48 protein-coding genes and 3 pseudogenes (1 of these 51 cut by a window edge) are annotated in these 57,671 nt (G+C 41.2%); 24 read left to right on the top strand and 27 right to left on the bottom strand.

The genetic code is table 11. The annotated features are described in order from the left end of the window. Positions 1 to 17 precede the first annotated feature (17 nt). Positions 18 to 245, bottom strand: a complete 228-nt coding sequence (locus tag WKK05_RS10695; RefSeq protein ID WP_341529706.1) for a hypothetical protein — start codon at positions 243 to 245, stop codon at positions 18 to 20. Positions 246 to 726: 481 nt separating this feature from the next. Here WKK05_RS10695 and WKK05_RS10690 point away from each other — a divergent pair, with 481 nt between their 5' ends. Together WKK05_RS10690 and WKK05_RS10685 are read left to right on the top strand one after the other, a co-directional pair. Next, positions 727 to 3,081 carry a tetratricopeptide repeat protein gene (locus WKK05_RS10690; protein WP_341529705.1) on the top strand — a complete coding sequence of 785 codons (2,355 nt, stop codon included), beginning with the start codon at positions 727 to 729 and terminating at the stop codon, positions 3,079 to 3,081. Positions 3,082 to 3,118: 37 nt separating this feature from the next. After that, a complete protein-coding gene (locus WKK05_RS10685) occupies positions 3,119 to 3,664 on the top strand; it encodes a Uma2 family endonuclease (protein ID WP_341529704.1) in 546 nt (181 codons plus the stop codon). 40 nt (positions 3,665 to 3,704) lie between these two features. On the opposite strand, the gene WKK05_RS10680 is transcribed toward WKK05_RS10685, so the two are convergent. The 4 genes from WKK05_RS10680 to WKK05_RS10665 form a co-directional block, all read right to left on the bottom strand. After that, positions 3,705 to 4,412: an actin-binding WH2 domain-containing protein gene (locus tag WKK05_RS10680; RefSeq protein WP_341529703.1), complete on the bottom strand. Its 708-nt coding sequence runs from the start codon at positions 4,410 to 4,412 to the stop codon at positions 3,705 to 3,707. 33 nt (positions 4,413 to 4,445) lie between these two features. Beyond that, on the bottom strand, positions 4,446 to 5,981 hold the full coding sequence (locus tag WKK05_RS10675; protein WP_341529702.1) for an FAD-dependent oxidoreductase: 1,536 nt from the start codon (positions 5,979 to 5,981) through the stop codon (positions 4,446 to 4,448). Positions 5,982 to 6,448: 467 nt separating this feature from the next. Further along, the gene (locus WKK05_RS10670) at positions 6,449 to 7,249 is read right to left on the bottom strand and encodes an RMD1 family protein (RefSeq protein WP_341529701.1); all 801 of its coding nucleotides are present in this window, start codon (positions 7,247 to 7,249) and stop codon (positions 6,449 to 6,451) included. A 232-nt stretch (positions 7,250 to 7,481) separates the two neighbouring features. Further along, entirely contained in the window at positions 7,482 to 7,607 is a 126-nt protein-coding gene (locus WKK05_RS10665; RefSeq protein WP_341529700.1) for a hypothetical protein, read from the bottom strand. A gap of 126 nt (positions 7,608 to 7,733) precedes the next feature. On the opposite strand from WKK05_RS10665, the gene WKK05_RS10660 reads away from it, so the two are divergent. The 3 genes from WKK05_RS10660 (at position 7,734) to WKK05_RS10650 (ending at position 8,775) form a co-directional block, all read left to right on the top strand. Beyond that, positions 7,734 to 8,045: a hypothetical protein gene (locus WKK05_RS10660; protein WP_341529699.1), complete on the top strand. Its 312-nt coding sequence runs from the start codon at positions 7,734 to 7,736 to the stop codon at positions 8,043 to 8,045. 54 nt (positions 8,046 to 8,099) lie between these two features. Continuing rightward, complete coding sequence (locus WKK05_RS10655) at positions 8,100 to 8,324, top strand: hypothetical protein (RefSeq protein WP_341529698.1); 225 nt, start codon at positions 8,100 to 8,102, stop codon at positions 8,322 to 8,324. Between the two features lie 85 nt (positions 8,325 to 8,409). Further along, positions 8,410 to 8,775: a hypothetical protein gene (locus WKK05_RS10650; protein ID WP_341529697.1), complete on the top strand. Its 366-nt coding sequence runs from the start codon at positions 8,410 to 8,412 to the stop codon at positions 8,773 to 8,775. On the opposite strand, the gene WKK05_RS10645 is transcribed toward WKK05_RS10650, so the two are convergent. Continuing rightward, positions 8,772 to 9,743 carry a M48 family peptidase gene (locus tag WKK05_RS10645; protein WP_341529696.1) on the bottom strand — a complete coding sequence of 324 codons (972 nt, stop codon included), beginning with the start codon at positions 9,741 to 9,743 and terminating at the stop codon, positions 8,772 to 8,774. The genes WKK05_RS10650 and WKK05_RS10645 overlap by 4 nt on opposite strands. 1,039 nt (positions 9,744 to 10,782) lie before the next feature. On the opposite strand from WKK05_RS10645, the gene WKK05_RS10640 reads away from it, so the two are divergent. Both WKK05_RS10640 and WKK05_RS10635 read left to right on the top strand, forming a co-directional pair. Then, on the top strand, positions 10,783 to 11,514 hold the full coding sequence (locus tag WKK05_RS10640) for a response regulator transcription factor (protein ID WP_341529695.1): 732 nt from the start codon (positions 10,783 to 10,785) through the stop codon (positions 11,512 to 11,514). Positions 11,515 to 11,695: 181 nt separating this feature from the next. Continuing rightward, positions 11,696 to 12,874 carry a HAMP domain-containing sensor histidine kinase gene (locus WKK05_RS10635; RefSeq protein WP_341529694.1) on the top strand — a complete coding sequence of 393 codons (1,179 nt, stop codon included), beginning with the start codon at positions 11,696 to 11,698 and terminating at the stop codon, positions 12,872 to 12,874. A gap of 189 nt (positions 12,875 to 13,063) precedes the next feature. Here the strand turns inward: WKK05_RS10635 and WKK05_RS10630 are convergent, their stop codons facing one another. Together WKK05_RS10630 and WKK05_RS10625 are read right to left on the bottom strand one after the other, a co-directional pair. Then, positions 13,064 to 15,334 (bottom strand): bifunctional (p)ppGpp synthetase/guanosine-3',5'-bis(diphosphate) 3'-pyrophosphohydrolase, encoded by a 2,271-nt coding sequence (locus WKK05_RS10630; protein ID WP_341529693.1) that lies wholly within the window; start codon positions 15,332 to 15,334, stop codon positions 13,064 to 13,066. Then, positions 15,331 to 15,489, bottom strand: coding sequence for a hypothetical protein (locus WKK05_RS10625; protein ID WP_341529692.1), 159 nt, complete (start codon positions 15,487 to 15,489; stop codon positions 15,331 to 15,333). The genes WKK05_RS10630 and WKK05_RS10625 overlap by 4 nt, the downstream gene beginning before the upstream one ends. A gap of 142 nt (positions 15,490 to 15,631) precedes the next feature. On the opposite strand from WKK05_RS10625, the gene patD reads away from it, so the two are divergent. Beyond that, positions 15,632 to 16,030, top strand: coding sequence for a heterocyst frequency control protein PatD (patD, locus tag WKK05_RS10620; protein WP_341529691.1), 399 nt, complete (start codon positions 15,632 to 15,634; stop codon positions 16,028 to 16,030). An 856-nt stretch (positions 16,031 to 16,886) separates the two neighbouring features. Next, entirely contained in the window at positions 16,887 to 17,090 is a 204-nt protein-coding gene (locus WKK05_RS10615; RefSeq protein ID WP_341529690.1) for a hypothetical protein, read from the top strand. A gap of 275 nt (positions 17,091 to 17,365) precedes the next feature. Here WKK05_RS10615 and WKK05_RS10610 read toward each other — a convergent pair whose 3' ends face one another. Further along, positions 17,366 to 17,959, bottom strand: a complete 594-nt coding sequence (locus WKK05_RS10610) for a TetR/AcrR family transcriptional regulator (RefSeq protein ID WP_341529689.1) — start codon at positions 17,957 to 17,959, stop codon at positions 17,366 to 17,368. A 244-nt stretch (positions 17,960 to 18,203) separates the two neighbouring features. On the opposite strand from WKK05_RS10610, the gene WKK05_RS10605 reads away from it, so the two are divergent. From WKK05_RS10605 to WKK05_RS10595, 3 genes are all read left to right on the top strand, one after another. Next, positions 18,204 to 19,817 carry a DHA2 family efflux MFS transporter permease subunit gene (locus WKK05_RS10605; protein ID WP_341529688.1) on the top strand — a complete coding sequence of 538 codons (1,614 nt, stop codon included), beginning with the start codon at positions 18,204 to 18,206 and terminating at the stop codon, positions 19,815 to 19,817. An 85-nt stretch (positions 19,818 to 19,902) separates the two neighbouring features. Further along, positions 19,903 to 21,414, top strand: a complete 1,512-nt coding sequence (gene ilvA / locus WKK05_RS10600) for a threonine ammonia-lyase, biosynthetic (RefSeq protein WP_341529687.1) — start codon at positions 19,903 to 19,905, stop codon at positions 21,412 to 21,414. An 81-nt stretch (positions 21,415 to 21,495) separates the two neighbouring features. Next, the gene (locus tag WKK05_RS10595) at positions 21,496 to 22,371 is read left to right on the top strand and encodes a methylated-DNA--[protein]-cysteine S-methyltransferase (protein ID WP_341529686.1); all 876 of its coding nucleotides are present in this window, start codon (positions 21,496 to 21,498) and stop codon (positions 22,369 to 22,371) included. Between the two features lie 15 nt (positions 22,372 to 22,386). Here the strand turns inward: WKK05_RS10595 and WKK05_RS10590 are convergent. Then, positions 22,387 to 23,537 (bottom strand): annotated as a pseudogene (locus tag WKK05_RS10590) (IS630 family transposase). A gap of 166 nt (positions 23,538 to 23,703) precedes the next feature. Here WKK05_RS10590 and WKK05_RS10585 point away from each other — a divergent pair. Continuing rightward, positions 23,704 to 23,838 (top strand): hypothetical protein, encoded by a 135-nt coding sequence (locus tag WKK05_RS10585; protein WP_341529685.1) that lies wholly within the window; start codon positions 23,704 to 23,706, stop codon positions 23,836 to 23,838. Between the two features lie 167 nt (positions 23,839 to 24,005). Here WKK05_RS10585 and WKK05_RS10580 read toward each other — a convergent pair whose 3' ends face one another. From WKK05_RS10580 to WKK05_RS10560, 5 genes are all read right to left on the bottom strand, one after another. Next, entirely contained in the window at positions 24,006 to 25,793 is a 1,788-nt protein-coding gene (locus WKK05_RS10580) for an ABC transporter ATP-binding protein (protein ID WP_341529684.1), read from the bottom strand. Positions 25,794 to 25,930: 137 nt separating this feature from the next. Beyond that, entirely contained in the window at positions 25,931 to 27,673 is a 1,743-nt protein-coding gene (locus WKK05_RS10575; RefSeq protein WP_341531060.1) for an ABC transporter ATP-binding protein, read from the bottom strand. A 1,876-nt stretch (positions 27,674 to 29,549) separates the two neighbouring features. Further along, positions 29,550 to 29,954 carry a response regulator gene (locus WKK05_RS10570; RefSeq protein ID WP_341531059.1) on the bottom strand — a complete coding sequence of 135 codons (405 nt, stop codon included), beginning with the start codon at positions 29,952 to 29,954 and terminating at the stop codon, positions 29,550 to 29,552. Between the two features lie 728 nt (positions 29,955 to 30,682). Next, on the bottom strand, positions 30,683 to 31,138 hold the full coding sequence (locus WKK05_RS10565) for a DUF1392 domain-containing protein (protein ID WP_341529683.1): 456 nt from the start codon (positions 31,136 to 31,138) through the stop codon (positions 30,683 to 30,685). 96 nt (positions 31,139 to 31,234) lie between these two features. After that, the gene (locus WKK05_RS10560) at positions 31,235 to 31,846 is read right to left on the bottom strand and encodes a TetR/AcrR family transcriptional regulator (protein ID WP_341529682.1); all 612 of its coding nucleotides are present in this window, start codon (positions 31,844 to 31,846) and stop codon (positions 31,235 to 31,237) included. 77 nt (positions 31,847 to 31,923) lie between these two features. Here WKK05_RS10560 and WKK05_RS10555 point away from each other — a divergent pair, with 77 nt between their 5' ends. Both WKK05_RS10555 and WKK05_RS10550 read left to right on the top strand, forming a co-directional pair. Beyond that, a complete protein-coding gene (locus WKK05_RS10555; RefSeq protein WP_341529681.1) occupies positions 31,924 to 32,367 on the top strand; it encodes an acyl-CoA thioesterase in 444 nt (147 codons plus the stop codon). Positions 32,368 to 32,472: 105 nt separating this feature from the next. Next, entirely contained in the window at positions 32,473 to 32,904 is a 432-nt protein-coding gene (locus tag WKK05_RS10550; protein WP_341529680.1) for a hypothetical protein, read from the top strand. A 27-nt stretch (positions 32,905 to 32,931) separates the two neighbouring features. Here WKK05_RS10550 and WKK05_RS10545 read toward each other — a convergent pair whose 3' ends face one another. Further along, a complete protein-coding gene (locus tag WKK05_RS10545; RefSeq protein WP_341529679.1) occupies positions 32,932 to 33,657 on the bottom strand; it encodes a DUF72 domain-containing protein in 726 nt (241 codons plus the stop codon). 634 nt (positions 33,658 to 34,291) lie between these two features. Beyond that, the gene (locus WKK05_RS10540; protein WP_341531058.1) at positions 34,292 to 34,843 is read right to left on the bottom strand and encodes an SDR family NAD(P)-dependent oxidoreductase; all 552 of its coding nucleotides are present in this window, start codon (positions 34,841 to 34,843) and stop codon (positions 34,292 to 34,294) included. Between the two features lie 474 nt (positions 34,844 to 35,317). On the opposite strand from WKK05_RS10540, the gene WKK05_RS10535 reads away from it, so the two are divergent. Together WKK05_RS10535 and WKK05_RS10530 are read left to right on the top strand one after the other, a co-directional pair. Then, entirely contained in the window at positions 35,318 to 35,821 is a 504-nt protein-coding gene (locus WKK05_RS10535) for a hypothetical protein (protein ID WP_341529678.1), read from the top strand. Between the two features lie 488 nt (positions 35,822 to 36,309). Further along, entirely contained in the window at positions 36,310 to 36,480 is a 171-nt protein-coding gene (locus WKK05_RS10530) for a ssl1498 family light-harvesting-like protein (RefSeq protein WP_341529677.1), read from the top strand. A 130-nt stretch (positions 36,481 to 36,610) separates the two neighbouring features. On the opposite strand, the gene WKK05_RS10525 is transcribed toward WKK05_RS10530, so the two are convergent. Beyond that, positions 36,611 to 37,615, bottom strand: a complete 1,005-nt coding sequence (locus WKK05_RS10525) for a hypothetical protein (RefSeq protein ID WP_341529676.1) — start codon at positions 37,613 to 37,615, stop codon at positions 36,611 to 36,613. A 143-nt stretch (positions 37,616 to 37,758) separates the two neighbouring features. Here WKK05_RS10525 and topA point away from each other — a divergent pair, with 143 nt between their 5' ends. The 5 genes from topA to WKK05_RS10500 all read left to right on the top strand — a co-directional run bounded on the left by topA (position 37,759) and on the right by WKK05_RS10500 (position 46,066). Next, on the top strand, positions 37,759 to 39,924 hold the full coding sequence (topA, locus tag WKK05_RS10520; protein ID WP_341529675.1) for a type I DNA topoisomerase: 2,166 nt from the start codon (positions 37,759 to 37,761) through the stop codon (positions 39,922 to 39,924). Positions 39,925 to 40,300: 376 nt separating this feature from the next. Further along, positions 40,301 to 42,172, top strand: coding sequence for an NAD(P)H-quinone oxidoreductase subunit F (locus WKK05_RS10515; RefSeq protein WP_341529674.1), 1,872 nt, complete (start codon positions 40,301 to 40,303; stop codon positions 42,170 to 42,172). A gap of 61 nt (positions 42,173 to 42,233) precedes the next feature. Further along, entirely contained in the window at positions 42,234 to 42,929 is a 696-nt protein-coding gene (locus tag WKK05_RS10510; protein WP_341529673.1) for a carbonic anhydrase, read from the top strand. Between the two features lie 77 nt (positions 42,930 to 43,006). Beyond that, positions 43,007 to 44,509: an NADH-quinone oxidoreductase subunit M gene (locus WKK05_RS10505; protein WP_341529672.1), complete on the top strand. Its 1,503-nt coding sequence runs from the start codon at positions 43,007 to 43,009 to the stop codon at positions 44,507 to 44,509. A gap of 234 nt (positions 44,510 to 44,743) precedes the next feature. Continuing rightward, the gene (locus WKK05_RS10500) at positions 44,744 to 46,066 is read left to right on the top strand and encodes a CO2 hydration protein (protein ID WP_341529671.1); all 1,323 of its coding nucleotides are present in this window, start codon (positions 44,744 to 44,746) and stop codon (positions 46,064 to 46,066) included. Positions 46,067 to 46,429: 363 nt separating this feature from the next. Here WKK05_RS10500 and WKK05_RS10495 read toward each other — a convergent pair. From WKK05_RS10495 to WKK05_RS10465, 7 genes and pseudogenes are all read right to left on the bottom strand, one after another. Continuing rightward, positions 46,430 to 46,720 (bottom strand): annotated as a pseudogene (locus WKK05_RS10495) (KGG domain-containing protein); the annotation flags it as partial. A 325-nt stretch (positions 46,721 to 47,045) separates the two neighbouring features. Next, a complete protein-coding gene (locus WKK05_RS10490) occupies positions 47,046 to 47,549 on the bottom strand; it encodes a hypothetical protein (RefSeq protein ID WP_341529670.1) in 504 nt (167 codons plus the stop codon). Between the two features lie 1,167 nt (positions 47,550 to 48,716). Next, a pseudogene (locus tag WKK05_RS10485) lies at positions 48,717 to 49,679 on the bottom strand (IS110 family transposase). 83 nt (positions 49,680 to 49,762) lie between these two features. After that, the gene (locus WKK05_RS10480; protein WP_341529669.1) at positions 49,763 to 49,975 is read right to left on the bottom strand and encodes a hypothetical protein; all 213 of its coding nucleotides are present in this window, start codon (positions 49,973 to 49,975) and stop codon (positions 49,763 to 49,765) included. Between the two features lie 373 nt (positions 49,976 to 50,348). Next, positions 50,349 to 50,792: an anti-sigma regulatory factor gene (locus tag WKK05_RS10475; protein WP_341529668.1), complete on the bottom strand. Its 444-nt coding sequence runs from the start codon at positions 50,790 to 50,792 to the stop codon at positions 50,349 to 50,351. 211 nt (positions 50,793 to 51,003) lie between these two features. Continuing rightward, the gene (gene petD / locus WKK05_RS10470; RefSeq protein WP_341529667.1) at positions 51,004 to 51,486 is read right to left on the bottom strand and encodes a cytochrome b6-f complex subunit IV; all 483 of its coding nucleotides are present in this window, start codon (positions 51,484 to 51,486) and stop codon (positions 51,004 to 51,006) included. Positions 51,487 to 51,720: 234 nt separating this feature from the next. After that, a complete protein-coding gene (locus WKK05_RS10465) occupies positions 51,721 to 52,368 on the bottom strand; it encodes a cytochrome b6 (RefSeq protein WP_341529666.1) in 648 nt (215 codons plus the stop codon). A 411-nt stretch (positions 52,369 to 52,779) separates the two neighbouring features. On the opposite strand from WKK05_RS10465, the gene ctpA reads away from it, so the two are divergent. Continuing rightward, positions 52,780 to 54,006, top strand: coding sequence for a carboxyl-terminal processing protease CtpA (ctpA, locus tag WKK05_RS10460; protein WP_341529665.1), 1,227 nt, complete (start codon positions 52,780 to 52,782; stop codon positions 54,004 to 54,006). A 584-nt stretch (positions 54,007 to 54,590) separates the two neighbouring features. Further along, complete coding sequence (locus WKK05_RS10455) at positions 54,591 to 54,728, top strand: hypothetical protein (protein ID WP_341529664.1); 138 nt, start codon at positions 54,591 to 54,593, stop codon at positions 54,726 to 54,728. A gap of 73 nt (positions 54,729 to 54,801) precedes the next feature. Here the strand turns inward: WKK05_RS10455 and WKK05_RS10450 are convergent, their stop codons facing one another. Next, positions 54,802 to 56,475 carry a pseudouridine synthase gene (locus WKK05_RS10450; RefSeq protein ID WP_341529663.1) on the bottom strand — a complete coding sequence of 558 codons (1,674 nt, stop codon included), beginning with the start codon at positions 56,473 to 56,475 and terminating at the stop codon, positions 54,802 to 54,804. A gap of 614 nt (positions 56,476 to 57,089) precedes the next feature. Then, on the bottom strand, positions 57,090 to 57,671 hold the 3' portion of the coding sequence (locus WKK05_RS10445) for a DUF3891 family protein (protein ID WP_341529662.1). Its footprint extends 159 nt past the window's final position; only the last 582 of its 741 coding nucleotides appear in the window; the start codon falls outside the window, past its right edge — the gene reads right to left on this strand; the stop codon is at positions 57,090 to 57,092.

The following is a 57,671-nucleotide window of genomic DNA, read 5'->3' as shown; positions in this document are numbered from 1 at the left end:
CGCTTAACGCACCGCTACTACCGAAGGGATTCAAGAATTACAGCTGTTGTGATTAAACACAACAAAATAACTCCCATTGGAAACAGAAACAGTTGTAAAATGTATCCCAATATGGGAAGAACATGAAATATTCCCAAAGCACTTGACAGGGCGTAGGCGATCGCAAAACCAAATAGCACCAACAAGAAATATTTCAGGCATTTGCCAGCTAAGCGTAGTAGAGGAGTCTGGTTACTTGTGGTCATAATTTTTACTCACAACTGGAAATTAATTTTGAGCAAGGATATCCTGTTGCAATTAGGCGATCGCCTGATTGGGTGGATTGCAATCATCAGGGCAAGTTTTGTCCAACAACATTTCACCTCCTCAAGGTGAAGACTCACATACTTGTTGTGAACGCGCTCTAAATAATTTAGTTAACTAATATCTACTACCTGCTTACTAGACAAAACTTTCAAAAGTGATTAATATGGGTAAAAAGTTACTTTTGCCAAATACTAAAGCTTGCAGTAGTAGTGCTGATAATCTCTCCTCAACCATGTTATTTAAGCGCTGAACTTAACTTTTCCTCTGTTAATTACAAGAGTAATACAATCTACAATACTTTGCAGTAGGATAAAGTATGCTTCCTGGCTAGTAGGAAAGAGTAGTTTGTAGTATAGCTAGTAGGATTTGGTAGGAAAAGTATAGTTATAATTAACTACAAATGATACATGATGGCAACAGATGGGTGCGGAAGAAGCCTTAGAGTTTGTAGATAACTTAGTTTTTTTTCAGACAGGAGAACACTTAAATTTAACTCAAAGAATTATCTTACGTTATTTGTGGGAGGATGAAAAGCGCACTTACCAAGATATCGCCCATAGTGGCGGTTATACAGAAGCGCATTTAAAAGCAGTTGGTGCAGGACTTTGGCATTTATTATCGAAAGTGCTAGGAGAGAAAGTCTCAAAATCAACTTTAAGAGTGGTGATTCAGGGATTTTGGAAAACTCAACAGTTGCAAAAAATCGTCCAAATTCCCAAACCAACGAGTAATAACGCTAACCTCCAAGATTTAGATTCTAACTTCGTCGGGCGCGATCGCCAAATAGCCGACCTCAATCACCTTGTCAGTCAAGGAGCCAAAGTTATTCTCATCCAAGGAGAAGGCGGTGTTGGTAAAACAACCTTAGCCCGCAAATATTTTAAAACTCAGGGTTTCTACTTCTTAGAACTGTGGATGGCTAAGGAAAGCCAAAACATTATTTCTGTAGAAAGCGTAGTTGAAGAATGGCTTAGAGGAGACTTTAACGAAGAACCAGGAAGAGAGTTTGGGATCAATTTGGAGCGGTTGCGGCGAAAGCTGCGAGATGGAACGAAGAAGATTGGCGTATTAATTGATAATTTAGAATCTGCTTTAGATAAGAATGGCCGAATCATTGCGTCTCGTCGTCCGTATGTAGAATTATTAAGAGTACTTGCTGATCCGACAATTCAATCAGTGACGCTGATTACTAGTCGTGAACGCCTCTATGAATCAGGGGTTGATGTGAGTTTCTATTCCCTTGAGGGTTTAAATGATTCTGCGTGGAGACAATTTTTTATCAGTCGGCAGTTAAATTCTCGTTCTACTGTACTCAGCGAAATATGCAGAGCCTTTGGCGGTAATGCCAAAGCAATGCAAATTATCAGCGGTGTAGTAATAACAGATTTTGATGGAAACGTAGATATTTATTGGCGGGAAAATAAAGATGATTTATTAATAGAAAGAGAGTTAGAACATTTAGTTGCCAGTCAATTTGACCGCTTGCAACAATTAGATACTGAGGCATATAGGCTGCTTTGTCGTTTGGGATGCTATCGTTATCAAGATGTGACTCATGTTAGTATCCAAGGATTACAATGCTTACTCTGGGATATTCCAGAACAACAATGTAGACGAGTAATTAAATCTCTGTCTGACCGTTCTTTATTAGAATGCCGCAAAGGAAAATACTGGTTGCATCCTGTAATTTGCACAGAAGCGATCACTCGTTTAAAACAATGCGGTGAATGGCAAATTGCCAACCAGAAAGCTGCGGAATTTTGGAATACTAGTGTTAATAAAATTGAAAATCCTCAACACGCCTTAATGGCTCTAGAGGCATATCATCACTATATAGAAATTGGCGATTTTGAACAAGCCGCTAATGTAATTATTCGGGGCAGAAATAACAAATGGGATAAAAGCTTAGCTTTAGGTGTACTGTTCAACAGGTTTGGTTTATTAGAAACACTAATTTCTGTAATTACGCCCCTAATTAAAAACTTAAATTCTGAATATCACCTGAGCTTACTTTATAATATGTTGGGGCGTGCATATCACCAAACAGGTAATGTTGAATCAGCCCTTGATTGCCACCAACAGTCCCACGAAATCGCTGATAAATATGAGATTTTTCAGGAAAAAATATCCAGCAGTTTTAATATAGCTCTCTGTTTTATAGATTTATGGGAGCTTGAACAAGCTAAAAATATTTTTTACTCAGTTAAAAAGCTTGCAGAAATCGATGTAAATTATTATCAGTATGTAGTTTATTCTCAATGTTGTTTAGCATATATAGACTCTTCTATAGGACTCAACGAAGAAGTTTTCGCCATGCAGCGAGAAGCAGAAGCAGGATTTGCAAGTGACAGATTAACTTCTTGGGGTAGAGGAACTAGCTTATTATTTAGTAGTTTAACGTATAAAAATTTAGGTTATATAGAAACTTCGTTAGAGCTTTGCAATCTAGCTATTTTTCATTGTGAAGTTAACCAATTTACTTCTTTAAAAGCTAGAGCTATATCTTGTCTAGCTTCGCTCTACCGTGAGCAAGAAGAGTTTCCCACAGCAATAAATAAGCATTTAGAAGCTATCAACAGTATGAAAAAGCTTGTAGATAAATGCAGTTTAGCCAAAGCTTATTATCAATTGGGCTTGACTTATCAAAGAATGGGTGAAGTTAGTAGTAGTTGGGAAAGTTTTAATCAAGCAATTCTTCTCTTTTACGAAATGCCAGCGCCTAAGCAAGTTCAAAGAGTACAACTAGCAATGGGTAGTTTAAGAAATAATCAGTGATAATATTAATAAATGCTGACTGGGAGAATAGATAGTAATGGTAACTACTACAGCTCTTACAAATGTATCACCATTTTCCCTAGAAGACTGGATGCAGAATCCCCCTGAACATACAGAATGGGTGGATGGGCAGCTAGTGGAGAAAAATGGGGTGACATTGAAACATAGTCGAATTCAAGCTAATCTAGCTATTTCCTGGGGAAATTATAAAGATTCTAGTGGGCAGGGGGGACAAGTTTATACAGAAGTACCTTGTTGTACTAATAAACAGGGGCGAATTCCTGATGTTGCTTATCTCACACCAGAACTAATTACTCAATTTGGCGAACCGGCTGTGTTACCGCAAAGTTTCCCACTAATTGCTGAGATTGTTTCCCCTACAGATATTGCTGAAGAGATAATTGCTAAATCTCAAGAATACTTGCAGTCTGGAGGTGAGGAAGTTTGGTTAGTGTTTCCAGAAAATCGTTGGATTATTGTAATCACGCAACATCAGCGACTTGTATTTATTTCTGGTGAGGTTGCTAGTACTCAATCTGTACTAAAAGGTTTCAATGTAGCAGTTGATGAATTGTTGGGGTGATATGAAAATCGCTAGAATATCAAGATAATTTACTCTTGACTCATGAACGAATTCCTAACAGGTAACTAATAGCTTTAATCACACTTAGATAAAAGTTACCTTCTCTTTCGCGAAATAGTTGAAAAACAGAATCAGGTGTACCAAAAAACGGTCTGAGAGTCCATCCTAACTGACTACCTACAAAAGCGTAAAGGAATAGCCAAAATTTTAAAATTTTCTGGCGTGTCTTACTACCTTCATTCTCTTGTTCTAAAACTAAAGCTGTAGCTTGATATAAGGAAGAAATACCAATAAACCCAGTTACTGCAAAGATAGCTACATTTAACAAGATTAAAAATTGGTAGTTATTGGTACTGCTCATGAAAAATAGTGTAATTGGCGCGAAGCTGAATAAAAGTACACTAGTTATTGAAACAGCAGTCAAGACTAATGCTAAATGCTGTGAAAAAGTCCGTTTTGAACCAAAAATGATATTAGCAAAATACAAAGTCGGCAAACAAATTAGCAATGTAATTAAATAGAGAGCAGGCAATTTAATAGCAGAAGATAAAGCTTGCATCCAGCTATGATATGCACCAATGATGCCGCCATAAATAGCAAGAAACAAAGAACTGCATACTAATAGAGAAATGATTTTATTTGGTAATCTTGTACCTTGGCGAACTTCTTCTAGAAATCCTTCGCGATCGCGCAAAAACCCAATAAGTACTGCAAAGTACTTAATTCCCAATGTTTTCCGTTCAATCATATTATCCTCACACTTGTATTACTCAAGTTCATTCTAATAATCGCTACCAGAACCATACTTCCAAGCATCAATTAAACGATGCCAATAATACTGTTGTTCGCTTGGTTGATTATTCACCCATGTTTCTAGCATTGGACTCAGCCGAAATAAGGTAGTATATACACCTAAATTCCCATAATGCACCATCCAATCCAGTAAACTTCCCACACCCACTTGTGGAATTATTTTGGCAACTAATCCCGGATGGGATAAACCAGTTTTCAGCAGTGTTTGTGTCAATCCTGAAAACTGCACTATATCTTGCAAAAATGGTTTTAACACTGGTGTACCTAGCTGTTGCATTTCCTGAAATACCGCAGTAAGCAGTTGGTTAATTTGCTCTGGGGCAATCTTTTGATTTATACCAACACTCATCGCTCTTTGAAACAACCAAGTAACAGTCAGGCTTGGCTGATATGGTTGCAATAGTGATAGTGCCTTTGCAGATAATTGTTCAGTTTGCAGCGCTTCATAAATGCCAAATGTTAAACGCTTCAGGTGACGCACCATCGCGCCAAAACCACCAAAGCTCAAAGGAGATTGGCTACCGCTGCTATCTCCGGCTGGGAGAATGCGACTCCAAGGAGTTTTTAAAGGGCTTTGGCGATAGGTAGGAAAGAAGCCAAACAGCGCTCGTTGAAACTTCAACTCACTCAATTCCACACCCTGATATTCTGGTAAAAGACGCAGATATTCCTCAAAGAGAGCTTCTAAACTCAAGCGTTGTGGATGTGCATCCATGTAGGTAAACAAGTAAGTGGTTCTACCATCCTTAGCTGGAAAAGCTTCCCAGAAGTACTGGCATTGATTTTGCAAAGATGTAAATGATAACAACAAGTCGCCTGAGTCATTTTTCGGAAAACCTTGAGCGCAACTTCCGACAACCAAGCAAAGCGCATCTGGTTTTTTTCCTTGGCGTGCTTGTTGAGTGATGGGAGAAAAATGTCCCATCGCGTCAATTAATAACCTAGTTTTGAATTGGTTATTTACCATCACGCCATCTGGATGCACCACCGTTTCAGTAAAAGGTGTGTTTTCTAACAACTTTCCACCAGCAGCGAGAAATCGTGTTTTCAAGGTAGCCAGTAGATAAACCGGATCTACACCAATATTTAAAACATCTTCTACCCAAACCTCTGTTCCATGATGAAAACTGACTCGCGCTGGGTTATATTTAGTGGCGATCGCTTTTTCTAACTCATCTTCTGTGAGTAAGTTCAATTCCAAAAATACCTGTAACTCCTGGCGGGAAATATTCCACTCTTGTTCTCTCCCACGCAGAATCCCTCGTTCAAGCAACGCCACTCGCAGTCCCTTCACCGCTAAGGCGCAACCAATCAAAATCCCCAAAGTGCCACCGCAGATAATTACATCCCAGTCAACAGTACTTAAAGATTGTTGACTTTCTTTAACTACCTCTGGTACTGGTGCGGTGTTTTCTCTTAAAGACGTGAGAATGCGATCGCCTTGACGCAATCCTTCTAAAACATTACCCGGTAATTGTGAGAGAATTTCTTCAGTTAGTGACATAAGAAGTTCATTCCAGCAAAGTTACTAATATTGATCGTATCTTTGCTGGATTTTCTCTCCTAATTTATTACCGAGAAAATCTACATTTAATTTGTGAATGTTGTACATTTACAAAAGTCTGCTAACCATCGTTGTACTCTACCCCGATGTCTGCCTAGAATTTTGGCGATCGCACTCACACTCAGAGATTGCGCTTTTATAAGATATAGGGCTTATATAAGTTCTTTGAGCCGAGACTCTTTTTTATCTCTAAGCAACTCCTCTAGTTCCTCGACACTTTCTTCAATCTCGATATGCGTTATCCCTGCCATCACATACCCTAAATCCTACTTCTGTAATATATTTACCATCTGTCGTATTCTTTTTTCAAATTGGTATTACTTGAAACTTAGGACTGTTAAGCGACACCGCCCGGCTCAAGACTGCTGCTCAAAGCCAGCAACTGTTTACCCTCTCTAAATTTAGCACTAGCCTTTGAAAATGATGTCGTACAGTGACAGCAGAATTTCCACTACAATCAGAATCACCACATACCACTCTACTCGCTGACTACTGCTATGTTGCATGAACTCCAGCACTGTTTGTGCAGTTTGGGAAATTAGCTCTAGTTTGCGTTCCAGAGCATTGTGGCGCTCACGGATTTCGTATTCATCCTCCAATCGCAGATATAAGTTTTCTAGTTGTGGGGATTCCCAAAGCAACTCCGGCTTATCGATGATTTCTACTCGACCGACAATCTTATGTTGAACTAACAGGGTAGTCCCAAGTTGACGCAGCAATTCACGACTTTGGCGCCTGCTCCTGTTTTCACGCTGGAGACTAGCTGCAAAAGGTTCAATTTGATCAAATACAGTGGCTAGGCTAGTTTCATAATGAGACAGCACAACACTCTTAGCGAGAATATCAGCCACTATCTGCAAGCGTTCAAGACTAAATTCATGCAGCAAAATTTTTCCTTCCCTAACTCGCTCACTCTCCACAATGTTGAGATGAACTTCCACCTCTTCAGTCTCCGGCTTGGCAAAAGATTCGCTAACTTGAGAAGATACTTCGGTCAAAAAGGCTAACTTTTCCACAGGTTCAAGGTTAAACAGAACAACTGCACCATAGCCCAGCAGCACTGCACAGCCGTGTTCACCTACTGTAACCATTAGTGGCATTGTTGCCAAGCAAACGTAGTTCTCCAATGCCTGTAGGTTAATCTCCTTACCAACAAATAGGGCCTGCGCTCTAAATCTATCTCTGTTATTAAAAAGGAGTTTTTGCATTGTCACTCTATGCTATGTTCTGCCTGCTAATCTGCGGGGGTAGCGATCGCAATTGATGCTAACTGTCAGAGATCAGTACAATCTCAGCTTACCAATAAACCTATGCAGCGCACGTTAGTTAGTATGAGTCATCCTATTCTTGAAGTAGAAGCCCCGTAAAATCTACAAGTCAACATTTGAACATCAAATTTACTTTAAAATTGTTATAATTAGCTGTTATGGCTCCACAGCTTTAGAAAGATTCTGCTTGAATCCGGTAGCCGAGACTTTTTGTTAATTTGTTTCTTTGGCGTAAGCGATCGCCTCGGCAGCCTAACTCTGAGAAACCTTGTTCTCTGAGCAAGGATATGCACGCCAAAAATTTCCCACAGAAAAAAATATGCCCTTTAGTAGAACCAGAACCACAAGCTAAGGGCAGTATCTTAGAATCAAAGCTATTTTATTAGTCTTTTATCGTTTACAACTTCTGCAAGGTTACTCCTTTATGAAATTTTTAGTATTTCTCAATACTGAATCTGGAGAGCAACACTGGCAAGGGCAAGCTGACTCACTTGTTGAAGCAGAAGAAAAAGCCCTTGCTGCCATTGATGCACACAGCAAAACAATCAGTGATACATCTATACGTTGTCAATGGCATTGGCAATACAATCCAGAACTGGGCAACACTGAGCATTGCGATAGTTGCGGTTATCCCGTTTACTGGGTGGGTGAAGAGTATTATTGCTCAGAATGCGCCCAACGATTGCGACGAGCTGAGCCAGATGGACAACTTTACACCCATCGTCACCCTGTTTAGACAAGAGCTTGTTGCTGCATCCAGTTAATTTCTGATTTTACAACTGGAGAAATTATGAATTATGTCAATCAAACTATTCTAGAACAGCTACGTTCTGGGGGAAAAACTGCCGGAGAATTGAAGGATGCAGTTGACTGTAGTTATAGCGTTCTCAACCAAGCATTACGCGAGTTAATAAATGCTTCTGAAATTGAACCAGGATGGAGTAACGATGATTACCCCGTGAGAATTTACCAACTCAAACGCAAACACGCATCTATTCCCTTCTGGAGAAATTAGTCATCCCTTAAATGTCTGCTCTATCTCTTTTATAGATTGATCTGGTAGCTACCAAAACCCAAAAAAGACAACAGCAAATTGACAGATGACCCACCCTCCATTTTTATGGATATCATGTCGACTAAAACAAGATAATGACTCACCAAAATACCAATTTTTTGCCTGCTCTATTTATGTTCTAGAGTTAGCCGGACTTAAAACCATTAGAGAACAAGAAGAAAATAATTACCAAAATGCTTGTTTAGAAATTAACAGAACTAGGAATATCAAAATGCAAAAAACAACGAACAACACATTTATTTCTTTTATGAGTGATGAAGATTGGTTTAATTTAGGAAAATGTGATGTCTGGGCTGGAAAACCTAAAATGCCACCAGAACAAGATTCTCAAGCTGCAAGTATGTATGAATTAGGTTACTGCGAAGGGGAAATAAAACGTCCTCCAACTTAATTTATCAAATTAGGCCAGTAATCAGAACTTGTCAATTGCCCAGATGCCAATTTTTCTAGCCATTGAGATGCTTGTTTATACGATTTAAACTGCCTTTCACTGACACGAAATTCTTTTGTATGAACCATCCTTCTCCCGTGAACCCATTTTGTGCCGTGATACTTATGTAGTAATTCATGATACAAAACAAACTCAGTCACAAATTCAGGTATATTCAGAGCATCGAGAGTCAAACTCATCACTACCCTATCTCTAGCTGGCTCATAATGTCCAAATTTCCGGTGAGTATTAATTTGGCTCCATGCTAGACGTGGTTTAGCTAGAGTCGTGGCAAAATATTCACAGTTAAGTTTATCAAATAACTTATCTAGGTTATAAAACTTCCCTTGTGGGTTTTCTGCCACTACTTCAGCAATTAAATCAAGCTCTAGCAGTACATTGCTGTATTCTTCTGTACCTGCGAATGTTCTGATAAGTTTTGTTCTGTTTTGACTTTTGTCAAAAAGAGCAGATTCCATTAACGCTTGCAAAACTTCTTCTGGTGCATTTATAAACCCTTCACTAATCATAATATTAGCAAAGCTACCAGACTTTTTCCATTTATATAATCCTGCTAAATTAGTTATTTCAATCCTCACTTTAAGCGACTCTTGATCATGTATACTTAAAATTTGTTTAGCAACTTTATAGAGATAGTTCGTAGTTTGTAGGTGGAGATGTAGACAGTCTTTATCTGTCAAAAACTTTATCCATGAGTAGATTCTACGAGATGGAATAGTGAGATATGCTGGTGTTGCTTGGTGATTAGAACATATTTTTTCAATTGCTGTCGCTGTTCTGACTAAAATTTGATGTAATTCTTGCATTTGAGTCGATTCAACAACATTTGAGGACAAATTAAAGATTTTCTCCGAAATTCTATTTTGCTCTAGTTTGATGTTTTTTAGGCGGATATTCTCAACGTTCATTTAACTTTTTTTAATGTAACAAGGAGGCTAATTTTCAGCCTCAATATGTCTGAGAAAAGCTCAGGATACCACGAACTACAATATCTTATTTGGGGATACTAGTCTATTTGGGTTTATACATTTTAACCGACAAATACAGGTACAGCTTTTTTAGCTTTTTCCATTGCTGCTTTTGTCTGCACTCTTGCTGAACGTTATTACTCACCTACTCGAGAATTCGAGTTTACTAAATCTCGTGCTGAAGTCTGAGTAAATAACACTGTTGCTGCAACTTCTGGATTATATTCAACTGCTCGCCTAGCTACTTTAACAAGTGCTGTTGTCTCTTTGCAAATCTTTCCCAGTCGTCAAGTGGCTATTTAAATTCTTTACGAATCATCAAAAATTCGATTTTCCTAAGTTGGAATAATATGTACCTTGTTTGTAACTTATTTAGGATTGCTCTACCTCTTGATTAACTAAGCAAACCTACTTCGTGGAGGTGGAGACTTATCCTTAAGTTAAAGCTTGAGCGCTTTTTCCAATTTTTGGATTTATTGTTACAGCAACTGTACTGTTCCTTGCTCAAAAAGTGTAGAGACTTCTTTATTTTAAAATTCTTAAAACAACAACACTCAACTTTGAAAAAACCAAGCGATCTCCTTTTATATTAACATTTTCTATAGGGTTACACTAATAAGTATTAGTTCTATTGCCCTCTATTTGCTAATTTTAGGAAATATCAGTCTTTGAGTTGAGTGTTGCAGTTAGTTGATGAGACAGATGATATAACAGCTTTTTTACCTCTTAATTTAATTATGGCTATCGAACCTATAGCTGTCGTATCTGCCAGGAAAGCTATTAAGCTTTGATTACTAAACTACCACTAGAAATTCAATAAATATTCATTTAGAAATTAAACTTTACTTTTCTGTTCTAACTAAAGAAAACAATATTTAACGTTGTTAAATTCTCGATACCTGCATTCAATCTCCAGCAGGTTTAGGTGATAATACACGGTTAACAGTTCTATCTTCGTCATTAAGGAGCATACACAGACGTGGAAAGCCATAAAGGAAAGATTCTGGTAGTAGACGACGAAGCCAGCATACGCCGGATTTTAGATACGCGGCTTTCCATGATTGGCTACGATGTAGCCACAGCTTGCGATGGCGAAGAAGCTTTGTCAGTTTTTCGTGTATCCGCTCCTGACTTAATAGTTTTGGATGTGATGATGCCAAAGCTGGATGGCTATGGTGTTTGTCAAGAATTACGCAAAGAGTCAGATGTACCAATTATTATGCTTACAGCCTTGGGAGATGTAGCAGACCGAATCACTGGGCTAGAATTAGGCGCTGACGACTACATGGCAAAACCATTCTCTCCGAAGGAGCTAGAAGCTCGAATTGCCTGTCTACTAAGGCGGCGCTCTCACAAAACTAGTATCAATGCTATTCATAATTCCAAGGTAATCCATGTGGGCAATCTCAAAATCGATACAAATAAACGACAAGTCCACAAAAATGATGAGCGGATTCGGTTGACAGGTGTAGAGTTTAGCTTACTAGAGTTGTTAGTAAACCATGCTGGAAAAACTTTTTCCCGATTAGAAATGTTGCAGCAAGTGTGGGGTAGTGTACCAGGACATCATGCAGACACCCGTGTGGTAGATGTGCATATCTCACGATTGCGGACAAAGGTAGAAGACGATCCTAACGATCCAGAGTTAATCATCACAGCAAGAGGTAGTGGTTATTTTTTCCCGCGAATTATTGAATCAGGGCAGGAATAATTTTAGTTGCGATCGCAACTAAAATTTATATGGATTAAAAAATGCCTTAGCGATCACTTTGAACATAATCTCAGCTTTTTATTAACCTCCATCTTCCGTCAGTTGCCAAGGTTAAATCAAACGCACTAATCTACGTCTAGCCGAAAAGGCTTAGCGCTTACTGTGTTTGGTTGAGCAAAAGATGGATTTTAGTCAGACTCTAAGTGATAAAAGTGATGCCATCATTGATCAATGGGTAGAAGCAGTTTACCAGGATCAACAAATTGAAGCTACTCAAGAGCTGACTTTTAAAGCTGTACGAGATAGCTTACCCCGCGTTTTGAAAGCATTAGCGACAGTACTTTCTGAATCTGCTACCAGCGATTTGCAGACAGTAGTCGATGCAAGTCTGGAACACGGTACACTTCGAGCAGAACAAGGATTTGAGCCAGCAGAAATTGCGCGGGAGTATCGTTTACTCCGATTTGTGATTTTTTCTCATTTAGAACAAGACTTATTACAGGGATCTCCACAAGATGTTTTGCGGGCAGTTCGCCTGATTGATACAGTAATTGATGAAGCGATCGCTCGTTGCTTCAACAGTTACACCCAAGGACGACTACAAGAATTTAAACAACTCCAAAATCAGTTGCGTTTGACTAACCAAGAACTAACTCGTTTGGTTCATGCCAATAAAGAGAGTGTCTCTCAGTTAGCTCATGAGTTGAAAACGCCCTTAACTTCAATCATTGGTTACTCGGATTTATTTCTTCGCCAGCATCGTCAACAATCCCTCCAAGACTCGTATTCTGATATTGAAAGTATCGAGCGAGTTCTCAAGAGTAGCAGGCTGCTTCTTAGGTTAATCAACGATACTTTAGAAATTTCGCGTTACGATGCCGGGCAGATGAAATTGCAGCCGACTCTCACCGATGTGGGTGATTTAATCAACTTAGTTATAGAGATGATTGAGCCACTAGCCCTTGCCAAAGAATTATCTTTAGTTGTTGATTGCGATCGCGCTCCCCAACAAGTTACCACAGATCCACTCCGGCTTCAGCAAATTCTCACAAATCTGCTCAGTAATGCAATTCGCTACACACAAACGGGTTCAATCCGTTTAGAATGCTGGATAGAATCTCAACAACAGTGGGCTATCTCTGTTACTGATAGTGGTGTTGGTATTCCTCCAGAAGCTCAAGCTCAAATTTTCAATCCTTATTTTCGTGCAGTAACTGATCCCCTAGTGCAAAGTACTGATGGTACAGGATTAGGCTTAGCAATAGTCTCTCGATTAGTTCAGTTAATGCATGGTGAGATTAAAGTAAATTCACAGCTAGGAAAAGGCTCTACATTTACAGTCATTTTGCCATTAGACTAATTCGTGATTCGTAATTAAGAAGCGTCAGATTTAGTCTGGGTTTCCGGGAAGAGAATCTGTTACCGGATTTTAGAAAATTACTATAACCTGCAATTGCCAAAGGTCAAAGGTCAGTGGTTATTAGTCAGAATTATATCTCTTCCTGCTCCCCTGCTCCTCTGCTCCTCTGCTCCTCTGCCCTATATACTACTACTCGTCAATCTGACCGACTCGACGTATATTCAGAATGTCGCTCATTTTTTTGATTTGGGTAAACACTTGTTCTAACTGAGAGCGATCGCGTATATCTATTCCTAAGTCAATTAATGCTGGTTGTCCGATCGCGGTTTTAACTTGAGCATGACGCACATTGATCCCTTGGTCACTTAAGCGCGACAATATATCTTTTAATACACCCACACGGTCAAGTGCTTCAATTTGGACATTTACTGGGTAAGTTTGAGGACGGGTTCTACTTTCTGTTCTTGAGTTCCATGTGACTGGAACTAGGCGCTCATACTCCACGCTTTCCAGATTATGACATCCTTGCCGATGGATGGAAATTCCTCGACCTCGTGTCACTACACCAATGATTTGTTCGCCAGGAATGGGGCTACAACATCCAGCTAAATGATACACTAACCCTTCAACCCCAACAATTGGTGAATCAGTGGAGCGGGAGGTAGTTGTAGCTGCATCCCGCAAAGCTTTTGGCGTAGATGTTGGCTCTTTGGGGATAAATAGAGGCTCAATAGTAACTGGTTGTTGTGCTTTTACCACCTCGCGCCAACGATTTAGCACTAAGTTGAGCGTGACTTCACCGTAACCTAGACCTGCGAGTAAATCTTCTACACTGTGGTAGTTGCACTTTTCTGCTACACTCTGCATCGCTTCTGACTTCAGCAGGCTATCAAAACCAGTTTTACCAAGTTCTTTTTCTAACAATTCCCGCCCACGGGCGACATTTTCTTCGCGGCGCGATCGCTTGTACCATTGTTTTATTCGATACTTCGCCGCCGAAGTTCTCACAAAGTTCAACCAATCCAAACTCGGATGGCCGTTCTTTTGGGTCATCACTTCTACAATATCGCCATTTTGTAGCCTTGTTGATAGCGGAACCATCCGCCCATTCACCCGCGCCCCTGCACAGTGGTTTCCAACTTCTGTATGAATGCGATAAGCAAAATCTACACTCGTAGAACCAGGGCTTAAAGGTACAACATCTCCCTTAGGGGTGAAGACATAGACGTCATCTTCAAATAGATTATCTTTTACGCTGTCAAGGTATTCTTGAGCATCTTTGAGATCGCTTTGCCATTCCAGCAGCTGCCGCAACCAAGCAAACTTCTCATCTGTCGCTGTCAAATGGCTAATCCCAGAACTGCCTGTTTCTTTGTACTTCCAATGAGCTGCGATCCCATATTCAGCGATATGATGCATTTCTATCGTCCGAATTTGTACTTCCAAAGGACGACCAGTCAACCCAATCACTCCAGTATGCAACGACTGGTAACGGTTAGGCTTTGGCAGCCCAATGTAGTCTTTAAATCTCCCAGGGATTGGACGAAAAGCATCGTGAACTACTGCCAAAGCCCGATAGCATTCCTCATTGCTATGAACAATAATCCGCAGCGCAGCCAAGTCGTAAATTTCATGAAATTCCTTTTGCTGTCGCTGCATTTTTTGGTAAATGCTATAAAGGTGCTTGGGACGACCACTAATATCTTGACAGCGAATTCCAGCTTGCTGCAAACGCTCCCGCAAAATATCTGTGGTTTTAGCCAATTTTTCTTCACGCGCCATCCGTTTTTCAGAAACATATTCCTGAACTTGGCGGAAAGCTTCCGGTTCCAAATATTTAAAAGCTAAATCTTCCAATTCCCATTTAATCTGCCAGATCCCCAAGCGATTGGCTAAAGGTGCAAAGATATCTCGTGTTTCCTGGGCGCTGCGGCGTCGGCTTGCCTCTGACATATATTGTAAGGTTCGCATATTATGCAAACGGTCTGCCAACTTCACCACAATTACTCTGATATCTTGCGCCATCGCCAAAAACATCCGCCGGAAGTTTTCTGCTTGGCTTTCGGTTTTGCTTTTGAAATTGATTTTAGAAAGCTTGGTGACACCTTCGACCAATTGTCGTACTTCTGGCCCAAAGCGCTCTTCTATTTCTTCACTTGTAACTTCCGTATCTTCAACTACATCATGGAGAAAGCCAGCTGCTATCATAGCAGGACTACCCCCCAAGTCACGCAGCAATCCAGCCACAGCAACGGGATGAGCAATATATGGTTCTCCCGATTTGCGGAATTGACCTTCATGCAATCGGTAAGCAAATTCAAATGCCCGACCAATTAAGACTGCATCATTATGCCTTCGGTCATCTTCTGCTGCGCCGCTAGTTGATGATTCCTTTAAACATTTCTTTAACCAATCCGGAAGGGCAAGATCAATAGAGGAAGTTATAGCTAAGCTGCTCATAATTTTGGGGTTAAAGGTGAGCGGTGGTTAGGTTGAGAGATAGACAAAACTGGCAGCACTACCCTGAGAGGTGCTGTTGCCAACAAACGCCAAGAAAAAACAGTGTAAGGATGATTCTCCAATTGCCGACGGTAGTCATCCAATATGAGTTTCAAGAATCATAAACTTCAAAACCCATTAATGGCAAACAAAGCCTCAAAATCATTATTTGAGGCTTTTGGTGCTGAATAGTAGCTCAAAAATGTTTATGGTAGAAGAAAAATTATGTGACATTAATACTATCTTAACTAGCACTGGATGTCTTTAAATAGAGAAAAATATCGGACACTAGCAGCCTTGCTAGAGCAATTACGCGCTGATGTCAACGCTAACCAATTTAATGCACCCACACTACAGCAGCGTGTAGCTTCGTTGCAACAATTTTTTAGGCAACAAATTGTGCCTTTGGCTGATGTTGGCGTTCGCGGAGCGCCACAAAGTGAAGACTCTTTGCAAGCAGAAGACTGGCGCGAACAATCTATCAAAACGGAGATCAGCAAGCAACTGCGTTTGTTGGAAGTAGATGTGATGTTTTTCCAAGGAGCGCGGCAAGCACCGACTGCACAAGCGAGACTTCAGACTATTGGCGATCGCTTGGCAATTCTCATCCAATACTGTAATGCTATTCTCCAACAACAAGCGGAGGGGGAAAAATAACAATTGTTCACCTTTTTCTCTGGTTACTCTATCATCGCATCTGTGTCTTACAGTGGAAAGTTATTTTTGCAACAACTTTTTTAAATTAGAAAATCTCATACTCTATGTAAGATATTGATATATAAAAGCAAAAAATATTAACTTTTGTCAATCTGGCTGATAATTGCTTATTTCAGCAAAGCTGCTATCTTGCACAATTCTCAACAAACCTTAGATGGGCATTCCGTTAGGGCAAATGCATCTAAATTAGTCTAGACCACCAGTAAAATTACAAATAAGTGATGGGATCAGTATTTATCGTTTGATTTAGTTTTTAAGGCTCAAAGCGATGCCTACAGTAATTCGCATGGCCTCTACGGCTAGAAGGCACTGGCTTTGCCAGTGCCTAATTTTTTAGGAATAAGTTAGGTCGAAACAGAATTCAGGAGTCAAAAGTATAGACGCGATTATACTCTTACGAGAAGCCGCCCTTCGAGCGTCTACGCGTCTGTACAGGAGTGAGAATTCAGAAGTCAGAATTCTTCTTCAATGACATGATTCTGTTACCTTGCTTTTGTTTCAAACTCAAATATAGTCCAGCAAGGAGTTTACGATACTCCACTTATTATTCATTACATGAGGGTGATGAAAGAGCAATAGCTAGATGATGTTTTTCTGCCGGATGAATTTTTCAGAATTAAGGCTGTCACAATTGTGCAATTGAGCTTTCTGAATCTGGTAATTAAGTTTGCATAAAGTGTAAATGACTAACCTAAGTGCTTGCACATAATCTCTTAATCAAGCGAGCAGCTGAGTAGCCCAAACAAGGCAATCAACTAGTAGCGAAGTAAGTCATCTTAACTAAGGAATAAAAACCATGCAAGCTATCAACAACACTCTTTTCACCAACATCACAGTTGAAGAATCTGCTACCGTAAGCGGTGGTAGCTACGGTACTTATGTTAACTTTGACCTGAACAAATACCTGTTTGTCTTAGGCGCTGGCGTTGTATTTGGTAACCCTGGATTGACCCCTGATGAAATCCAATACGGATTTAAACAAGCCATCTCTTTAGGTTAATTTCCTGAAGTTTAGGTAACTGTTAAACTTTTACTCGGTACTCATCTGAGAATTTTTGGAACTCAATATTCCAAATTTTTCAGATATCCCCAGGAATGCTTTAGGGATAAAAGAGTCAAAATTATCTATTTTCTGAATACTGGGGCATCTTTAGGTGTTCCAGTATTCTTATTCACTACTTGTTTAATTAAGAAATAATTGATTGCTTGAAAATTCTCTATTATTGCAGTTCAACATTCCCTGAACGCTCCCATTTGATCTATTAATAATGCCTTTTAATCTGTGCCAATACCCTGAAAGAGAATGCCTATAGTACGGCGCATATAAGTTTCCATTGACTCAGTTGTCGGTTTAAAAACAAGTGCGTAATATATTGACCCGCTCAAGAGGTCTATAATCAAGTCTATGTCCGCATCATGATGAATTTCACCTCTAGACTTGGCACGTTCTAAAACTGTAAAAAAGGCTTCACGTCGCAGTTTAGTGTATTTTGTCTGGTAAACCTTGGCAAACTGAGGATTGCTAGACGCTGTACTAATAATTAGGGCAAGTGTCTGACGACCAAGGGGACTATCTATTTTTTGGGCTACATGATTGATCAAGATATCCATGTCTCCCCAAAAGCTGCCAGTGTTGGGGATCGGTAAATCTTCCCTAAGACTTTCTATCGCATCTGCTACTAGTTCCTCTTTTGAGGTGTAACGCCGATAAATTGTCGTTTTTCCAACCCCTGCACGAGAAGCGATCGCTTCTATACTCATACTTTGGTATCCCACCTCTGCAAGCAAATCTAAGGTCGCTTGGAGAATCGCTTGGTCGGCATGGATGCTACGTGGGCGACCAGATGGGGTATTGATTTGCTTACTCATAAAAATATCATCCCCAAGCAATATCATCTTAGCTATTTGCTTCTAGCTTAGGACATACAACATAACGCATGGTTTCATTCTAAGACAGTTAAGACTCTCTATAGTGCGTCTTTACTGGCTTGACTATTTATATATGATACGCTACCGTAGCGTATGTATATAAAATTTAATATTTGCTTGGGCGATTGCGCCTATGTCCGAATCATCTAAGTGTTTTATGAAAAAAATATTGTTATGAATATGTATGGCTACCGTTAATAAACCTTCCTTTCCTACTAAGACTAAACCTGTAAGTGTTAATCAGAGCGGTTATATTGAAGGGCCTTTGAAGTGGGCGATCGCCTTTACTGCTTCATTAGGCGCAATCTTAGAAGTAATTGATACAAGTATTGTTAACGTAGCGCTCACTGACATCCAAGCGTCTTTGGGTGCGACTGTGAGTGAAGTGGGTTGGGTAGTTAGCGGATATGCGATCGCTAACGTCGTCTTAATTCCATTATCTGCATGGTTGGGAGATTACTTTGGGCGCAAAACCTACTTTATCTTCTCGCTGATTGGCTTTACAATTTCCTCGGTTTTGTGCGGGTTAGCATTCAACTTACCGATGCTGATTATTTCTCGAATTCTCCAAGGTTTATGCGGTGGCGGATTGCTAGCTAAAGCTCAGGCGATTTTGTTCGAGACTTTTCCCCCGGCCGAACAAGGTTTGGCCCAAGCAGTTTTTGGCGTGGGTGTGATTGCTGGCCCAGCAATTGGCCCAACTTTAGGAGGATTCTTAGTAGATGGTTTAGGCTGGCGTTGGATTTTCTTTGTCAACATTCCCTTTGGAATCGTTGCAGTTGCGATGTCTTTGGCATTTTTACCAAAGAATAAGGACAAGAACAATACCCAAAACCAAGCTATTGATTGGTGGGGAATTGGGTTTTTAATCGTGGCTGTGGGTAGCATACAAACTGTATTAGAACAAGGAGAGCAAGATGACTGGTTTTCCTCTAGTTTCATCATCACTCTGTTCATCCTCGGCATCATTGGCTTGGGGTTGTTTATTTGGCGAGAACTGAAAACAGGTCATCCGGCTGTGGATTTGCGAGTTTTGCGTCACCGCTCTTTAGCGGCGGGAAGTGTTCTTTCAGCAGTGGTAGGTATGGGGCTTTATGGCACACTCTTTGCTGTACCGATCTTTGCTCAGAGCATACTGCAATTTACAGCAACCCAGACAGGACTATTATTAGCACCTGGGGCTTTAGCGTCTGCGATCGTTATGGTTTTATTAGGCAAACTGTCTAGCATAATCGATGCCCGATTTTTAATTGCAATGGGCGCTGTTGGATCATCAGGAGTCATGTTTCAATTGGCGGAAATTACCCCACAAACCGGGACAGACGATTTATTTTGGCCATTAGTATGGCGCGGAGCTTTTACTGTATTGATGTTTCTTCCTTTGAGTTTGGCAGTTTTAGGCCCGCTACCCAAACAAGATGTTTCTGCTGGCTCTGGTTTCTACAACCTGACTCGACAATTAGGTGGCAGTATCGGCATTGCTCTATTGACTACTCTGCTTGACCGACGACACGCTTTTCATCGGGCTATCCTATTAGCAAAACTTAGTCCTTATGATGCAGAAACCAATCAGCGTCTTGACTTGCTTAATGGAGCGCTCCAAAGTCAAGGTATAGATGCAGTAACAGCGCAACAACAAGCATTAGCTTTAATTAGTCAAACAGTAGATACCCAAGCTGCTATTTTATCTTATGCAGACTGCTTTCGAGTAGTAGGGATAGGGTTCCTTTGCTCATTACCTTTGCTGTTATTTCTGGGCAAAGGAGGCGCAGGAGTTAAAGCGCCAGTTGGTCATTAATACCCAATGCCTTAAAAATTTGCAAAACATATACACCAGTAGCGGTAAAATTAGACTCCACCCGTCATCTGCTACCCCAACACTCATGTATTGCGACTACTTGGTACAAATCCTGACTGCTCGTGTGTATGATGTTGCTCAGGAAACACCGCTGGAGTATGCCCCGAATCTTTCTAAGCGGCTGAATAATAAACTACTGCTCAAGCGTGAGGATATGCAGTCAGTGTTTTCCTTTAAGCTGCGGGGTGCTTACAACAAGATGGCAAATTTGCCGCCGGATTTACTAGCACAGGGAGTAATTGCGGCGTCTGCTGGTAATCATGCCCAAGGTGTTGCTCTAGGTGCTAGTAAGTTGGGAACACGGGCAATTATTGTGATGCCGACAACTACCCCTCAAGTGAAGATAGATGCAGTGAAAGCCAGAGGGGGAGAGGTGGTTCTGCATGGGGATACTTATGATGATGCTTATGCATATGCCCGTCAACTAGAGGCGGAAAAGGGCTTAACCTTTATTCACCCCTTTGATGATCCAGAGGTGATTGCTGGACAGGGAACAATCGGGATGGAAATTCTCCGGCAATACCAGCAACCTATTCATGCGATTTTTGTGGCAATTGGGGGGGGTGGGTTGATTTCTGGAATTGGGGCGTATGTCAAACGGTTGCGTCCCGAAATCAAGATTATTGGTGTTGAACCTGTAGATGCTGCTGCGATGTATCAATCGCTAAAAGCTGGGCAACGTGTACGATTACCCCAGGTGGGCTTATTTGCTGATGGGGTGGCGGTGCGAGAAGTTGGTGAAGAAACTTTCCGTTTATGTCAGCAATATGTGGATGAGATAATTTTAGTTGATACCGATGCTACTTGTGCCGCGATTAAAGATGTGTTTGAGGATACCAGGTCAATTTTAGAACCAGCGGGTGCATTAGCGATCGCAGCGGCTAAAACCTATGCAGAACGAGAGCAAATCCAAGGACAAACTTTAATTGCTGTAGCTTGCGGTGCGAATATGAATTTTGATCGCCTCCGTTTTGTGGCAGAACGGGCAGAGTTCGGAGAACGCCGTGAAGCTATTTTTGCAGTCACAATTCCTGAAGAACAGGGGAGTCTGCGCCAGTTTTGTGAATGTATGGGCAGACGCAATCTAACTGAGTTTAACTATCGCATTGCTGATGAAAAAGCAGCCCATATTTTTGTGGGTGTACAAATTCAAAACCGCGCTGATGCAGCAAAAATGGCAGAAACCTTTGAAGATTGCGGCTTCAAAACTATTGATTTAACTGATGATGAACTGACAAAATTACATCTGCGGCACATGGTTGGCGGACGTTCTCCCCTTGCTCACAATGAATTACTCTACCGTTTTGAGTTTCCGGAACGTCCCGGCGCATTGATGAAGTTCGTCGCTTCCATGAGTCCCGACTGGAATATTAGCCTTTTTCACTACCGCAACAACGGCTCTGACTACGGGCGAATTGTTGTAGGGATGCAAGTACCGCCCCACGAAATGAAGGAGTGGCAAGCATTTCTGGATAACCTTGGCTATCGTTACTGGGATGAAAATCAGAACCCAGCATACAAGTTGTTTTTGGGATAGAGCAATCAATAGCAAGAAACGGGTGGTATTGAACCTTTACAACCGATAAATTGAGGGGGTATATGTTAGGTGTGTAATTAAATGACCAACATAAATCCGATAAAAGAATTAAGTGTCTACAGTAGTGAGGACTATGAGCGAATTGCCCAAGCGATCGCATTTATGCGAGAAAATCATCTAAGTCAACCCGATTTGGCTACTGTAGCTCAGTATGTGCATTTGGGCGAATACCACTTTCAACGGTTATTTACAAGGTGGGCAGGTATCAGCCCAAAACGATTTTTGCAATATCTCACAGTTGAATATGCAAAATCGAAAATTGCCCAAACAAAAAGCCTTTTAGATTTAACGTTGGATGTAGGTTTATCTAGTCCGGGGCGTTTACACGATTTATTTGTCAATTTAGAAGCTATGTCGCCTGGTGAATTTAAGTCAGGAGGGGTTGGTTTACAAATTTACTATGGCATTCACGACACGACTTTTGGAAAATCTCTAATTGCTACAACATCTCGTGGTATCTGTAATCTGCATTTCTTAGATGTGATGAATGCAGAAAATGCTGAACAAATTCTTCATCAGGAGTGGACAAAAGCTGATATTGTTCGTGATCAGCAAGTAACTCAAGAAATTTGCGATCGCATTTTTAATACTTCTAAATTAACTAGCGGTAAACCTTTAGTTTTATTTGTTAAAGGAACTAACTTTCAAATTCAAGTCTGGCGTGGGCTGCTAAAAATACCATTCGGGAGCATCACAACTTACAAAGGTTTATCTAAAGCAATTGGTCACCCAAATGCTGTCAGAGCAGTGGGTAATGCATTAGGTAATAATCCCATTGGTTACTTAATTCCATGTCATCGGGTGATTCGTGAATCAGGCGATATGGGTGGTTATCGCTGGGGGATAGAGCGTAAAACTACTATTATTGGCTGGGAAGCCACTCAGGCTAATTCGTAATAAGCTAATCAGCATTTAAGCTGCAACATAGCTGAAATTAGTTTTATGTTTGATTTTCCGATGCCACTTAATCACTAACTCGCCTTGATTCAACAACTTATCTAGCAGTGTTTGTAATTCATCTACTGATTTAAATAAGCGATGAGCAATATATTCTTTACATGAATGCCAAACTAATTCGATAATGTTATAGTCAGGGCTATAAGCAGGCAAGAACTCTAAAATAAAATTCGGGAACTCTTGGGATATTTTAGCTAGAATATCTTTGCGTTTATGAAAACTAGCATTGTCTAAAATTAAAATTATCTTTGGCCCATACTTCGAGAAATCTTTACCCACATTTCCTTTACTTACCCACTCTTGTTTTATTAGTTCATTTAATTGTTGTAATTGCTCATAAAAAATATCTGCATTTCCCTTTTTTACAAAAAAGCATACGCGTTTCCGGTCTAATTCTCGAATTGCTCCCATGACGTTTACTCGACCACAACGTCGTTGTCCTGGAATATTCTTGCGTTTTCCTTTTTTACCCCAACCCTTGCGACGAATCACGCGTAAACTAAAACCACTCGTCGCGCGGGTACGCGCGCCCGCTACGCTAACGTCCAAAACCATACCTGCAAACGCTCTGGCTGTTCTCGCGCTATTGATAAATATTGAGCAAGTTTTTCTTTAAACTTCGCTCTCTCTATTGGGTTTTGTTTATCTTCCAGGTTATACTTAGCCCAGATATAGCTATACTTTTTTCGCTTTAATATCCTCCTTACTTGAGAGCTACTTAAATCAATTCCTGTTTTTTCGGTTAAATATGTAGCTAGTCGCTCTGCTGTCCATTTTCCAAATTCATACCCTAAATCTGAGGGTTCTTGGTCAACAGTTTTTAATAACAGTTCAATATATTCAGGCGTAGCTTTTCGGTAATATTCGTCCTCTCTTTTATTATGTAGAGTTTCCAAATTATCAGGATCACCGTGCATACACCAATATGCTACTGTTCTATGCGAACAACCTAAAAATTTAGCAATCTCGTATTGTGGTTTCCCATCATTCTGTAGCAGAATAATGAGAATTCTTTCCCTGACGTGTGGCTGCTCGCTCTCTTTCAGAGCTTGTTGTAGCTTACTAACTTGTGACGGCGTTAAAAAGTTCTTGGCTGGTGGTGGCATCTTTGCTTTGAAACGTCTTCATCTTTCTATTATGCAACTTACGTGCCGATTAGCTTATTGATATTGCTCTATTAGTTCCATTTCGTCACATATGCTTTTTAAAAATACAGTATTTTTATGATCGCACCTGCGGAATCTGGCAATACGGTTCGGTTAAGGTTTTTTAATGAAAGTTATAGATCACAAAGACGCGATAAATCGCCGTCTTTACAATAATCAGTCTTTTGTAGAGACGGCGATTTATCGCGTCTCTTCCCTTAACCGAACCGTATTGCGGAATCTGGGATATACATATAGATAAGAGGAATTCAACCCAAAAAATACGAATTACGAATTAGTAATTAATCAAATCTCATGCCTCTTAATTACGAATTACGAACTTGTACTGAGCGCGATGCCCTGAGCTTGCCGTTCGCATAGCGTCTCGTAGAGAAGGGTAGCCGAAGTATTACGAATTACGAATTAGTATTACACACTGGTGGTTGTTGCACCTAGTTGGAGAGCATATAGGTTTGCGTAGACACCTTGTTGACTGATGAGTTCTGCGTGGCTGCCTTGCTCGACAATTTCTCCTTGCTGAACCACTAACACTTGATCTGCCTGAGTAACCGTGCTGAGACGGTGGGCAATCACAAAGCTGGTACGTCCTTGCAATAAGCGGGCGATCGCAGTTTGTACCAGCGCTTCTGTGCGAGTATCAATACTACTGGTCGCTTCATCAAGAATCAGAATTCGAGGATTAATCAACACTGCACGGGCAATGCTGATCAGTTGTCGCTGTCCCTGACTGAGGGGCGCACCGCGTTCCCCCAATTGAGTTGTATAACCCTGTGGCAGCGAGGTGATGAACTCATGCACATTTGCTAAATGAGCAGCTGCTTCGATATCGGCTTGGGTGGCATATGGCACGCCAAAGGCAATATTTTCGGCGACAGTACCGCTAAACAGAATATTATCTTGCAGGACAATGCCAATCTGACGCCGCAGACTTGCTTGAGTGACACTACGCACATCAATGCCATCAATTTTGACTGCACCACTAGAGACATCATAGAAGCGCAAAATCAAGTTAATAATTGTACTTTTTCCCGAACCGGTCTGCCCAACTAACGCAACCATCTGTCCCGGATATGCGTGCAAATTCACTCCTTTGAGAACCAGTTGATTTGGGTTATAGCCAAACTTAACGTTCTCAAATCTGACTTCACCTTGAATAGGCGGCATTTCAATTGCATCAGGTGCATCATTGAGCTGCGACGGTTCATCCAATAGCAAGAAGATCCGCTCTAATCCGGCAAAAGCAGACTGAGCTTGGGTGTAAAACTGGCTGAGAATTTGGATTGGGCGGAAGAATTGCTGAACGTAGAGTAAAAAGGAGGTTACTACACCTACTGTTGCTGCTCCTGTGACAGCTAGATAGCCACCATAGGCTAGTACAGCTGCGGTAGCCAGAGTGTTGAGAAAATCGATAGATGGCAAAAATGCAGCGGTAATTGCCACGGCTTCGACGTTTGCATCGCGATTGGCGGCGTTCAAAATGTCGAATTCTTGGATATTCATCTGTACACGATTAAATGCCTGTGCTTCTCGCACACTGCCAATATCTTCTTCTAATTTGGCGGAAAGTTCCCCAATCGTCTGTCGGGTGACGCGAAATCTAGCTCTTGCCCAACGCGCGAACAAGCTTGTGGTAAAAATCATCAGTGGCACAGCTAGGTTGCTTAACAAGCCGAGTTGCAGATTGATCGAGAGCATAGCAATGATAATGCCGACCAAACCGAATATGTTACCTAGCATTTGAGAAACCGTTTGCCCAAACGCCTGATTCACAGTACTAACATCATTCAGCAGGCGGCTCATTAAATCGCCTGCTTCGCTGCGATCAAAAAAGCTGATTGGCAAACTCTGGATTTTATTAAAAATATCTTGCCGCAGTTGACCTAGCAACCGCTGCATAATCCAGCCAACTCGCAGAATTTGAATCCGAAATGCCCAAACACCAAGTCCGTAGTTCAGCCCCAGTAATCCTAATACAAGCAGCAGTCCCTGTAAATTTCCTTGTGCAATCAAGCGATCAACAGACCAGCCGATTATAAATGGCCCAATTGCTTGAGTTGCAGCACCAATCAATACTATTGTGAAGACGAACGGAATTTCTTTGCGATAGGGTCGCAAGTATTGTAAAAAGCGTTGCAGGGTGGAGAGTTGTTGACTCGTTTTTTCCTCGGATGCAACAACTGGACTTGTACCTCTCATAACAATTTTGGATTTTAGATTTTGGGTTTTGGATTGAAGGATTTTAGAACAATACAGATTTCATCTATGTAGAGACGTTGCGTTGCAACGTCTCTACAACCGTATTAACCAATAATGGGTTTGGAATTTTGAATTGTTTATTTTTTCTCCTTCTGCTTCACCTGAGATTCCAAAATTGCACCATAAAGCGGGCTTGTTTGCATCAATTCCTCATGAGTACCTTGTGCTGCCAATCGTCCTTTATCGATGAGAAAAATCCGATCAGCATTTTTGACGGTACTAATGCGTTGAGCCACAACAAAAGTTGTACAAGCTTTTCGGCGCATCATGCCATCCAACGCGGCTTGAATCTGGGCAGCAGTTTTGGCATCCACAGCAGAGGTACTGTCATCTAAAATCAGAATACTGTAATCGGTGAGTAAGGTACGGGCGATCGCAATCCGTTGCTTTTGTCCACCAGACAAGCCAATACCACGTTCACCTACAATCGTCTCATAACCATCGGGTAGTTGGAAGATGAAATCTTGAATTTGTGCGGTTTTCGCAACTTCAATCACTTCCTCCAGTGAGGCATCGGGCTTTGCATAGGCGATATTTTCCCGGATAGTGCCGGAGAACAGTGTGGTTTCTTGGAATACAATGCCAATATGAGACCTTAAACTTTTGAGTGTAAAATCCCGCACATCTCGCCCATCAATCCGAATCGCTCCATTCGTAACATCGTAAAAGCGGGGTAGCAAGTTCATAATTGTGCTTTTCCCGGAACCTGTCATCCCCAGAACGGCGATTAGTTCGTTAGGTCTTGTTTCAAAGGAAACTTCTTTAAGGGCTTCGGTTGTCGCTCCCGGATAGCGGAAGGAGACATTCTCAAAAGTGATTCTACCACCACAAGTTTGAAAGGGGATGGCATTAGGGCGATCGCGAATTTCTACCTTGGCATCTACCACTTCGTATACCCGTTCGGCAGAGGCGGCGGCTTGAGCGATCGCGGGTGCAGCAAATCCAATCAACAAAATTGGTTGTAAAATTAACGCTAGGTAAGAGTTAAACGCTACTAGTTCGCCAATCGAGAACCTACCCCCAATTACTTGCGCTCCCCCATAGCCGAAAACTACTACTGTCACCAAATTACTTAGCAAAAATATAAACGGGAAGGTGTTGCGGATGGCGCTAATAGTCTTCATGTTTGCTTTGACTAGCCCATCATTCAGGCTCGTGTAACGTGACCTTTCGGTTGACTCGCGCACGAAGGCTTTTACTACCCTTATCCCGAATAAGTTCTCTTGCAAGACAGCATTGAGGTTACTTAGTTGATCTTGTACTTGCCGGAACAGTCTGTTATTTTTGCTAACAAATTGCGCCATTAACCATCCAGCTATCGGCACTACCGTTAGTGTAATCAGCGCTAGTTGCCAGTTCATTAGCAGTAAAATTACTGCAATACTCATCAAAGTCACAACTGCACCAATCACCTGAATCAAGCTAGTGCCGATAAATGTACGGATTTGCTCAATATCACTGGTGACGCGGGTTAGCAATTGCGATGTCTGTGACTGGTCGTGATAGCTGAAACTGAGATTTTGAATCTTGCTAAAAATCTTGTTTCGCAGGTCATAGGCGACACCTTGAGAGGCTGCTTCTGCCCAATAGCTTTGGCCAAAGTTAAATACACCGCGAGCGATCGCCGCAGCTACCATCCAGCCCGCGCTGTAAAGTACTATTTGTAAATCTTGTTTGACAATGCCGCGATCAATTCCCCACCGAAATAATTGAGGAGTAACCGCATTGGCGACTGTCAAAAGCAATAGGCTGACCAATGCTCCCAGCGAAATCCATCGGTAATTGCTCAAACTTCCCAGTACACGCTGGATTGCCTGCATCGACGAACTTTCCTGGAATTCTGGTTGTTGAACCAATGGAATGCACCCCTATGCTACTGAAAATTATATAAATATAGAAATAAAGTATAGCAGGAGACTTTTACCCATAGACTTGGGCCTTGGGATGAAAGCTGAACGATACCAATGCAATTGCAGTGTTACGGCAATCCTATTTTATTTGTGAAAGTTGAAATTCATAGATACGCAATTTTTCAAAAAAGTCGGGTATTTGGTTTATTATAAATAATTTAGACCAGACAAAAAGATAACAAATCAGCATTTAAAAAACTGCGATCGCTCTGGAGATTCTTATTCTTAATTGCTGTGAATAACTTGCCTGAATATTAGGTTGAGCTAAAACCCAATGGAATCATGTGATCGTCCTTAGTATTCTATCCAAAGCAAGACAACCATCAGCCATACAGCTACCCCTTTTGCCGTTATCGCACTAGCTCCCTCAACGTTGAGCTTTAAAACAATTACTATTCCATTATTAAAAAAATAATATACATAAGTGTTAACAAAAAACCAAAAAGAACAGCATATTCATTTTTATTGCTAATAAATTTTATAGCTAATACTACAAATGCAATAAAAATAAATACTAATAACTTTATCAGGTTTTGTGATTGCCAATCAATAAGTGAATCATCACTTACTGATGTTATTATTTCTATTAACAGGAATTGGGTTTGTATATTCATCTTCCGCTATTTTGATATCTTAATTTTTATGCTTTATCGAGAATACAGTCCAAGCTTGATTCTTGCTTTATCTATCTTAGAATTTGGCTTCAGGACTCGAATATATTGTAGTCAGCCAATATAGATAATTAAACTGAAAACAAGTAAGTCGGTACTAAGATTTACAGCTATGTTAAGAAATTTTAATATAGCGGAGCAAGTGCGTTGGGGAGCCAGCGCGGTCTTCTCCCTTTGGGCTACGGTGTACACACAAGTCTGAAGTTGCTCAAGAATCTGGGTTTTACCCCACCCTAATACCGTCTCACTTTAAGGTTGATATACATGGGCAAGCTCTTGAGGCTCTTGAGGCAGGGAGGCAGGGGAGGCAGGGGAAGCAGGGGAAGCAAGAAAAGTGATGTGTATCAAGAATTTCGTGAAATGGTAAGCTAATCGCCATTCGTTTTTCCAGACTGATTCGCTTGTAGTAAGGGCTAAAGCCCTGATTTTATGCAACTTAAATGCTCATTAGCTTATAACCACTGCTTGAATTCAATAAACGACCACCCGAATTCGATAAACGACCACCCGAATTCGATAAACGACCACCCGAATTCAATAAACAACCACCCGAATTCAATAAACAACCACCCGAATTCAATAAACGACTACCCGAATTCGATAAACGACCACCCGAATTCGATAAACAACCACCCGAATTCAATAAACGACTACCCGAATTCGATAAACGACCACCCGAATTCGATAAACGACCACCCGAATTCGATATTTTGACTTGTGTGTACACGGTAGCCCTTTGGGAGAGGCTAGCGCCTTCTCCTATCGAAGAAGGGATTTCCCCCATAAACGACTGGTGTCCGGGTTTGCCGTGTTGTAGCAACTGGTGATTCCAGGAAGAGTTAACCTTGGTCTCCGTTAGGAGAAGACGGGTTTCCGAACCAGCACGTTGCTGGGGTTCCCCGGTTATTCGCCTGCGGAGGCAAACCCTCCCGCAGCGCTGCTTCACCGTTAACAATCCAAGGTGAGTTTGTCTTGAAAGATAGCTTGTATTAGCATAGGCTACGCCAGTAAATACAAATTATCTGATTATCCAACCAAAAGCCTTTGAAACCTTACCCTGTCCTTCAGGTCAAAGTGTATTGCAATAATGAGAAGCGCTATAATCTGCTCCACAATTACCAATTGCAAGAAGCTACTAAACTAGCAACGATTTCAACTAGTTCTTCTGGAGCAACTGGTTTAGATACATGAGTATGAAAACCAGCTTCCAAAGCGCGGATACGATTCTCACTATCTCCATAGGCCGTTAAAGCAATAGCTAAGACTCCTCCACCCATATCTGATTTGAGCGCACGAATTTTGCGGATTAAGCTGTAGCCATCTTCGTCAGGCAAACCAATATCACAAATCAAGACATCGGGTTGCAATTCAGGTAATACTTTCTTGGCTGCTGCTGCCGATGCTACTGCCATGACTGTAGCTCCATCTACTTCCAATACCGTAGTAATGAAAAAGCGAATATCATCATCATCCTCAACTACGAGAATATTTAAGCCTGCAAGAGCCAGAGGAGGTTGCATAACAAATGACATCTTAGTTGTGTCTGCCAGAAACGCTGACGTAATATCTAGAATGCCAAAAGATTGCGATCGCTGTTTCCCCTTCAAGTACTTTATGAGTAGTTACAAATGAACAAGATATTGAGTAGGCGATTGCACTCAAAAGCGCAGTACCAGAGGCAATGGTACTTTTGTTTGCCTACCCTAGGCATTAGAAATCTTTATAGTATTGCAGAAAAAACTATCTTTGGATAGTTTTTAGGCAAAACCATCGCTCAAATTAAATTATTGCAAAATTTTTCTTCTCTAATCTGAATAATACTCCATTTGACCTATTTAGAGCCGAAATCAATTATCTATTTGGTCAATCTGTTGATTGCTGCTACTCTCCATATGCCCTAACCCATGCAAGGCAATCTTTATACAGGCTAGATTTTTTAAATAAAGAACTAATTCAAGATTTCTAAAGTTAATTCAAATTTTCATAAGTTATACCAATTTGAAAAAAGAATGTGACAAATGACCATCTGTAGAGACGCGATTCATCGCGTCTTCATCCAAGGATATGTTGCAATCATTAATTGAATTGGTATTAGCATCGATTTTTAAGTGAAAGTGTAAGCTAATAGGTATTGAAGTTACATAAAATCAGCAACCAAGCCCTTACTACAAGCAAACTAGCCTGGATAAATAAATTACATTAGCTTGTTAAGAAGAATTTCTTTGTCATAACAAAAAATTTACAACAGTCATGCATCCACGCTGATTAAATCAACATCAGCAAGCCAGATGATTCTACTTGGGGAAAATGCTCCTTCTTCTAAAATTGGGGAGCGCCACTCTACACCATAAAGCCAAGTGCTTTTGAGGCTAAAAATACCTTGAATAATACGCTGTGTCGGCTGTTCACTGAAATCAACTTCAACCACATCCCCTAATTCAAAAGCCGGAGTAGAAACAGTAGGCTTTTCTAGTACATTTTTTGCCTGAAATTCTTGCCTTGGCAAGTAGAGTGTTTCACTCTGGCAAACGATCGCATAAATCCATTCCTGCTTTTCCCACTGAACACCGCAGCAGTAGCCCGACAAATCGAAATTTGGCAAAAAGACTTTTTCTAGGATTCGAACAGCTAGCGGTGGCATGGCTTTACCCCACGGTGGAGAAGTATGCCAACAGGATTCTAAAGTGGTAACTTGGTTAATCATGATGCAATGCGATTCGCTTTTTTATACATAGACTCGCTTGCAGCAGTGTTATCCGGAATGAATTTAAATACTTAACGTTGCCGATAGTCATTACACTTATTCGTCAATTTCAGTAATTGCCTGGACTAAAGATGCGATCGCTCCTTCAATCCGTTGCCATCCGGTTGGTGAACTGAAATCGATTCCTAAGAATGTATCGTTGACTTTGGTTCGTAGCACTAGATAAACAATTCCAGCAATCAAAACCGCACTGATGGCAGGGATATCTTTATCTGGGGGGAAGGAATACTTCTGCTTGAGAAATTTCAAACTCTCAATTGCCACATGATCCCGCACACTTGCCAATTCATGCGTTAACTCATTACCTTCTAGTAATTCCCAACGCACAATTTCTTGCGTAATGGGTCGTTCTTGCAAGTCATGTAGGAAGCGCGTTAGTAATAAGATCATCCAGTCAGCCAGAGATTCGGCATCAACGGCTGTTTCATCCCCAATTAATTCTTCAACTGTAATCCAGTAGTTGCCTTCCTTGCCAAAAGTTTGTAGCAGCGAGGGAAGATTCTCAAAATATCGATAAATCAAAACTTTATCAACCCCAGCTTCACGGGCGATCGCATTCACCCCTAATTGCTTAAAGCCTGATTCTGCCAAGAGTTTACCAACTGCTGCTAGAATTCGTGCCTTCGTTTCTTCTTTGTCCCGCGCCATGAATCTTTCTCATCTACTTGTCACCGCTCAGTGACTATGATACTTTGTCACTGAGCGGTGACTTTGAGGATTTGAGGATGGCAAAAATTTCCTTTGAGCTAGAGGTGTATTCCTTCCATATTGATTTCATTGGACACATGAACAACAGTGTCTATATTCAGTGGATGGAAATTGGACGGACAAAACTGCTGGAAGCAGTAGGGATGCCAACACAGAAAATCTTTCAGCAAGGGTTTGCTCCGGTTCTGATGCAAACTAACATTACTTATAAATCGCCGCTCTATTTAGGCGATCGTGTACAGTTGGAAATGTGGATTTCACAACTGAAAAATGCCTCGGCTATTATGCAGTTTTGCTTTTATAAAGAACAGAGAATGCTAGCCGCAGAGGGATGGCAAAAAGGATTATTTGTAGATACAAAAACGATGCGCCCAAGGCGGTTACGCCCAGAGGAACGTTCTTTGTTCGCACCTTATGTATATTCAAAAGTAGATGAGCAACTCGTTTCCGTCACTATTTGATGTACTGTAAAACGATGATTATTGTTTAGTGGAGCTTCAATTTACTCATAGCAATTTACATCGCTGGAGTTTAATACATGAATTTAAGTTTGAGGAAACCTGATTATGAATCTTGAAGTCAAGCGTCAGAGGTTATTGAAAATTCTGCTACTCGCCAGCATCATTTCTACAGGTATTCACTTCACTGATAATTATCTGTTCATTGAAAAATATCCTCAACCAACCTGGATTACCGCTTCTGCAATTTATCAATCGTGGCTCATTTTTACAGCTATAGGAATTGCCGGGTATTGGTTGTATCAATATCAAAAGTATTGGCTGGCTTATGCTTGTCTTTCGGTCTACTCATTAACGGGTCTAGCAAGCCCAGGACATTATCTCTATGGTACTATGTCGCAATTCTCAGCCAAGATGCATCTCTTAATCTGGACTGATGGGTTAACTGGTTTAGCGATATTAGGATTTATTTTTTGGTCAGCATTAATCCTCAAAGAATGGTGGCGAGAATCTAGCACAACGGACAATATACAAATTTAACTTGATAGGGTATAAATAAATCGAAATTCAATATAATCCCAGCAAAATAGATAGTCGTTGAGCATCACGAATAGCATATCCATCGGAGTCATTGTTGAAGTACACGTAAACGTCAATTCCTTGCATCAGAAATGAACGGATACGCTCAACCCATATCGATAACTCTTCATCGCTATAACCAACATTCCATTGACCGCTGTGCATACGAATATAAGTCCAAGGGGCAGTCAAATAGACATCAATAGGAACTGCTGGGCTTACAGGCAGACAAAGGGCTACACCTGCACTTTCCAGTAGTTTGTAAACTTGGGGAATCAGCCAGCTTGAATGACGAAATTCAACTGTAAATTGTTGTGGGTAGGTTTGCAGTAATTCTAAAAAGGGCTGGAGACGGTCAATATTAATGTGCCAAGTATGAGGAAACTGAAATAAAATAGGCCCAAGCTTTTCTTGCAATCCAGATGCGCGTTCCATCAGACGAGTTAGCGGCTCTATCGGGTCTTTTAACTTCTTCATGTGTGTGAGATAGCGGCTACCTTTGACTGCAAAAAGAAAGTTTGAAGGTGTTTGCTCTCGCCAATTTTCAAACACATACCGCTCTGGCAAACGATAAAACGAAAAGTTAATTTCTACAGTGGAAAAGTGTTGAGCGTAAAATGCTAGTTGTTGGTCACTAGGCAGATGCGGTGGATAGAAAATGCCCATCCAATGTTTATAAACCCAACCACTAGTACCGATTTGCAGCTTACTCATTCAGTTGTCTCAGTTAGATTCTCTCTTGTAACTGGTGAGTGTAAATTTGAAGATATCTGCCTTAAAATTTGGCGAAACACTGAATAATCTCGTACGATTTCTTTAGCTTCGAGCAAGGATTGTACCAGGAATGCCAAGCAGTAACAGTCCAGTATGGATGAAGATTTTTACAATTACTAGTCAGATTTCGGCAATTTGGCAACTCATATTTTTCTGTTGCAGTTTTAATAGAGATATCAACAGCGCGGGACAATGAAGAAGTTGTACGAGAAGATACAACCAAAGCCCCTGCATTACTTGTCCCGCTCTATGCCAGTTGTTGTGTGAGTGCTGTAAAATTGCTCTACATGATTGATACAGCACTGTAAAAAGTGAGCGTCGTCGCTGTACAACTGGCTAGAAATCCAACAAGAACACATAGAACTAATTACTCAAATTTTACTACTAAATTTTATGGTAGGTTCAACCGCTTGCGTGCAGCAAATCGAAACAGATTATCTGGTAGTATCGCTTTCAGCCGAGGCAACCATTGCGCCTCAGTCCCAACACGATAGCGTAATCGTGGTGAATGGCTACGAGCAACATAGACAATCGTCTGTACAACTTTTTCAGGATTGTCGCCTTGTGCAATTGCCTAGTTCACAGATGAGCCAATTACATCACGTGCAGTGTCGTAATCAGCATAAGCAAAAGCTGCTTGTAGCATGGACTGGTTGAAGTTGGTCTTGAAATAACCAGGCTCAATTAAAGACACATTAATATTGAAGGGGTCTAGTTCCACGCTCAGTGCTTCGCTATAACCTTCAAGTGCAAACTTACTTGCACTGTAAAATCCTTGTCCCGGTGCGCCAATCAATCCCGCTACCGAACTAATATTGATAATATGCCCACTGCGCTGCTGTCTCATGACTGGCAAAACAGCATTAGTGAGGCGAACAATACCCCAAAAGTTGGTTTCAAAAATCTCCTTGGCTTGTTCTAAACTTGTTTCCTCAATCATGCTGGCATGAATTTGTCCGGCATTATTAATCAGTAAATCAATGCGATTAGTTTGTGTGAGCAACTGTTTGATACACGATTGCACTGAAGAATCAGAGGTAACATCAAGCCTCAACATTTCTACACCTTGTGAGGCTTGATGTTCCTTGCGGCTAGTACCGAAGACGCAGTAACCCTCTTGAGCCAGCTTTTGAGCAGTTAACTGCCTGCTCCTGTAACTAGCACGACCTTTTTGTTAGTCATAGGTTCTCAATTTTAGTACTACTATTTCCAACATAAATACGTTAGCGTATTGCTTTCTATAGCTTAAGAGATAAAGTTTTTGATCAAGATTATTTTCCTGCTCATAATTTGAGCTTTTGAAGTGAAAATGCAGTAATTATCTCAGTTAGATACTGATCCGTCATTTTAAGTATAGATGTCTGGTAAGGGTACGTTACAATTGAAGTAATTGCAACTTAGTTGATTAGAGACTAGATTAACTAATGTGAGACAAAAATTGTTTAGATAAGGACGTTTTGGTAATTGGGCTAGTAAATAACTTGTCTATAAAGACTGTATACAAGCAAGCATATTGTCAAATAAACTGTATACAAATGTTAGTAGCAGAAAATCGGTCAGTTAGAGATAAATGTTTACAGGAGTTTAGAGTATGGCTGGTATGACAATTTCAATTCAGCTAAGTGATGCTGAAATAAAAGCTTTGTCAGTAATGCAAATTTCAGAAAATGAGTCCTTAAATAAAACGGCGACCAGATTGCTCAAGGGAATTCTGGGTCAGTCTAAAACTACACCAAAGTTATCTACGGCTGAAGATATTAAGGAGATAGTTAGACAAGAGATGAAAGCTATTACTTCGTCTGTACTGTCTAATGATGAAGACATAAAACAGGTGATAAGGCAAGAACTAACAGATGCAATTACTCAGATAAAAGACTTAGTGGATGACCGATTGCAAGGAATAAACACCCCAAAAGAAGAAGTTGCTTCTGTTGAGCTGCAATCACGGCCAGATTATGAAGCAATACGCTCAAGTGTCCTTGCTAAACTGAAAGTAGGTAAGCAGTCCGCAGCAGGTAAAGGGATTGAAGCTTTTATCAAAGAACTGAATGCTGTCGCTTTGCCAGAACAGCCAGCAACTCTGGAATTAGATGCAGCGAGTTAGGGTTTTTCTGCTGGCAACTGGTGTCAAACGGTGAGTATTTGAAAGATACAGCAGTTTGCAAGTAAATGAAGTACAGTGTCTAAGTTTAAAAGCTATATACAAAATCTTTTTTACTCCTGATACCAATTCAATTAATGATTGCAACACATCTTTGGATGAAGACGCGATGAATCGCGTCTCTACAGATGGTCTATTTGTCACATTCTTTTTTCAAATTGGTATGACTTCTGGCTTCTGAATTCTGCTGTATTTGAGGTTTTGCAGTTTAAAAGCTTATCTTCTCTATGCTGCTGAAAAACGCCAAACGAATTTATCAAGTCAGGTGTTTTTTATAGTACATAAATACTAAACAAACACCTTGCATGAGTGAATTAGCTGATAAGTTACTCTAATGGATAGTATTTGCTTTTCAACGTCAAGTGCTGTTGACTATTTGTAATATTTTTGTTAAATTTATTTACATAAGTTAACAAACCCTTTTAAAAGCTATGTACACCACAACTAATGAAGACGGCATTCTCAATAACTACCCATCTGAACCAAAAGCATACTATGCCGAGTATCCCGCAATTTGGGAACAACGCAGATATGTTGTACAAGGTGCGGTAGCAGCCATATTCGTGAGTGCTGTAGTAATGCTGGCTTTTGCAGTTAGCTAAAATTTTTAGATTTCAACATTGCTTTTTCTCATCGGTATTTCCCATTAGCCTCAGCAAAATAGCTGGGGCTTTTTATTACTACCGGAGTGCTTTCGCCTTATTAATACCTGATGCAGAAAGCCGCTTTTACTTAATTGATCAACTCTTTGTCCCAAGTATAAAATCCGAATTTGTCAGGCACTCTAGAAAATCTTCCTGTGCGATAACCGCGCGATAATTCATTCTGTACCTTGACTTTTACCTCTCTAAAATCAGCCGCATTAAGTTTTCCATAAACTCCGTTGACAATTTCATCGATATGGAAAGCTTTTTGAGCATTTTGTTGCAAAAAAGTAGATAAGGCATCAATTAAAAATTGGCCTTCAAATGCTTTGAGCATCGGTATGACTTTTGGTTTTGGAGGTGTTAATGGTTGTTTATTCTTTTTGGCTTTGGTTATGGAAGATCCAGCATTGTGATTGTCTGCGACTAGCAAACTTAAATTTAGAGTGTAACAGCCAGGCTGATCAGGAATACTGTACCATTTATTACTTTCTCTGCCCTGAGTTAGCGAAGACTGAACTCTACTCTTCACTAGTTTAAACACATCTGGTTCTAAGTCTCCGTAAAGCAATTTCACAATGAAATCTATGTGACAGATAGCGCCAATATGTTCCTGTAACACTTTTTTGATGGCTTCAGCGCGACTGAGAGATTGATATTGGGGCAGCATGGGAATTTCTACCCCGTAGAGCGATCGCTGTTGGTTTAAAGGTACTGTTTCAATGAGCGGCAATGCGGGCGGCTCCGGCAGCGGAGGAGTATCTGTAACCGCATCAGATTCTTCATCTAACAATAGATTATTTATAGCGTCTGGAGAGATAGACTCTATAACATTGGTATTCTGCTCAGGAATTGTGTCAACGCTAAAAAACGAGTCTGCCGGTGCTGATTCGGTTTTATTTGTGGTTACAGTCGCATTGCTAGTAGCACTTAGATCCCAGCTAGACAACAAAGCCTCGATATGGCTGAGATTGTCTTTGGCTTGAGTATATAGTTTTTCGTATTGTTCTACCAAGGGCGCGTAGTGATCTCGTAATACTAACAGTGGCTTTAATGCACTTTGGGGAGGGTCTAAGGGGAAGGGACTATTCATACAATAAGCTAAATCTTGATCAATTTTAGGTAATGTAATACTACATCTGTTGTTGATATTGGTGAAGTGCGAAGCATTTTAAGAACAGTTTTGTAGTACATTAATACTAAAATATTAAATTAAGAAATTCCTAAATAGCTGCTATGCCAAAACGCCTTTTGGTGGTCGAATCTCCCGGTAAAGTCAAAAAACTTAGTCAGATTTTAGGTAACGATTGGATTGTACGTGCCTCTTGTGGTCACATTCGAGAACTGAGTGACCAAGGAGAAGATTCGCTCGGCTTTACTATAGATGGCAGCAGTGTGCGCTGCAATTATATTCCACGTGACCAACGGGCGAAAGAAACGATTGGAAAGCTCAAGGCAGCAGTCAAGCAGGTGGATGAAGTAGTTTTAGCAACTGACCCAGACCGTGAAGGAGAAACGATCGCTTGGCATTTGAAAGAGGTGCTAGGGCTAAGAGAACCGAAACGAGTAGTGTACACAGAAATTACAGCATCAGCTGTACAAAGTGCGATCGCTAACCCCAGAAAACTTGACCAAAACTTGATAGGGGCGGGACTATGCCGAGATTGCCTAGACAAACTAGTGGGTTACAAGGGAAGCCCGTTAGTATGGGCTTTGAACAACGGTGCTAAGAGTGTAGGCAGAGTCCAAAGTGCCACTTTGCACCTGATATGCAACCGAGAGAGAGAAATTCAGGCTTTTGTACCCCAGGACTATTGGAATGTTTGGGTTGATTACAAGGAAGAATTCCGCGCTTTTTACAATGGGACAGTTAACTCTTCTGCACAATCAACACAGCAAGAATCGTCAGCACATGATGATGCTGTCAGTAGCAATACCCCAGAAACACCAGAATCGAAGCGCGTTCTAACTCTAGCTGAAGCAACACGATTAGTTGAAGAAGCAGGGCGTTATCCGCATCAAGTCATCCAGCTAGAAGGAAAAGTAGTTAACCGCCAACCGCCGCCACCGTTTATTACTTCGTCACTTCAACAAGCCGCAGGGGCAAAGCTGAAATTTGCACCAGACAAAACAATGCTACTTGCACAGAAGCTGTATGAGGCAGGGCTAATTACATATATGCGAACCGACTCAGTGATGTTGAGTCCAGAGTTTTGCACCAGCGCTCGTCAGTGGTTGGAGCAAAATGACCCGCAGAATGTGCCGCAAAAAGTTGCCAGCCACCGCAGTAGTAAAACTGCTCAAGAAGCACACGAAGCGATTCGCCCAACAGATGTATTTCGTCCAAGCGTTGAATTACGTTCCCAGCTACCGGAGGACGAGTTTAACCTGTATGTAATGATCTGGAAACGAGCGATCGCTTCCCAGTGTAAAGCTGCTGTGTTACGTAAAACTCAAGTCATTACTCAGTCTGGTAATTTGTTGTGGAAAGCTACAGGACAGGTAATTGAATTCTACGGTTATGCTCGTTACTGGAATAATCTCAGCAAGGATACAGTTTTACCCACCTTACACCAGGGACAGGTACTCAACTTAGAAAATGCGGCTCATGAAAAGAAACAGACTCAGCCACCTCCACGTTATAGTGAACCGAAACTAGTACAGTTGATGGAACGTAGAGGAATTGGTCGCCCCAGTACTTATGCCCCAACCGTTTCAACTCTCAAGAAACGGGGTTACATAGAACTCACCAAAGGAAACCTCCACCCAACAGCTTTGGGATTAGAAGTAGATGACTTTTTGCTCAAGGCACTACCAGATTTATTGGAGGCGGAGTTTACCGCGAAAATGGAAGAGTCATTAGATGCGATCGCTCTCGGAAAGAAAAGCTGGCAACAATACCTCAGCACTTGGAACCAGGATTACTTTACGCCAGCGTTAGCAAAAGCTAAGACTGTAGTAATCAGTGGCACAAACACCAATACATCTGCTACGACAGAGCGCAAATATGAAACTTCTAGGACTCGTTGCCCACAATGCAATCAAGCTCTGTCTAAAATTAAGAGCAGCAAAGTTAAAAAGAAGTACTTTCTCAAATGCACAAGCGGCTGTGAAAATGTTGTACTGTTTTGGAGTGACAACAATAAGGCTTGGTCAGCACCACGAACCAAGGCATCTGCAAGTGAGCATCGAGAAAAGCCACAAGTAAAATTAACTTCTTACTCTTGCCCAGTGTGTAAAAAACCTTTGGAGGAATACAGCTATATCAAGGATGAACAGAGTAAAACCATGCTCCGGTGTTCTAATTCTCAATCTCGCCAAGATCAGAAACATAAGGATGTGGCTTATTTCAGCACACAAAAAGGTTGGTGGAGTCCCAAGTACGGTGAGTTGAATGGTTAGATAATATACTAAAGCCGTTTTAGTTGAAGTTTTGTTTCATTTCCTTGCTAATAAGCGCCAGCAATATGCAACAAGTGTATTAGTTTAGAACCATATATTTAAATCAATAGATACTATTAGTTAACTTAAACAATAATCATAGACTGTAAGTTATATTTACCATTTAAGAATAAACATATAAGATTTTATTAGAGCAAATATCGTTTAATTATCTAACTGGAGTTGTTTTCTTTTGATACATATAAAGCTAATCTATTTTTAACAAGATTAAGCAAAAATTAATTTGTCTTAGTTTCCATAGTTAACATTACCTAAAAAGAACAGTTGATTTTTACAACTGCGCTTTGTTTTGCTGCAAATTTTTTGAGGTGAGTTAATGGCTCAATTTTTGCTTGAAACAGTTTGGTTAGTGCCTTGTTACGCCTTGATTGGTGGGCTTTTAGCCGTACCTTGGTCGCCGGGAATTATTCGGCGTACCGGGCCAAGACCTGCGGGTTATGTCAATTTAGTCATGACATTTTTCGCGTTTGTCCATGCTGCTTTATCATTTCCAGCTGCCTGGAATCAACTGCCTTATGAAGTATCTATACCTTGGTTGAGTACTGCTGGTTTAAACCTCTCTATTGATTTAGAAATTTCCGCAGTGAGTGTAGGCGCAATGGTGGTTATTGCCGGCTTAAATTTGCTGGCGCAGATTTATGCCATTGGCTACATGGAAATGGATTGGGGTTGGGGACGCTTTTATTCTCTATTAGGCTTATTCGAAGCGGGACTTTGTGCCTTAGCCCTTTGTAATAACTTATTCTTCAGCTATGTAATTCTGGAAATGCTGACTTTAGGAACCTACTTGTTAGTTGGGTTGTGGTTTAGTCAGCCTTTGGTAGTTACAGGTGCTAGAGATGCTTTCTTAACTAAGCGGGTAGGAGATTTATTCCTACTGATGGGAGTGCTGGCAATCTGGCCTCTAGCTGGAACCTGGAATTATACAGAATTAGCTAATTGGGCGGCTACTGCCAATGTGAACCCAACACTTTTGGCACTTGTTGGTTTAGCACTTGTTGCCGGGCCAATGGGTAAGTGCGCTCAATTTCCTCTGCATCTCTGGTTGGATGAGGCGATGGAAGGGCCTGTTCCCAGTACAATTTTACGGAACTCGGTAGTAGTTGCGAGCGGTGCTTGGGTACTAATTAAATTGCAACCTGTTTTGAGTCTATCCCCCATAGTTTCTTCAGCAATGGTAGCTATCGGTGCGGTAACGGCAGTGGGTGCTTCTATAATTGCGATCGCTCAAATTGATATCAAACGCTGCTTATCCTATTCAGTGAGTGCTTACATGGGTTTGGTGTTTATTGCTGTTGGCACACAGCAAGACGAAGCCGCACTGTTGTTAGTACTTACCCACGCCCTTGCCGCAGCATTGTTAACCATGAGTACAGGTGGAATCATCTGGAACAGCATCACCCAAAACGTCAGCCAGTTAGGTGGACTGTGGTCACGCCGTCCGATGTCGGGACTAGCTTATATTGTCGGTACTCTAGGATTAATTGGTTTTCCTCCCTTGGGAAGCTTTTGGGCATTGTTGAAATTAGCTTCGGGACTTTGGGAAATTAAACCTTGGCTGGTAGGAGTGGTGATAGTAGTCAATGTTTTGACAGCCTTCAGTTTAACGAGAGAATTCTGTCTGATTTTTGGTGGTAAACCCAAGCAAATGAGTGAGCGATCGCCAGAAGTTCACGCTCCTATGGCTGTACCAATGATGATTTTGTTTGGTATTGTTCTGCATCTACCTTTAGTGTTGCAAAGCTTATCACTTCTACCGAGTTGGGCAAGTCTCAATAAAGATGTTGCTTTACTACTGGTTTGGTCAACTATTTTTGGTTGCAGCATTAGCAGCGTCATTTATCTGAGCAATATCATTCCAAAACCTATTCGCCTGCCTTGGCAACCTGTGCAAGACTTAATTGCCTACGATTTTTACACACCAAAACTTTATCGGATGAGCATAGTTTTGAGTGTTGACCTAATTTCTAAATTGGCTGATATGGTTGACCGTTTTGTAGTCGATGGGATTGTTAACTTAGTTGGTTTGGCTTTTATCGGTGGTGGCGAAAGTCTCAAGTACATCACCTCCGGACAAGCTCAATTTTATGCTTTCACAGTTCTATTAGGAGTTGGTGTTTTGGGAATTTTTGTTAGCTGGCCATTTTGGGGAAATCAGTTTTTAACCTTCATGTTTCAGTTCGGTTAATTGTTAATAGTTCAGTATTGTACAATTTGTCTGTCAATCTTTAAAGTCTGAAGAGAATACAATGAAAAAATTTGTTTCAAGAAGAAATTTACTGAAGTTAGGCGCAGGAGCAGTAGGTACGGGAGTAGTAGCAGTAGGAGTAGGCTCTGAGTTAGTTTTTCCGCAAAAAGCAGTTGCCAAAGATGAGATGACTCCTGAGCAAGCACTGCAACAACTTATAGAGGGAAATAACCGATTTGTCAAAAGACAACGTAAAAATCCCAATCAAACTTTTACACGGTTAATAGAAGTTGCTAAAGGTCAGAAACCGTTTGCTTCTATTCTCGGTTGTGCAGATTCACGGGTTCCTTCGGAGATTATCTTTGATCAAGGATTTGGGGATTTATTTGTATGTCGCGTGGCTGGCAATATTGCCACGCCAGAAGAAACCGGCAGTCTGGAATTTGGCAGTATAGTATTAGGTTCAAAAGTAATTATGGTGCTAGGACATAAAAGATGTGGTGCGGTAGAAGCCACAGTCAAAGGCGCTCAAGTACCAGGTCAAATTGCGACCTTACTGGCTGCTATTAAACCTGGCATAGAATCAGTCAAAAATCAACCTGGAGACAAGGTAGAAAATGCCTGTAAAGCCAATGTTGCGTCACAAATACAAAAGTTGAAAACCTCTCCACTTCTTTCGCAGTTGGTTGCTGAGAAAAAACTAGTCATTGTTGGTGGCTATTATGATTTAGATAATGGTCAGGTCACCCTAATTTAGTTAGCATTTGCTGAACTCAAAATAGAACAGTACAGACTTTAAAATTCTCCATTAATCAAATCAAGCTTAAATTCCCCATGCTCAGTGTTTTGATTTGGCTCCCAATTGTGACTGCGGCTTTTATAGCCTGCTTGCCTCTAAATATTCCTGCCAATCGTATTCGTTTAGGAGCATTAACTCTTTCTGGAATAATTCTTCTCTGGAATCTTTTCCTCCTGCTGAAATTTGACATTAATAATCCAGGAATGCAGTTACAAGAGTATCTACCTTGGAACGAAACTCTTGGTTTGAGTTATAAGCTTGGAGTTGATGGAATTTCCATCTTAATGTTGATTTTAAATAGTCTGCTCACCTGGATTGCTATTTACAGTAGTAGTCAGCAGACTGAACGTCCCCGGCTTTTCTATTCCCTGGTTTTATTCGTGAGCGGCGGGGTTGCAGGTGCATTTCTGGCAGAAAATTTACTGCTATTTTTCCTGTTCTACGAACTAGAATTAATACCCTTTTATCTGCTAATTTCCATTTGGGGAGGACAAAAACGAGGCTACGCCGGGATTAAATTCCTTATATATACTGCTGTTTCTGGAGCCTTGATTCTGGCGACTTTCTTAGGTGTAGTCTGGCTAACTGGCTCCTCCAGCTTTAATTATGATGCACTTTCTACCCAAGGCCTATCAACTGCACTGCAAATCATTCTGTTAGTGGGAATAATACTAGGTTTTGGGATCAAAATTCCTCTGGTTCCCTTGCATACTTGGTTACCAGATGCTTACGTTGAAGCTTCCGCCCCGATCGCCATTCTTCTTGGCGGCGTATTGGCAAAGCTAGGAACATACGGTATTTTGCGGTTTGGACTGGCACTATTTCCCCATGCTTGGAGTATTGTTGCCCCATCTTTGGCAATTTGGGGAGCAGTAAGTGCTATTTACGGAGCTGTAGTAGCGATCGCTCAAAAAGACATCAAGCGCATGGTGGCATACAGTTCGATTGGACACATGGGTTACATTCTCTTAGCTGCCGCTGCTAGCACCCCCTTAGCACTCGTCGGTGCAGTTGCCCAAATGTTTAGCCATGGTATTATCCTCGCCATCCTCTTCCATTTGGTGGGAATCGTAGAAGCCAAGGTGGGAAGCCGCGAGTTAGATAAACTCAATGGCTTGATGAGTCCCATACGTGGTTTACCTCTCACCAGCGCTCTACTTGTTTTAGGCGCAATGGCTAGCGCAGGCATTCCAGGTATGACAGGATTTATCGCCGAATTTATTGTCTTCCAAGGCAGTTACTCTGTTTTTCCTATTCCCACTTTATTGTGCATAGTTGCAACTGGCTTAACTGCCGTCTACTTTGTCATCCTTCTCAATCGCACCTGTTTCGGCAGACTTGATAGCAGCCTTGCTTACTATCAACAAGTTCAATGGCATGAGAAAATGCCAGCCCTCATCTTGGCAGCCCTAATCATATTCTTAGGAGTACAACCTACCTGGTTAGTGCGTTGGACAGAACCGACAACTACAGCAATGGTTGCAACAATACCTGCTTTGGAAAAAACTGTAACTCCCCAACTAGCCCTTAAGGAATGAGGGAGCAGGGGGGCAGGGAGTAGGGGGAAGGGGAAGCAAGGAGACAAGGGGGACAAGGAGGAGATTAAGAAAATAATTACTATTTTCTGACTTTTGACTTTTGACTCAGCACTGTTAATCCCCATTACCCCTTATCCCCAGAGGGGCCCCACCTTCCCCACTTCCCAGTCCCCAATCCCCAATCCCCAGTTCCCAGTTCCCAGTTCCCAGTTCCCAAAAACAGAGGAAATTGAAATGGTACAAACTCCAGATAGACCTGTAACTAAATTACCTCCTTCTACACATGAATTTGCAGAAGTAATTCATCGCTTGGAAGCTGGCGGTTCCATGTTACCGGATACGCCAGAAAACCTCATGCAAATTATCGGTATTTATAAAGCTTATGCAGTGCCGATGGATTTTTATTGGCGTGACTTGCTTTATATTGCCGAACGCGTATTTTTAGAACCGTTGCCTTTATTTAAATATTTCTTGCCCGAAGAGTATTTAGAGCGCCACAATCACTATGCAGGTGATGATGCAGATTTGCGAATTTGGCGTGGTAAAGCAACTGCCCACCCCGAACTTTTGGCATTTATAGAAAAGGGTGAAACTTTCAAAATGCCAAAGTTATTACATCACTTGTTTCACGATCGCATCAACATGGAATTTGCCGAAGCTTGTATGCGGGCTATGCTTTGGCATCGTCAGATGTACACGCCAGTGAATCAATTTGATGCTTATTTGGATAGCGAAGAGTACAAAGCCAATGCAGACAGGGCAATTAGGGCATACTTTCAAGGTAATCCCCTCATGCTGGGACTCTACAAGCTATTTCCAGATATGTTTTTAGAACAGTGCCGCCAGATGTCTTACTACGCTAATCTGGGCTTGTTCTGGGAAGTCATGGCTCCAGTTTTCTTTGAAATGTCAGACATCTATGACGAAGGTGGATTTAAAGGCGTCCCCGATGCCATGAATTTCTTGGTGAATGGAATTTTTGCGATCGCAGGCCGTCCCATTTACCACCATGTTTATATTCGAGGCGAATGCTACGAAATTATCCCCAAATCCAAAGGCTTTACTTGGCTTTACGAAGCAGCATTACCCTACGTCGAAGCTGTCTTTTATCGTACTGCTCCTTTTCGGGGAACAAAATCTTACAATGCTCAAGCGGGTCAAGTACCTGATAAGCAGGAAGATTTCCACTATGGTATTCTCTATGCCGATGTATTTCCTGTTGGTACAGCAGGCATTCCACCAACACTGTTAATGCAAGATATGTTGCATTTTTTGCCAGAATATCTTGTTGAGTACTACAAAAAATATTGCCGCAGTGAAGACGATATGTTGATTCAGTTGGGAGTTACTTTCCAGCGGTCAATGTACAATGTCACATCTGCGGTAATTCAAGCTTTGCGAACTGCACTTTTATATCCTTTAGATGACCCAAATCCCAAGCATTTACAAGCCAATCGAGAATTTTTTGAAATGCAATTAAATCGTTTTTGTCGTCCTGAATATGGTATGCGTGATGCGGCTCGTCTGCGAGATATTCAGCGACAGGATTATCGCTAGTAGATCCTTCAAAGCCCCCAATACTTCAATGTTGCCCCTGATACCAAATTGAAGAAGAATACATTCTTCAGAATTCAGGAGCTTTTTAAGTGCGAAACCTTTACGATTGAGAGTGTTGAAGTCATTGGGGGTAAAGTGCGATCGCTTGAATATACAGCAGAATTCAGGTTTCAATTTACAGCAGTTGGCAAGTAAACGAAGTACAGGGTCTAAGTTTAAAAGCTATATATAAAACCTCTTTTATTCCTGACTCCTGGCTTCTGAATTCTGCTGTAATTAAGCGGCATTCTATCTGAATTGCGATTGCCTTCTCCTTTAGGAGATGCTAACGCGAACGGCACTGAGCTTTGCTCAATCGTCATTGTGAGACTTCTTGCCACCTTCACGGCCAATGTCAGCCATGTGTTCTCTATCTTGGCTTACACTTTCACCACCCTTACGCCCAGCTTCACGAGCTTCTTCGGAAGTGAACTCATGAGCAGTACCTTTTTCATGAGCAACTTTTCCGCCCTTTTGTCCAGCTTCACGAGCTTCTTCAGAAGTGAATTCATGAGCAGTACCTTTTTCATGGGCAGCTTGTCCGCCTTTGCTGGCAATTTCACGCTGTTTATCTTCATCCATGGAAGCAAAACCACGGTTGCTAGTATCTGACATAATAAAACTCCTTGTAAATTATTAATCCTTTGCTAGCTTTTGAGCTAGTGGGAAACTCGAAAAGCTTTTCATTAGAGTTGTCTTATTGCTTTAAATTATGTCTGTAAATCTACCAAATTCATGGTTCTTTAGAGAGAAATATACAAGTCTAATTTCTTCTAGAGATATATAACTAAAGTTACAATTTTTATAGAGCTAGTTTAGCGGCTGACTGAAAGCGGATATAGTCTAAACCTTGATAGGTGCAGTCCACAAAAAACTACTTATTTCTTCCTTATGCTTCAGAATTGCAACGAACGTATTTTTCTTCAATAAGTCGTTAATATTATGCCATTAGGGGCAAAATTTCAAATAAAGCCCCAATTGTTACCCATGAACGAGGTACACCATGCCAAAGTTCTGGAAGAATGGCTTGAGCAGCTTTAGCATCATCCCAACTAAGTAGACCGTACTTATTAACCCTTTGAGCAAGAGGAGCTAAAGTTCCTTTCCAGGGACGATAGTTTAACAATGAAGAGTTAAATTCGCGATCTAATAAATCATGTCCCAGTAACTGCAATCGAGGATGGTTTAATAAAATCCTTTGTTTATCGGCATTTGTAAAAAGGAGATAATATTGCCGTATAGAAATAGGACTAGGTAACCAATCAAGTAAATCCCAAGCTTGTTCTAGTGAGTGCAAGCGAAAATTTTCGGAGTAATGAACGTGAGGATTGCACCAAGAATCGATACTGCGAATTTCTGTTCTATGGGGGAGACCCAGAGAGTCAAAATAGTCAAGCCATTGGCGATTATTGACACGTAAGATTGCTCGTGTACTTAACCACATTAATTCTTTACCTATATTTAAGTGAAATGTAAGTTATGAAGCAGTTACAGCAGATTTCAAGTTGATGAAGTACACAATATAGGTCTCATGATTACTGAGCAGCTTGCCTTGAGCGTACCCCTAGGGGGAAGCAAGCTACGCCTTGGTCTCGTAGAGAAGCCGAAAGGAGTCGAAGTAAAGTTAGGTAGAAAGCTTGTTTTCCTTCTGACTTCTGACTCTTGAATTCTGCTGTATTAGTAATTTACATGAGTGTAATAACACATAACTGAGAATATTTTGCATACCCAATGAAAAATATTCGACACTTAATCTAAGCAAAAAGCTAACAGTAACTAGCTAAAACTGCCATTGATATTAAATGTCAAGTTATGAAAACTATCAGCCTTCTACTTGTGATGTATGTACCAGAGATACTAATATTTGCTTGAGAAACTGTAACCAGTTTGGAACATCAGAATTGCCGAAACTAGTGCATGAATAAAATATTTTTTTGAGAAAACTGCTATGTGAATCAGGAGGCTTGGCATAAGCTGCAACTGAACCGCTGAAAGATATATAGATAGCATTTAATGGGCTAATTGCTGTTTGCTAACAACATATTACTGCTAATTTAACTAATTCATTTCTAAAAAATCAGTAATTAGCATTGCTATTTTTTATAAATAAGACTACACCTATTGATGCATCTATCAAAAATTATCTCTAGTATGATAGATGACAAAAATCATGTTTTATACATGAAAGATGAAATGTAATTATTTGTGTTAGTTAACATAGTTATAACATGATACCAGCTAGATGTTAATAATTTTACATCTGTAAGCAAGTAAGTCGGTGATAAAAATTCAAGGTATATAAAGAAATATAAATTTGATATAGATGTAGCGACTGTCTTGATTGTCAAGCGCTCATTAACAAAAAAGCGAGGGTAGGAGGATTGACGCAACTGAGGAACGCAGCGCTAGATTCGACGGTGTTTGGTACGGGCTACAAGACTTGGGGCTTGTAGTCTAAATAGTCAAAGCCCGCATCAGACACTCTGCTGCGCCGCCGAATCTTTCTCAGTTGCTGGATCTCTGGTGTAGGTAAAACAGCAGAATCAATTGACCCAAGGAATGCGATCGTTCACGAGTGAGACTAATTAAAAGTATAAAAATGATGAGGTCACTAAGCGTTAACAATTGGTTGTTTATGGTTAGAAATGCACCAAAGTAGATTATCTCTAACCATTGCATTTAAAATGATTAACATTTTATGAACGCAAGCAGTCAGAGCCAATTTTTTTGATTTACCATGCTCAACAAGGCGCTCATAAAAAGCTTTGATAACCGGATTATGACGCATAGCAACAACAGCACCCATATAAAGAGTGGCGCGAACATCAGCGCGACCACTATTAATCATCCGCTTACCTTTGTGTTACCCGCTATCATGATTAATTGGTGCGACACCAACTAAACGAGAGATTTGTTTAGCGGTTAGCTTCCCTAGTTATGGTAAGTCAGAAACTAGGGTTGTAGAAATAACTTGACCAATACCAGGAGTAGTTTTGAGTAAATTAACTTGCTCAATCCATTGAGTATTGTTTTGAGTCAATTCCTGAATTTCTTGATTGAGTTGTTTGAGACTACCTTCAAGATATTCAATATCAGCCTCAATATCTGCCAATGCTTTACCACAAGAACGTGAGCGGCGATTTTTTTCTGCTGTCTGCATTTCAACTAATTGTCTTCTACGACTAATTAATTCACTCAGTTGACGTGCTGTTTCTGATTCAATTGCTAACACTTAGGGTTTCATTGCTTCCCCAAAGTGTGCCAAAATTTGTGCATCAATAGCATCCGTTTTGGCAAGCTCCCCTGTCGCTTTAGCAAAATCTCTGCCAAGGCGTGGATTAATTAATGCCACAGGTAACAAAGCGGCTTGTAATTGAATTACTGGTTCTTTTTCTAATCCCCCCCTTGCTTCTAAGACAATTAGGTTGATCTAGTAGGATTTTAATAACTCAACGAGATTAACTATTTCTACTTCTGTGTTAGCAACCTTTAATGCTTTACCCATTGGACAGATGTAAACATCAAGTGTGGCTTTGCTAACATCAATCCCCACCCCTACAGAAATATTGTCCATTTTTACCAATCAACATTGCTAATTTTTATGTTGAATTCATCCCCTTGATTTCACTCTTCCTTGCTCGATACGGACTGTATGCTTTAAATATCAGTACTCAAAGTTTTGACCCCGGCGACTGTTCGAGTTCTGTCATGGAGATTTTTGTAGTGACCCATGCTACAAAGCGGTCTAATATGACCAAGGGTGCGACGGTCTACCACTTCTTTCAATATACAAGGGTGTGTTACGCCGTAAGCTAACGCACCTTTCGGGTTCAGCAGTCGCCTGACGCCGCTTGACGCCAGTCCGCTCAAGTCGGGAGACCCCCCTACGCGGCTGGCTCCTCCACTTGGGGAAACCCCAGACGCTCATTCGCCTTCAGAGATTTCCGGTACGTTAGGACTAAAGCCCATAAAGCACGCTACCAGATTCAAATCAATTGTGGATAAGGTTTTCCGACTTGTGTGTACACCGTAACTTTACTAAGGAGAGGGGGGAGCCTTTATTTTACTCTGTGAGGTTCTGGCTTTATACTCAATTGCGCTCAAACATAGGACTTAAAAGACAGCACCACTTTTAATTGCTTTTAATCTCTATTAGGAGTAAAACTGAGTTTAATGGTGAAGCAAGAATGCTTTCGACTTTCAGATGCATTCTTGCTTTACATACTTTTATGATGCCTTACCCTTACTGTTGTCCTTCTACAAAGTATTTAACTATGAGTAGACAATTTCTACCATCCGCACCACGTTCGTAGACAACACGGTCAGCCAAACGCCGCAGGAGAAACCATCCATATCCACCTACTTGCAAAGTACCTGGTTCTGGCTCGGCGATCGCATCAGGATTGAAAGGTTTTCCGTGATCCCAAATTTTAATTTCTAATCGGTCAATCCATAGACAAATGTCAATTTCTATGGTTGTTTCCGGTGGTAAAGCGTGATGGGCATGACGAACAGCGTTGGTAAAACCTTCTGCTAATGCTAATTTGAGGCAAGAAAGTTGGGTTGGTGACCAGCCGAGTTGAGACAAATGTTGCCGACAAAATTGATCAAACCATTGTTGTACTTGGTTTAGGAGCTTGAGTTCGCTCTTCACCGTCAGATGGTCTTGCTGCATTGCGCTAAGCATTGACCGTGACTTGAATAATAAGTAAGTGAAAATTGTTTGTATTTGTTGACTTTTAGCGATTTTAGCTTCTGGAATACCATTTTAATCCAAAACTTAAAATCTTAGATTCTATCAGGACTATTAAAATTGACGCCTGTTAATTTTATCAAAAGCATACCTAAATATATACTCTTGAAACTCACAGGCGTCAAAACAGTTTGTCGTGACTAATTTAGAAAAGTCCCAAGGTCAGAGACTTATCTAATGGTAAGGCTGCACCGATACCTAGCCATAGAGTCACCAGAGTGCCAAAGAGGAACACTGTGGTTGCAACTGGACGGCGGAAGGGGTTTTGGAACTTGTTGACGTTCTCAATAAAGGGAACGAGGATCAAGCCCAGAGGTACAGATGCCATTGCTAACACTCCTAAAAGTTTGTTAGGAAGCGATCGCAAAATCTGGAATACAGGAAACAAGTACCACTCTGGCAAAATTTCCAAGGGGGTGGCAAAAGGATTTGCTGGCTCACCGGTTCCAGCGGGATCTAGCACAGCTAGAGCCACAATAGCAGCGAACGAACCCATGATTACGATTGGAAATACGTAAAGTAGGTCATTAGGCCAAGCAGGTTCGCCATAGTAGTTGTGGCCCATGCCTTTGGCGAGTTTGGCTCTTAACGTAGGATCGCTCAGATCAGGTTTTTTTTGTGTTGCCATTTTTTTATGTGTTCTCCTACTTAACTTGAATTATGGCATTTGCGAATACTGTCAGCTTTCAGGCAAACCTAGTCTGCGGCAAGCCGCTTTGAGGTGGTCTACAGTTTTCAGCTTCAGATGTAAGTGCTTGTTTTCTTGTAACTTATTTGTGGCTAGATTCTTATTTTTCATAAGTTTAAAACAAACAACTCCATCTGGAAACTGAAAACTTTTGTGTTTCGCTAATAGCCGAGATTACAAAGGCCCAGAAATACCTTGTTTGCGAATCATCAAGAAGTGAAACAGCATGAAGACTGCAATCAACCAAGGCAGCACAAAGGTGTGTGCGCTGTAATAGCGAGTTAGTGTTCCTTGTCCAACACTAGAACCGCCGCGTAGCAGGTCAGAGATTAGAACACCAACTACAGGAATTGCTTCTGGTACGCCGCTGACGATTTTTACAGCCCAGTAGCCAACTTGATCCCAAGGCAGAGAGTAGCCAGTCACGCCAAAGGAAACGGTGATTACTGCCAAGATCACACCACTTATCCAGGTCAATTCGCGGGGCTTTTTGAAACCACCAGTCAGGTAAACCCGGAAGGTGTGCAAAATCATCATTAACACCATCATGCTGGCAGACCAGCGGTGGACGGAGCGAATTAGCCAGCCGAAGTTGACTTCATTCATGATGTACTGCACCGAGGAGTAAGCTTCGGTGACTGTTGGCTTGTAGTAGAATGTCATGGCAAATCCAGTGGCAAACTGGATGAGAAAGCAAGTTAGGGTAATTCCACCCAGACAGTAAAAGATATTGACATGGGGAGGGACATACTTGCTGGTTACGTCTTCAGCGATCGCCTGAATCTCCAAGCGTTCCTCAAACCAGTCATAAACGTTAGCCATACAATCTCAAGTTCCTCAAAATCGGTTGCGGTTGATTAAAAAGTCCGAAGTTTTGATTGGCAATAGCTGCCGCTCATACTTCTCTCCCAATTAACAATTTTGGGATTTTGCCAAAGAGTGATTTGTCCTTTTGCTTGTTAGCTTTGGTGAGCATTCCCAGTTTTAAGAAACTTAACACTCTGTAAACATGGAATATATTGCGATCCCTTTGCAATTCAACACCAAAAATGGTGGTCACAAAGTAGATTTTATCCTTTGTGGAGCGGGATTTACTGCAACCAGCTGACTTAACAACTTGATTAAAGCAATGCACCACTTCTATAAAAAAAGTAACATAGTCGAGAGATAGATTTCATAAACAACAAGGCAATTAGGCAATTCTAGGCAATGTGGGTTGAGTTGAAATTCAAAATGGGGTTCATGCACACAAAGTTTTTTCGGCTAGGATTTTCACTGCTAGTAGCAGTTTGCTTGATGCTGGGCGCATTCATTCAACCAGCAGCAGCTTTGACTAATGAGCAAAAGCTTCTATCAGAAGTGTGGCGAATTGTCAATCGCACTTATTTGGATGAGACATTTAATCATCAAAACTGGACGGCAGTAAGACAAAAGGCTTTAGAGAAGCCACTGCAAAACAATGAAGCAGCTTACGGGGCAATTCAGAAGATGCTCAAGAGCCTTGATGACCCTTTTACCCGCTTTTTAGACCCGGAGCAGTACCGTAGTTTACAGGTTAATACTTCTGGGGAATTGACGGGGGTGGGATTGCAAATTGCTTTGAATCCAGAGAACGGTAGGTTGGAAGTGGTGTCTCCCATAGCGGGTTCACCCGCAGATAAAGCCGGAATTAGACCACGCGATCGCATTCTCAAAATTGAAGGCATTTCCACAGAAAATCTGACTCTCGACGAAGCAGCGGCTAGAATGCGCGGCCCGAGTGGTAGTCTTGTGACTTTGGTAATAGAACGAGATGGAGAGGGAGAAACGGAAGTTAGAGTTGTGCGCGATCGCATTGCTCTTAACCCTGTAATCTCAGAACTGCGGGTTTCGCCGCAGGGTACACCCATTGGCTATCTTCGCCTCACTCAATTTAATGCCAATGCCTCAATGGAATTAGCACACGCTATTTCTAGTCTAGAAAAAAAAGGTGCTGCTGCCTATATTTTGGATTTACGAAATAATCCTGGAGGGCTGTTGCAGGCAGGAATCGAAATTGCCCGTTTATGGTTAGACTCTGGCACGATAGTCTATACCGTTAATCGCCAGGGTATTCAAGGGAATTTTGATGCATTTGGCCCAGCGTTGACTCAAGACCCTCTGGTGATTTTGGTAAATCAAGGAACTGCCAGTGCTAGCGAAATTCTTGCTGGCGCACTGCAAGATAATGGTCGTGCTACTTTGGTAGGCGAAACCACTTTTGGTAAAGGCTTAATCCAATCTTTATTTGAATTGTCAGATGGTTCCGGCTTGGCGGTAACAATTGCTAAGTATGAAACACCCAAGCATCGAGATATTAACAAACTAGGTATTAAGCCAGACAAAGTGATTCCCCAAGAGCCAATTAACCGCGAAAAGATTGGCACTGAAGCGGATTTACAATATGAAGCAGCAGTGGAACTCTTGACAAAAAATTCGTAACAAATTTTACGCTCAATTTACTTCTGCTCTAATGGGCAGAGTAATGACAAACTCTGTATTTTGACCCAAGGTTGATGATTGGACATCAATCGTGACTCGATATCGTTCAATGACAATTTGACGGGCAATAGCCAGTCCTAATCTGTGCCTTTGCCCACATTTTTTGTAGTGAACCAGTGGTCAAAATTACTCTGAAAAGCAAATCAGCTATTAACTAAGTATGAAAGAGCTGATTATGAACTGCTGACCAGTTTTAACTAAAAATTAAAAATTAAAAATTAAGAATAAGAATAATTTTTAATTAATTTTGGGTACAAGCCCCCACTGATAGCACAGCGTAAAGCCTTCTCTACGAGAAGTTGCGCCAACGGCATAGATAGAGCGAGTCTTAGAGAGCGTCTTGCAATTTTTAATTTTACATTTTTAATTTTTAATTGGCATGACACTGCAATGTTGTTTGACGAGTAGTTTGGATTTGAGATTTTGTGAAAAATGTCTAGACGCGTCAGATCCTTGGTATAGCCAGTTACTTTATTTCCGAAAAAAGTTCTGCTAAACTTATACTGTGCAAAGGAGTGTCTTGGGTGCATTTACTAAATTTCACTTCTGGTAAGCCACTGCCTTGGAAGAGTTTCCCGGCTTCTTCGCCTTGGTCTGGGACAGGAAAAGCAAGTGGCGTAGAAAATCCCAAGACTGTGCTGCATCGCTTTGTAGTGAGTTAAAAAACCTAGTTCATTTTTATTGAACCTGGGGGTAAGCGATCGCCATTGTTAAAACAGTATATTTACTCTGAGATTAAAATGGCGTTTTTGCCTGTAAGCGGAGAGTTTCTTTTAACTGCGGATGCTCAAAGTGAATTTCCCTAGCGTGTAAATGTAATCTATTGGCAGATGTAGAGCATCCATAAAGGCGATCGCCTAAAATAGGTATGCCAAGTCCTAGTGAATCAGCAGCGTGAACCCTCAGTTGATGGGTGCGCCCTGTTAATGGCATAAACTCTACACGAGTATAGTTTCCTTCTCTCGATATCACTCGGAAGTTTGTCAAGCTAGATTTGCCACGCTGCCAATTAACTTGTTGATAAGGGCGATTCTCAGGATTTCCCCACAGTGGTAGTTCAATTGCACCTTGAGCAATTGTCAAAGAACCGCAAAGTACAGCTTCATATAGCTTGTAAACCTGCCGCTCTTGAAACTGCTGACTTAGTTGCCGATAAGTTTGGGAATCGCGAGCCAGTAAAAGAATACCAGATGTTTCCTGATCTAGCCTATGCACAGCATTAAGTCCCATGCCATCAGCTAATAAATGACGCAAGCGACTCACCACACTATCTTGGTTGTTAAGATAACGACCTGGAACCGATAGTAATCCTGCGGGTTTGTTTATAGCAATCAACCATTCATCTTCATAAATAATAGGTAGTTCAGCAAAAGAGGCAGTGAGAAAATGATTTTTTCCCCCTCTTCCTTTGTCAGGCAATCCTGACAGTAAAAACCCCATTAATGGCTGGCAACGCTCGGCACAAGCTCCATAGAATTGTCCCTGGATTTTGTCTTGATTTGCTGAGGAAGCTCCCCACCAAAATTCCGCCATTGCTAGTGGTTTAAGTCCATGTGTCGCCGCGTAATGCAGTAACTTTGGCGCACAACATTCCCCCGTACCAGTGGGTATGGAGCCTGCTGGCATCAATTGTTGTAGCGATAGAGATTCCCCAGAAAAATTAGTCAGGCTGTAGGCAGCGTGCATTTGAGCTTGTAGCTGACGAGAGAGTGCTTGACGCTGTTGTTTTAGTTCGCGAATCCGTGCATCTGCCGTTAAAATCCGCTGCTGGAGTGGCTGCAATGTACTATTTTGCTGGCGTTTAAGTTGCCTTCGCTCAATTCCATGCTGACGGCTTTGTACCTCAAGTTGTTCAAGAGCAGTTGTCAGTAGCTCCCCATTAAGTGTTTGGGAAAGGAGTAGGCGTTTTTCGTGACGTTGATGTTTGGAATCGCGATGGCGATCGCTCATTGCTCGTAACTGCTGCTCAAACTCACTAGACAAGGTTTCGTATTGCTGACGTTCTGGAAGTTGCTTTAGGCTAATGAGTTCCTGCTTGATAGTATCCAGTTCTGCCAAGGTACGGGCTTCTTCTAAGACAACTTCGTCTCGTCCTGGAATTGACGGAACCCAACCTTCAACTAGGCTCTCACCACGCAGAAGACCGGAAAAGGCTTTGAGTACCCGTTGTTCGCCATCAGGCAGTTCAACGAGTAATACCCCATACATCTTGCCTTCACGTTCATAGCAGTCATTTTTTGCCAGTTGTTGCATCAAACCATAAGCGATCGCTTCAGCAATTAAGGTGCGAGGCAGTTTCAGTAGTTCGCCAGTATGAGGACAACGCCCCTGATAGTAATAGCTAACAGATAAGTTACTGACTACAGAATTGATGTCAATAAAATGTGCCAGAGAATGAAGAACTAACATACAAGAGGTAATTTAAAATCAGACGTCCACACTCTGTTAGATATAACAAAGCATGAAAAGCTTTTTCTTCATTCGCTATTTTAAGTATTAATTATTACCAATTGACAATTAATTTAAGGTTTAAAGCCTCCCGCATTTATCAATTGACAGTGGACAAGAATTGGAATTTTTCAACTGTCAACAAATACAAAAAACCTCGACTTGATAGCCGAGGTCTATGGGAGAAGTCCAAATGTCGATGAGAGATAGCGATACCGAAATCTGCTTACTTTGGCTAACGCTAATTTATTTTTAATTATTAACTTATGTAAACAATCTTAGCTTGTTTGTTACATATAGTCAACTAGAGTTGACAAAAAAAGTTAATGGCATTAATAAGGGCTACCTATCAGAAAAGTAGGGCGATCGCTATAGCGTTTCCAATTCCAGTGAGGTACAAAATAACCCCTCCCCAACCCTCCCATTACCAAGGAGAGAGTGCGCGACAGCGCGGGTGGGGTGTATTTCATGTGTCTGAGAATTGTTATATTAGGGCTGATATACAAAAGTTGTCTGCTGAGATTAGGGGTGTAAGGGTAATAAAGAATTTATTCCTCCCCTACACGCCTATCACTCTAGCTCTTTACAAATGTCCACTCCAGTATTTTGATAGGAGCTTGCTGAAGTGTTTGAGCCAGTTCGGCATTGTTCTCAAATTTTACCTGGGACAAGCTGGTGGCTTCGACGTTGACCGTAAATTTATCGTTCTCAAAAGGCCAGGGTTTGACAACAACTAAATTATCACTGCGCTGCATAATGTCATAGCGCTCACCGTCAGGGCCTTTACTAATTTCTAAAAAACGCTCATCGGCAGGTAGTTCTTGCTGACAGAGGATAAGAGAAAGGCGATCGCACCATTGCATAAATGCATAGGCAGCATCAACTTCCTCTTTTTCAATCCCTAGTTCTTCGCGCCAATGTTGCTGATTTTGAAGTTGCTCATCTAGCAGCTTGTCTAGTTTTGGAAACTTACCCCGGCTTGGCTCATTTAAACGGCTGATGTGCATGGAAATTAATAGAGCCACCCACCGTCCCCGGTAGCGAGCATTCTTTGCCAAATCAGCCAATTTCTTAATACCAATCTCTACATCCTGATTTGTGCTAAGAGTAAAGTCCTTGGGCGCACCTGCTTCAGTAAGACTGTCCTCTTCCCACTC

This window comes from Nostoc sp. UHCC 0302 (genome assembly GCF_038096175.1).
Classification (GTDB): domain Bacteria; phylum Cyanobacteriota; class Cyanobacteriia; order Cyanobacteriales; family Nostocaceae; genus UHCC-0302.
The sequence above is the reverse complement of the archived record's forward strand: the minus strand, read 5'-3'. Positions and strand labels throughout refer to the sequence as shown.

Bases quoted from the DNA above. Each gene is read 5' to 3' on its own strand.
- WKK05_RS10695 (WP_341529706.1), bottom strand. From the start codon at position 245: ATGACCACAAGTAACCAGACTCCTCTACTACGCTTAGCTGGCAAATGC.
- WKK05_RS10690 (WP_341529705.1), top strand. From the start codon at position 727: ATGGGTGCGGAAGAAGCCTTAGAGTTTGTAGATAACTTAGTTTTTTTT.
- WKK05_RS10685 (WP_341529704.1), top strand. From the start codon at position 3,119: ATGGTAACTACTACAGCTCTTACAAATGTATCACCATTTTCCCTAGAA.
- WKK05_RS10680 (WP_341529703.1), bottom strand. From the start codon at position 4,412: ATGATTGAACGGAAAACATTGGGAATTAAGTACTTTGCAGTACTTATT.
- WKK05_RS10675 (WP_341529702.1), bottom strand. From the start codon at position 5,981: ATGTCACTAACTGAAGAAATTCTCTCACAATTACCGGGTAATGTTTTA.
- WKK05_RS10670 (WP_341529701.1), bottom strand. From the start codon at position 7,249: ATGCAAAAACTCCTTTTTAATAACAGAGATAGATTTAGAGCGCAGGCC.
- WKK05_RS10660 (WP_341529699.1), top strand. From the start codon at position 7,734: ATGAAATTTTTAGTATTTCTCAATACTGAATCTGGAGAGCAACACTGG.
- WKK05_RS10655 (WP_341529698.1), top strand. From the start codon at position 8,100: ATGAATTATGTCAATCAAACTATTCTAGAACAGCTACGTTCTGGGGGA.
- WKK05_RS10650 (WP_341529697.1), top strand. From the start codon at position 8,410: ATGACCCACCCTCCATTTTTATGGATATCATGTCGACTAAAACAAGAT.
- WKK05_RS10645 (WP_341529696.1), bottom strand. From the start codon at position 9,743: ATGAACGTTGAGAATATCCGCCTAAAAAACATCAAACTAGAGCAAAAT.
- WKK05_RS10635 (WP_341529694.1), top strand. From the start codon at position 11,696: ATGGATTTTAGTCAGACTCTAAGTGATAAAAGTGATGCCATCATTGAT.
- WKK05_RS10630 (WP_341529693.1), bottom strand. From the start codon at position 15,334: ATGAGCAGCTTAGCTATAACTTCCTCTATTGATCTTGCCCTTCCGGAT.
- patD (WP_341529691.1), top strand. From the start codon at position 15,632: ATGTCTTTAAATAGAGAAAAATATCGGACACTAGCAGCCTTGCTAGAG.
- WKK05_RS10615 (WP_341529690.1), top strand. From the start codon at position 16,887: ATGCAAGCTATCAACAACACTCTTTTCACCAACATCACAGTTGAAGAA.
- WKK05_RS10610 (WP_341529689.1), bottom strand. From the start codon at position 17,959: ATGAGTAAGCAAATCAATACCCCATCTGGTCGCCCACGTAGCATCCAT.
- WKK05_RS10605 (WP_341529688.1), top strand. From the start codon at position 18,204: ATGGCTACCGTTAATAAACCTTCCTTTCCTACTAAGACTAAACCTGTA.
- ilvA (WP_341529687.1), top strand. From the start codon at position 19,903: ATGTATTGCGACTACTTGGTACAAATCCTGACTGCTCGTGTGTATGAT.
- WKK05_RS10595 (WP_341529686.1), top strand. From the start codon at position 21,496: ATGACCAACATAAATCCGATAAAAGAATTAAGTGTCTACAGTAGTGAG.
- WKK05_RS10585 (WP_341529685.1), top strand. From the start codon at position 23,704: ATGAAAGTTATAGATCACAAAGACGCGATAAATCGCCGTCTTTACAAT.
- WKK05_RS10580 (WP_341529684.1), bottom strand. From the start codon at position 25,793: ATGAGAGGTACAAGTCCAGTTGTTGCATCCGAGGAAAAAACGAGTCAA.
- WKK05_RS10575 (WP_341531060.1), bottom strand. From the start codon at position 27,673: ATGCAGGCAATCCAGCGTGTACTGGGAAGTTTGAGCAATTACCGATGG.
- WKK05_RS10570 (WP_341531059.1), bottom strand. From the start codon at position 29,954: ATGCAACCTCCTCTGGCTCTTGCAGGCTTAAATATTCTCGTAGTTGAG.
- WKK05_RS10565 (WP_341529683.1), bottom strand. From the start codon at position 31,138: ATGATTAACCAAGTTACCACTTTAGAATCCTGTTGGCATACTTCTCCA.
- WKK05_RS10560 (WP_341529682.1), bottom strand. From the start codon at position 31,846: ATGGCGCGGGACAAAGAAGAAACGAAGGCACGAATTCTAGCAGCAGTT.
- WKK05_RS10555 (WP_341529681.1), top strand. From the start codon at position 31,924: ATGGCAAAAATTTCCTTTGAGCTAGAGGTGTATTCCTTCCATATTGAT.
- WKK05_RS10550 (WP_341529680.1), top strand. From the start codon at position 32,473: ATGAATCTTGAAGTCAAGCGTCAGAGGTTATTGAAAATTCTGCTACTC.
- WKK05_RS10545 (WP_341529679.1), bottom strand. From the start codon at position 33,657: ATGAGTAAGCTGCAAATCGGTACTAGTGGTTGGGTTTATAAACATTGG.
- WKK05_RS10535 (WP_341529678.1), top strand. From the start codon at position 35,318: ATGACAATTTCAATTCAGCTAAGTGATGCTGAAATAAAAGCTTTGTCA.
- WKK05_RS10530 (WP_341529677.1), top strand. From the start codon at position 36,310: ATGTACACCACAACTAATGAAGACGGCATTCTCAATAACTACCCATCT.
- WKK05_RS10525 (WP_341529676.1), bottom strand. From the start codon at position 37,615: ATGAATAGTCCCTTCCCCTTAGACCCTCCCCAAAGTGCATTAAAGCCA.
- topA (WP_341529675.1), top strand. From the start codon at position 37,759: ATGCCAAAACGCCTTTTGGTGGTCGAATCTCCCGGTAAAGTCAAAAAA.
- WKK05_RS10515 (WP_341529674.1), top strand. From the start codon at position 40,301: ATGGCTCAATTTTTGCTTGAAACAGTTTGGTTAGTGCCTTGTTACGCC.
- WKK05_RS10510 (WP_341529673.1), top strand. From the start codon at position 42,234: ATGAAAAAATTTGTTTCAAGAAGAAATTTACTGAAGTTAGGCGCAGGA.
- WKK05_RS10505 (WP_341529672.1), top strand. From the start codon at position 43,007: ATGCTCAGTGTTTTGATTTGGCTCCCAATTGTGACTGCGGCTTTTATA.
- WKK05_RS10500 (WP_341529671.1), top strand. From the start codon at position 44,744: ATGGTACAAACTCCAGATAGACCTGTAACTAAATTACCTCCTTCTACA.
- WKK05_RS10490 (WP_341529670.1), bottom strand. From the start codon at position 47,549: ATGTGGTTAAGTACACGAGCAATCTTACGTGTCAATAATCGCCAATGG.
- WKK05_RS10475 (WP_341529668.1), bottom strand. From the start codon at position 50,792: ATGCTTAGCGCAATGCAGCAAGACCATCTGACGGTGAAGAGCGAACTC.
- petD (WP_341529667.1), bottom strand. From the start codon at position 51,486: ATGGCAACACAAAAAAAACCTGATCTGAGCGATCCTACGTTAAGAGCC.
- WKK05_RS10465 (WP_341529666.1), bottom strand. From the start codon at position 52,368: ATGGCTAACGTTTATGACTGGTTTGAGGAACGCTTGGAGATTCAGGCG.
- ctpA (WP_341529665.1), top strand. From the start codon at position 52,780: ATGGGGTTCATGCACACAAAGTTTTTTCGGCTAGGATTTTCACTGCTA.
- WKK05_RS10450 (WP_341529663.1), bottom strand. From the start codon at position 56,475: ATGTTAGTTCTTCATTCTCTGGCACATTTTATTGACATCAATTCTGTA.